This is a genomic window from Pseudoalteromonas sp. SR44-2 (assembly GCF_014163745.1).
In the GTDB taxonomy this organism is placed as follows: domain Bacteria; phylum Pseudomonadota; class Gammaproteobacteria; order Enterobacterales; family Alteromonadaceae; genus Pseudoalteromonas; species Pseudoalteromonas distincta.
On sequence record NZ_JACJDW010000002.1, the window covers coordinates 1 to 57671 of the forward strand.

Genomic DNA, 57671 nt, shown 5'->3' on the forward strand with positions numbered 1-57671 from the left:
TGAGTATGTTCGTTAATCATAATGTGCCCTCAAACAAGATTTGAAGATCTGATCATGACATTGAGATTTAGTTCAAAAAAATCCCCGCTAATTTCTTAGCAGGGATTTGTGTATAAGAGACAGCTAATTAGTGGGTTGTTTAATTATGACCATTAAAATGAGTACTTCGCTTAATGGGATAAAAATGTCACATTAAATGTATTTAAATCTTCATATGTAATACATGTTTGCTCATTAGTATTAAGCTCAACCACACCACAGTAAGAACCAGTTATAAACACTTGCCCTGCTTTTAAGTTAATTCCCTTTGCTGATAAGTAATTAACCGCCCAATAAAGAGGAAGCTGCGCAAGTTCTGCAGGGTGCACACCTGCCAAGTTTAACTCCAGCTCAGTTTGCTTAACGTTGATATTTACAGTACTTGCGTTATACGCTTTGGATTTATCTATTTGCGGGCCTAAATACACGCCTTGATTGGATAGGCCATCGGCCAGTTTTTCAATGTGAGTGCTTGGAGTGTCTTCATCAAACCTTTTTTGGATAAGCTCAAGTGCCAAGTGGGCGCTGGCAAATGCAGTATCTACGTCTTCATTTGTATAGGTTTTATTACTAGGTAAATCGCTTTGTAAAATAAATGCAATTTCTGGTTCTATCAGCGCTTTATTGTTTGTTGTATACAGTGGGCAATTTTCAGCTTGTTTTATAGGTGCATGTAAAAGAGGCGCTAATATAATTGAGCCATCATCTAAAGGCAGCATACACTTCCAGCCATATACAGTTTGCTCATTTAAATAAATCATCAACTTTTGTACTTCTATCGCATCGTCAGTCGAGTCTAGTACTAACTCTTTAGGAAAGTTTGAACGCGCTGGGTTTTCTTCTCTTTGTGCTAATAAGTGAGTAGCAATTAGTTTTAGCTGTATTGAGTTGTTCACATAAATCTCTTTAAAATACGTTACTGGTTAAGCAGTAAATAGGAAGGATTATATTATTAATATATTAGCTTAAGCATTAGAACATCATATTAAATGCCTATAATTAAAATTGTATTTAAAACAAAGCGTGGTAATTATTTAAGTATCAATAGATTTAAGCGAGCGTAAAAATAGCCCTAAGCCGCCAAATGCTAAAATTATAATAACGATCAAATCAAACGACGTCATAGTTCGCATACTAAATCGAACACTCGATATAACACCAAATATTAGTGCGGTTAACGAGCCAAGAGATAGCACCCAGCCTAAAATATTTTTAGAATTATAAAAAATCAGACCCACACCAAAAATAAACGGGATCATAACCATGCCGCCTGTAACGCCAAAGCCACCTAAAGCATTAACACTATAAATGCGAGAACTTAGTCCAAAATTAGAGGTCACCGAAATTGCGTTTAGCAGCATATAAAAGCCACCGCACATCATAATTAAACCAATAAAAAAATGCCCAATACCACCAGAGCTTCCACCCGCACCTTTCATTATTAATTATTCCTTTTATATTTTTAACTTAATAGTTTTAGATGGTAATTGCTCGAGTATTAACATTGACCGCAATCTGCATAATCAATCAGTGCACACGCGAAAATACTTATCGCGTAATTACATGCCAAATAACATAAAACCAAGACAAAAAACCGTGCAAAATTGCCCATAACACAGACTCATTAGCACTCCATGAAATAGCAATTGCTAGGGCCGTACCAAAAGAGACTCCATATTTTACTATCTCATTTCTTGAGTTTCTCATTAATTATATTCCTAGTTTTTAAATTATTAGCTGCTTGATTTGCTTACTAAAACTGACAGTTCTTTACCATCAATATTAATACTTGCTTCTTTACCTAGTTCAACAACTAAAGAGGGAGCCATGTGTTTTCCACCTAGTTTTAGGTCAGTTGCTAAACTAACAGTAAAATCATCAATTGGCGTTACTGTAAGAGCAAAACTATACGAATTATCAACTGAAACTGACGCCTCTTCGTTTGAATTGACTACTAAAATAGGTGAACCAATTAAGTTTTTATTATCATAAAATTTAGCATTCACTACAAAACTATCATTAGCTTGTGCAAATGAAGCAAAGCCTAACAACGCTACTATTGCGATTAATTTTTTCATTATTATCTCCATATAAATTATACAGTTTAAAGCTGTTAAGGCTTTATTGGCTGTGATTTTTTAGCTAGCAATTTACCCGCTAATGATTAAAAACTTATGTTTTAGCTCTGATGACATAACCAACGCCCAGCGAACTAATATAGAACAACACTCCAAATACACTAATATCAATGAGTAGCTTTAGAATGTCAAAAGTATCTGTAAACACAAGATACTCAAGAGAAAATAAGTGAAATATAACTTTTGATCCGAAATACGCAGCTAATAAAGGGATTACAAAAACAAGAATAGATTGATTAGATTTATTAATTTCCATACCATGTCTCCGTTATAAGTTTATTTAACTCAGCTCTAAAAATATAACACACTAAAAATATATAAATAGTTTGCTATTTTGAGTCTCTTATTCAGTACCACTCGAACTATTTACGGCTGACTAAAATGCCATGTTATATTTCTATAATTTACACCAGAGAACTTTAATGTAAACAACAAATTAAATAGGCTATTTATTAGAGTGGGTTGTGATACCAAAACGACTTTAATAAAGTTATAAACCACTTTTGATTACGACGCACTACGAATGCGAATTAACAAAAAAGAGTCCTAATAGGTTTCATTGATATTGGCGAAGTTGGGTATTTAGGCAGGTTGGGGTGTAAGAATAAAAGGTGATGTAGGTTAACAGCACCTATTTGAATATTTACTTTATGACATGTAATTTAGCTAAGTATTTTAATACGTACCATAAAAGGCACTATAAAAAGAATTTAACCAATTGATTTATATACATCAATACTACTATTGGTTAAAAGTCCAGTAACTTGCGTACCAAACGCTTTAAAGTGTGGCTCGTTTTTATGCGCTTCAAAGTGCTCATCAGACGCCCACTGTTCGCTAACAACGTAATCGGTATGTTCATCATCACTTTTTACCGATAGTTCATAACGTAAGCACCCTACTTCTTGGCGCGATGACTTTTGTAAGTTTTCAAGTGCTGTAAGCATCACATCTGCATCAATATTTTTGCACGACAGTGCAGCTATAACCGTTAACATGTGTATTCCTTTTAAAAAGTTAAGGTGTAGATAATCTACACCTTAAAATATTTAGTTTAACTTTGCGTTTGAGGTAAGTTTACTGATCCCACTGCGGCGCAAAGTCTGGTGTTGCTTGGCGGTCGCCACAATCTAGACCATCAATGCGGGCTATGTCTTCATCATCTAATTTAACGTGGTCGTTAAAGTTATCTTCTAAGTTTTTGCGCTTAGTTGATGATGGAATTGTCGTCATGCCGCTTGCGTTAACCCATGCTAAAACAACTTGTGCTGGACTTGCATCGTGCTTTTTAGCAATGTCGATAATGGTTTGATCTTTAAGTACTTTGCCTACTACAAATGGCATGTACGCTGTCACATGTATATCGTGCTGAGCACAAAATGCACGCAATTTAGTATTAGTTAAATATGGGTGAACCTCAACCTGATTGGTAAATATTTCACGCGAGTCAAGTGTTTGCATTGCTTCATTTAAGTTTGCAATGGTGAAGTTTGATACACCAATGTGCTTAGTTAAACCAAGCTGCTTCGCTTTTAGTAATTCAGTGAGGTATTCACTCATTGGCTCGTCGTTAGCAGGCGATGGCCAATGAATTAGCAGTAAGTCGACAGAATCAACTTGTAGCTTTTCAAGTGACTTTTTAACGCTTGGGATAAAGTCGCTTTTATTTAATTTGTTATTCCACACTTTGGTGGTTAAGAATATTTCACTGCGCGGAATATTACTATCTTTTATGGCTTGACCTACTTGCTCTTCGTTGCCATAAATTTGTGCGGTATCAATATGGCGAAACCCAACTTCGAGCGCCATTTTTACTGAGTTATAGGCAGTGTCGCCCTCTAAGCGGAATGTTCCCATACCTAGTTCTGGCATTTCTATTACACGTTTTGTCATGGTTTATCCTTATAAAATAATCGGTTAAAAATACAAACTTTTAAAAGTTTTACGAAATACACCTTTTACTTCTTATTACGACTGTCACTTAAAAATCTATGACCTCATAACAGGTATGAGGTCATTAATTTTAGTTTCAAGGTTAACAAAAGATACTTTATGCTTGCTGAATTTCACGTTTATCAAGCATACCGCTGTAGCGTGTAACACCAAGTGCTAAAACAGAGATAACGGCGCCTATCCATGCTGTATCTTGCAGGGTCATGTTCTCTACTACGCTACCACCAATAATTGAGCCAAGTGCAATACCAATATTAAACGCGGCTATGTTTAAACCTGATGCAACATCTACCGCATTGGGCGTGTGCTTTTGCGCTTGCTTTACTACATAAAGTTGCAAGCCTGGCACATTACCAAAAGCAAATGCGCCCCATACTAAAATAGTAAGTACAGCAGCAATTTTTGATTCCATCGTAAAGGTAAATATCAGTAAAATAATACTCAAAGCGCTAAATATAATGCTCAGTGCACTAATTGGGCCGCGTTTGTCGGCCAACTTTCCACCCCAAATATTACCTACCGCTACCGATACACCGTAAACAAGCATTATTAAGGCAATAGCCGAAGGCGCAAAACCTGTTTGTTGCTCTAAAATAGGTGCTAAATAAGTAAACGCTGTAAACGTGCCGCCATAGCCCAATATCGTCATTAAATATACGAGTAATAAACGCGGTTTTACGATTACTTGTAGTTGCTCTTTAAACGTCGCTGGTATTGATTGTTTTAAGTTTTTTGGTACTAAAATAGAGCTGCAGATTAATGCAATTAAACCTAATACCGACACAACTAAAAACGTTGCACGCCAACCAAAGTGTTGTCCAATCCATGTACCTAGTGGCACACCAGTTACGAGTGCTACAGTAAGCCCGGTAAACATAATGGCTATTGCACTGGCTTCTTTGTCTTTGCTTACTAGACTTGTGGCAATCATCGATCCGATTGAAAAAAACACACCATGGGCAAGCCCCGTTAAAATGCGCGCAAGTATTAATGTTTCGTAACTTGGCGCTTGCCATGCAAGTAAGTTACCTAAAACAAATAAGCCCATTAAGCTTATTAGTACCACTTTACGATTCCAACGACCCGTTAAAGCTGTTAGCACCGGCGCACCAATGGCAACGCCAACCGCATATAAACTTACAAGCAAACCTGCTGAAGGTAGGCTTACGCCTAAGTCGTTTGCAATGGTGGGTACTAATCCCACTATTACAAACTCAGTTGTTCCTATTGCAAATGCGCTTAAGGTAAGCGCCCACAAAGCCAATGGCATAGTTATATCCTCATTAATATTTGAAGAATGTAGTTTGGCTAAAATATCGTTTGCAAAAAATAGCATTAGTGACAAAATACTTTTGTTAATAATGCAAAGATGGTGTTGGTATACTTATGGCTGTTCATTCAAAAACTGAAGATTTAGAAACGTTTATAACGGTAGTAGATTGCGGAAGCTTTTCGGGGGCAGCTAATTTGCTCGATCAACAGGTGGCTAAAGTGTCGCGAGCTGTATCACGCCTTGAAAATACATTGCAATGCACTTTACTAAACAGAACAACACGCCGATTAGAACTTACCGAAGAGGGCCATACTTTTATAAAATATGCGCGCGAAGGATTAAATACGCTTTATACCGGTGAAGAAGCTATAAAGCTTTTAAAACAAGCGCCAAGTGGCAAGCTGCGAATAGATGCTGCAAGCCCTTTTGTATTGCACCAACTTACGCCTTTAATTGGCGAATTTGCCAAGCAATACCCTCACATAACGCTTGATATAACCTCGCACGACAGCATTATTGATTTACTTGAACATAAAACCGATTTAGCCATACGCATTGGTGATTTAAAAGACTCAAATTTACATGCTCGTAAACTCGGCAGCAGTCAGTTACGTATTGTAGCCAGCCCAGAATATATAAAAAACAACACAGCAATTACGCAAATAGATGACTTACAAAATCACAAGATAATTGGTTTTAGTGACTCCCCTAAATTAAACACTTGGCCGTTAGTAAAGCCCGCTTTATTTACGTTTTCGCTTAGCGCAAGCAGCGGCGAAACAGTGCGCCAACTATGTATTGCAAACCAAGGCGTTGCGCTACTTTCTCACTTTATGATTGGCAATGACCTAAAAACAGGTAAATTAGTTGAAGTGTTACCCAGTGCAGTTAGCTCACCTAATAACCGAGAGGTTGTACAAGCCGTGTATTATAAAAATAGTGCGGTATCGTCTCGCATTACAGCATTTTTAGATTTTATAAAACCCAGGCTTAGTTTATAAATTTTGGGCATTGATGTGCTTATCAAATATATCACATTATTTTTTGACGCTTTTGAATAATCAAAAAGTATAAATAATAAAAGTCGTAATTAAAGGTATTAATCAAAATGGATTCTTTAACGCAGGTAGCATTAGGTAGTGCTGTAGGTTATGCGGTATTAGGCAATAAAATAGGTCGAAAAGCCGTTTTATGGGGAGCAATTTTAGGCACACTCCCTGATTTAGATGTATTTTTGCCTTATGGTGGCTCTGTAGAAGCATTTACTTATCACCGTAGCTTTAGTCATTCGTTATTAATACATTTATTAATTAGCCCGCTCATTGTATGGCTAATATTAAAAATACACACCGGAATGAAAACTTATAAAGTGCGCTGGTTTTGGCTAGTATTTTTAAGTTTATCTACACATGCCATATTAGACAGCCTAACGGTATACGGTACACAATTACTTTGGCCTTTTACTGAGTACCCCTTTGCGGTTTCTAGTGTGTTTATTATTGACCCCGCTTACACGCTTCCTTTATTAATTGGCGTAATATGTACGCTAATACCCAAAATACAAGCAGCAACGGCTTATCGTATAAATGCAGCGGCCTTAGTTTTAAGTAGCTTATATTTATTTTGCGCTTTAATTTTAAAAGTAAATATTGATGAGAAGGTAAAAACTGCACTCAACAACAGGCAAATACCAGTAAATGCGTATATTAGTACGCCTGCCCCGCTAACCACTTTGCTGTGGCGTATTGTTGTGATGTCTGACGGACAATACTACGAAGGTTATGCATCAGTATTTGACGCGCCCAGCGATGTTACATTAACGCCTTATCAAACAACGCCTTCATTGTTAAATAATATTAGCGATGAATGGGCTATAAAACGCTTGCAGTGGTTTACTAAAGGGTTTTATTCGGTGCGCCAACAGCAAAGCAGTATTGTACTTTCTGATTTACGTATGGGGATGGAGTGCAACTATGTGTTTAATTTTGTAGTGGGTCAAAAAAATAATTCAGAGGTGAGCATTGGTAACTTTGAAAAAATAAGTCAAAGACCAAACTTAAGCAATCTTCATAAAATATGGGACAGGATTTGGCAACCAAATGTGTCTTTAGCATCACCCTCTGCAAAAAATGACTGTAATAGCGAATAACGTCATATTATAAGATTCGTACTAGCATGAGGAAGTGAAGTTCAGGCAGCAATTAAACTAAATAGCTCACTAAAGTGATTGCTGCTTTTTTTGCTGATACATGGCAACATCAGCATCTTGAATCATATCCTCAACCGATTTACCTGTATCGTATTTAAAGTGTGTTACCCCTACACTGTAATCAATTTTGTATGGCTTATTTAAGGTATTATTGGTATGCGCAATTGCATCCGCAAACCTTTGTAAAACAAACTCAGCTTTTGTTTCATCTAAATCACTTAGCATTACTACAAACTCATCTCCGCCAAGTCTGCCTATTACTTCACAATCACAAAATGAACTAAGCATAATTTGCGCAAATTTATTCAATACAAAATCGCCTTCGTGGTGTCCATAAACATCATTAATTTGTTTAAATTTATTAAGATCAAACAATATAAACGACATTGATACTTTGTTTCGCCTACATACATTTAGCGTATGCTCAGCAAGGTTCAAAAAGCCACGCCGGTTAGAGATTCTTGTTAACTCGTCAATTGTGGCTAGTTGAATTGATTGAATCTCTTGCTCAACCAACGTGCCTAAATCTCTTAGTAATTGTTTTTCTTCATCATTAAGGTGTCTAGGTTTATTATCAGCAAGGCATAAAGTGCCTATAATAACCCCTTGCCTTAATTTTAAAGGAAAGCCGGCATAAAAGCGTACTTTAGGATCGCCTGCAACAAAAGGGTTATCAAAAAACCTTTTATCTTGGGCTGTATCTGGGATTATTAAGAGCTCGTCTTGATTTATGGTATGGCCACAAAATGAGGTTTCGCGAGGAAGCTCAGGCGCATCAAGCCCCTGCCTAGATTTAAACCATTGGCGGTCTTCGTCAATTAAAGTAACCAATGAAATAGAAACATTAAACATACGCTTGGCAATACGAGTAACACGATCAAAGCGCTCTTCATGCGACGTATCTAGAATTTTTAATGTTTTTAACGCATGTAATCGCTCTGCTTCGTTACTTGGGATATCAGGTTTAATCATTAAAGCTCAATTAATTTTAAGTGTTTTATGAATTACGAAATGGGAGCGAATATTTTCGAGTATATAACCCATAAACTTATTTAAATTATAAACAGTCTGTCTATTAAAACTAGAACATTACCTTAAAATAGCAATAAATACTTATGAATATCAGTAAGTCGTACTTAAATAAAGATAAGATTAAATCCGCAAAAAATTATGATGAAAACAGGTGGGAGTAGTGGTTGATACAACATTACTACTTTCTAGTTAAAAAGTAGTAGTGGCTATTTAGTTTTATTTAAATAACCACTGGATTTGGCATCCTTACAAAAATAAACACTTTAATTTTGGTGCTCATATTGTCCACGGTAAACTTCAAATACTTTTAAAACAGTATGTTGCTCTTTAGTTAGGTTATCAAACCAAGTATCAAACAGCTCATCATCTTCTTGCTCACTAAGTGCCATATACCTTGCTAGTAACTCTACAATATCATTGTGGTTGCAGGTTAACGGATTTACTTGTTGCGCCAAGGTACTGTGGTCGCGCTCTCTTAGGGTTTCCATCACCCCTTGGTCAATTTGTTCTTGTTGTTGTGTTGCGTCACTCATACATAACCTCTGTAATAACTTTATAACCGTATTTGTTAACGTTTTAACTCTTAAATATAGTTATAACAGCCTAAACGCCAATAGCCAGCATTTTTAATTCAAGTGCTTATTTTTTGATTTGTTTGCACAAATAGCCAGCAATTACGCCCCTTTTGGGAAGCATTTAAATAATTTGCAATGAGAGAATAAATACGTTAAATTAAAATGATATATTATCACATATCATTTATTGAGGCGTATTATGAAACTAAATATTCATCCTGATTACCAAGTGGTTGCTTTTCACGATACTGCCGCCGATTCTTACTTTATTATTGGCTCAACCATTAAATCAGGCCGCACAGTAGAAATAGACGGTAATACTTATCCATATGTACCTATTGACGTATCAAGTGACTCACACCCATTTTATACAGGCAAGCAAAAAACTGTTGCTACAGATGGCCGTGTTGCGCAGTTTAACCGTCGTTTTAAAAGTTTATCGACTGTTAAAAAGGAAAAGGTATGAAAGTATTAAGCTCTCTAAAAAGCGCCAAACAACGCCCGGGCTGTCAAATTGTAAAACGCAAAGGTCGTGTATTTGTAATTTGTAAAAACAACCCACGCTTTAAAGCAGTACAAGGAATGAAAAAGAAATAAGTTAAGCCGTGGAGCACTATACAAAATTAGGTAGCCTGTTAAAGCTACCTAATTTAGGGAGGATTATTTTACCACTACTGAAAACTCTGGCACTGCCTGAATTACTTTTTTTACCGTACAGGTATTAACGGCTGCAATAAGCGCCTTTTTATATTTATCAGGAAAACCGTCTGGTAGGTTAATCTCAATTGAAAATAACTTTTTACCGTTATCATCTACATTTTCATTATTTTGAGTAAGCGTCATACCTTGCGTTGAAATATCACGCTGCTCACAAAATTTACGTGCATAAAAACCTGCACATAAAGCCATACTTACTAAAAAGTAATCAAACGGTTCTGGATGCTCTGCGTTGCCACCAGCGTTTACACTTTGATCGCTGATTACTTCTAGGTCGCCAAATTTAGCGCTTTGCTTTTGGCCTTCTAACATTGAAACTGAAATTTCCATTGTGTTTCCTTATATTTATTACTGCAGATACTTTTAACGCAATTAGCTTAAAAGTAGCGACTAAAGATACATATAGTTTAGGTTTATGAACCGAACAGTAATTCAAAGAACCCTGGAGGCTCATGTAGCTCATGATATTTTTTACGTAAATTATCTATATTTTTTAACGGTTCTTTTGCTGCACTTAGACCCTGCTCATTCGCTGCTTTTTTTGCAAGCTCAGCTTGGGCAATTACTTTATCAAGACCCTGCAATGACTGCTCAGGTTTTTTGTAAAACTTACCTGTTTTACTTACTTTTACTAGCTTTATAAATTCATCAATCGCAGTATTAAATTCACTAAGTTGAGTTGCCTGTACGGCTTGTTTATACGCAAGGCCCGTATTTTTCATATTTATTTCAAGATCGACTGGTTCCTCGGCTAAAACCAATGAGCTAAATAATAACGTAATAGCTAAATAAAAATACTTCATGAAAAACCCTATAATAAAAGAAGGCTAATTGTATCAATTATGCTCATAAAAGTAACTCAACAGATATAGTGAACCGTTAAGTGCTGTAAAGGGGCTTTACAGTAAGTAACTACAACGTTTAGACAATAAAAAAGCCTGCATTTGCAGACTTTTATAATGAGTTAAAGCTTATTTAATATTACTCAGCCACACGCTTTGGTATGGTTCTAGCTCTATTGTTAATTGGCTTTCTTCAATCGTTTTATCTGCCACCAAATCAAACCACTTTTGGGTGTTAATTAAGTTTAAGTCGGCCAATGTGAGTGTTTGTGGTTTATCGCTAATGTTATAAACACAAAATATGCTTTGGCGTCTGTCTATACTTTGTCGCCAAAAACCAAATAATCCCCCTGCTAAATGCAGCGTAAACTGTGTAGCATTTGGGTGGAAGGCACTTTGCTTTTTCCGTACTGCCAATAAACTTTTTATGCCGTTAAACACTTTATGATGATGACTGTACTTTTCACCAATTGCCGCCAGTAGCTTTGACTCTTGCCAACGATGGCGGTTAATAGCACGGTTATGCTGTGAATTTTCAAAGCGTTCGTAATCGTTAGTTGTACCCAACAAACTATGAATATAAAGCCCTGGGATACCTTCAAGCGCAAACATAATTGCGTGAGCACACATAAATCGCTCAAGGCCAAACTTATCTGGGCCATTGTGCGTCCCTTGGAGAGCATCAAATAAAGCAATGTTTAGCTCGTACGGTGTATGCGTGCCATCGTTACTGGTGCGCATTGATACACGACCACCAAATTGCATAGTGGTACTTACCAGTGACGCTACTTCGCTGGGTTGCAATAAACCTTCAATTGGTCTGAGCCCTATTCCATCGTGCGAGGCTATAAAATTAAAGTATGCCGTACCATTTTGCGCAGGTGGCATACTCATCATCCAATGTTTAAGTGCTGCACTATCACCACTTAATAATGTATGTAGCAATAACGGTGGTAAGGCAAAGTTATAAATACTGTGCGCTTCGTTGGCATTACCAAAATAAGATAAGTTTTCTTGGTTTGGAATATTGGTTTCGGTAATTATAACTACGCTAGGCTCTGCGTGCTCAATTAGTGTTCGCATTAGCCTTACGGCTTCGTGTGTCTGCGGCAAATTAATGCAACTTGTATTAAGCTGTTTCCACAAAAACGCGACCGCATCGAGTCTAAATAAACGTACGCCATTGTCTAAATAATGGCGAATTATTCCCACAAACTCTTTAAGTACCTCGGGGTTTGCAAAATCAAAATCAACCTGATCGTGACTAAACGTACACCACACATGTTTTTCGCCGCTTGGCGTAGTTACAGTATTTAATAACGATGACGTACGCGGGCGAACAACTTGGCTTAAATCATCCGTTAAGCTCGCCGTTTTGAAATAGTCTTTACCCGGGTGTAAATCATTTAAAAAGTTCTCAAACCATACGCTTCTGCTTGAGCAATGGTTAATAACCAAATCCGCCATTAGCTTTACATCTTTAGCGATATTTTGAATATCTCCCCAATCACCTAACGACTCGTTCACTTGCACGTAGTTCATTACTGCAAAGCCTTCGTCTGAGCTGTACGGGTAAAATGGCAATATATGCAGCGCATTTAGCTGCATATCACATTGCTCTTTTATAAACCTGTGTAGTGTTTTAAGCGGTGCCTCCATTGGGCTCGATACGGCAAATTCGCTATCATCGTGTTTAATAATAGAGTCGCCATAAGCAATCAATACTATATCTTGTTCATCCCATCGGTTTGTATGGGGTGTCGGGTCGCGCAGTGCATTGCTACCTAATATAATTTTAATGAGTTGCTGAGCAAGCTCAGTAACCGATAAAGGCAGCTCAACACCCTCATAAATAATATGAAGATGTTGCTCTACTCGTTGTAAAAATAATTCGCTAACTGTGCTCACATGCGCCCCTAATATTTATTGTTTAGACTTATAGGCTAGTTAACCTGCACGCAGGTTAACTATATTCTTCGTTATCTAGCTCTACGGCTTCTTTTAAGCGCTCAAGTACGTCTGGCATTGCTGATACAACACGGTTCCAACTTGGCACAAATGGCGCTTCCATTGGGTTTTCTAAAAAGTGTTGCCCTGCTTCCATAATATTTTGTGCAAACATTTCCACTGCTTTTTCTTCTTGGTGTACATCAAGCGTTAACCCGTTCATTAGCGCGTCGTTATGATACGTTTCTATAAAATCTAGACCAATACGGTAATAAGTTGCTTTTAATGAACGGATTGTTTCGCTGGTAAAAGTAACACCTTGAGTCGCCAGCTTTCTAAACAATGCCTTAGTAATATCAATCGACATTTTAGACAAACCTGCACTTTGATCATCAAGTGAAAGTTCTTGGTGTTTATGATCGTAATTATCGGCAATATCTACTTGGCACAAGCGGTTATGCGAATAGTTACGATACATTTCACTCAGTACACCTATTTCAAGGCCCCAATCACTTGGGATACGAATATCGTTTAATACATCGCGTCTAAACGAAAACTCCCCTGCTAATGGGTATCTAAACGAATCCATATATTCAAGGTAGTCTGTATTGCCTAAAATTGTTTTAAACGAGCGAAGTAATGGCGTTACTAATAAGCGCGATACACGGCCATTAATTTTTCCATTAGCAGTACGCGGGTAAAACCCTTTACAAAATTCATAGTTAAAACGCGGATGCGCAACGGGGTAAATTAAGCGAGCAAGTAGGCTTCTGTCGTAGGTTAAAATATCGCAATCATGCAGCGCGATAGACTCTACTTCTGCTGTTGCTAATTTATAGCCCATGCAGTACCACACATTACGCCCTTTACCCAGCTCACGTGGTGCAACACCTAGCTCTTGTAATTCTTTATCAAGTGCTTGTAAGCGTGGGCCGTCGTTCCATAATACTTTATGGTTTTGGTTTAGCTCTTTAAAAAAGCCAAGTGCATGGCGGTATTGTGCTTCGTCGGCTCTATCTAAACCTATGGTAATTTGCGATAAATACGGTACTTCGCGTAATTCACTTACTATATTTTGCAGTGCAGGGCCTTCGAGTTCACTAAATAACGAAGGAAGTATTAATCCCATTGGGCGCTGCTTGCTAAAAGTAAGTAGCTCTTTTTCTAGATCTTCTATTGGTCTGTCGGCAATATTATGTAATGTTGTAATAATGCCATTTTGATAAAAATCAGCCATGAGATGTTTGCTCCTCAGAAATACTTAAAATACTGCTAATGCACGGCAACGATGTTATTTCTTCAATCCAGCCCAGCGGTGCTGGTGATTGAGAGTATCGTGCTTTATTGTGCGACAATTTAACCGGCTTTTTACTCGCCGGATTGGCAATAATAATGGCGATATTTGCGTGTTCTAACATTTGCTTATCGTTATCGCTATCACCCAGTGCTATAACCGTGAGAGGCTTTCTGAAATGATGGGTAAACTGTTTAACTAACCACTGCTGTGCAGCGCTTTTATCGGTATTTTTGGCAATATGAATGAAGCGTCCGCCAATTTTTATATCGTAGCCGAGTGCTTCAACATCGTTTACAAAGGCTGTGAGTAATTCGTCATTGCCATACCAATAAAGAGGGTCTGAATAATCGCGAGTTTGTGCGCGTCTTGCTTGTGCATCGTTTAGCCCGGTAAGCTCTGATATTTGCTCACTCGATAAGTCACTAAACAATTTGTAATGCGCTTTATAATCCGCCTTTAAAGTATTTAAATCATTTAATAAACTCGATAACGGCTTTGCCATTGCGTAGCACCAATAAGCGCCTACTTTTTTACAACCAATTGGCTTTAATTCAAAATAGTCTTCTGGAATAAATACCGCTGCACCGTTTTCGACAATAAAAGGCTGTTGAATATTTAAATCGTTTTTAAGCTCTATAACTTCGCAAAAAGTTTTGCTGGTATTAAACACCACAGGAATATGCGAATTTTGCAACTGCTGTAATAACTCACTGATATTATTTGTATTGTAATCGGCGTGATTGAGTAATGTACCGTCCAAATCTGTAAAAATAATAGGTTGAAGGGTGTCATCACTCGTTAGGTGCATACCGCTAATATCGCGGTTGCTATCAAGTTCAATTAAAGCGTTTGCTTTAGCGCTCAGTGTGTTTAAGTTCTCACGCGTAATGCGCTCAAAATGAGAAATAAAATACACCAATTGCTCGTTAGTCATGGTGCCTGAGCCTTCACCTTTTTTGGCTATTAGCTTTTGTTCTTGCTCTTGTCGCCATGTAAAAACATCACTAAAACTCGGTGCTTTTAGCATAACTGTATAATCAATTAGGTTAAAAACGGCTTTATATTCATTTGCCAAACAGCTATTTACACAGCGGCGCCAAACGCCTTCTTTATCAAATTGTTGCTCTAACTCGTTAAGCGGCTCACTCAATGAAAACAACGGTTGTGGCTCACTGCCCACGCACCACCCTTCTAAAATAACAATATCAACTGGCTTTTCGTTTGTTAGCCAATCTCTTGTTGGCACGCAGTCGTCTTCGTGTTTATTAAAACGTGGAAGCGGTACGTTTACCTCTCCTGCCAGTAAGTTAGTTATTGTGCTATTCATTAACGCTACGTCGTGAGTACCCGGTACTCCGCGAGTAGTAAAAAGAGGATGTACGTCTTTGGCAAGCTCAGTACGTGCTTGTTTTGCTAAATAAAAGTCATCAATTGACAATGCTACACTGTTAAGTGGTGTGTTTTTAGAAAACCACGTAACTAAGAAATCTGCGAGTGTTGTTTTTCCTGAGCCCTGGCATCCATTTATGGCAACAAAAATAGGAGTATTTGTTTTTTTAGATTCGAGGATGTCATGCGCAAGTGGAACAAAATATTGCTCACTCAAATATTGATACTTTAAAGGCAGTTGGTGTTTTGCTAAAAACGGGGTTATATCCACAATATTGGCCTCTGACATAGTAACTCCTTTGCATACAATGCGTTCTGGAAATTAAATGCAGGTAATAGACCATTATTATTTTTATATATTTATTAGTAGGTTAAAAAAATAGCGCATTAAAAATGCGCTATTTTGGTGCAATATTTTTAACTTACGTGCACTATTAACTCTCTTGAGGCTGCGCCTTAGGTAATACAAGGTTGAGCACAATGCCTAAAATAGCGCATAAACTTACGCCCTCTAAACTAAATTGGCTACCACCTATATGCATACCGCCAATACCGCACACCAAAATAAGTGCAACAATACTTAAGTTACGTGGTGCTGTTAAATCATCGCCCGACTTAACTAATGTATTTAAACCCACTACAGCAATAGAGCCAAAAAGTAGAATCATAATGCCGCCCATTACAGGTACAGGTATAGTCTGTAAGCCAGATCCCATTTTAGCAACAAAGGCTAAAATAATGGCGATAATGGCTGTCCACATCATTACTTTAGGATTGAAGTTTTTGGTAAGCATAACTGCTCCCGTTACCTCTGAGTAAGTTGTGTTAGGCGGGCCGCCAAATAATGATGCAGCAGACGTCGCAAGGCCATCACCAAACAAAGTACGGTGAAGCCCAGGCTTTTTCAAAAAGTCTTTATTGGTTACTTGGCTTATAGCCATCATATCGCCAATATGCTCAATTGCAGGTGCTATTGCTACAGGCACCATAAACAAAATAGCCTGCCATTTAAACTCAGGCCATGTGAAGTTTGGTACAGCAAACCACTGTGCGTTAGTTACTGCGTCAAATTGCACAACGCCCATACCAAGCGATAAACAATAACCCGCAACAACCCCTGCCAGAATAGGTATAAGCTTAAATACGCCTTTTCCCCACACTGCAAAAATAAGCGTAACCACTAACGAGAACAACGAAATATAAATAGCGCTGTTGTAATCAATAATTTGAATACTGCCGTCGCCACTTTTACCCATCGCCATATTTACAGCAACAGGTGCAAGCGCTAAACCAATAACCATAATTACAGGGCCTACAACCACAGGCGGTAAAATTTTATGAAGCGTTGCAACGCCCTTAAATTTTACTAATAAACTTAAAAGCATATAAGCAAAGCCCGCTACCATTAAGCCGCCCATAGTGGCTGGCACGCCCCACATTTGCACAGCGGCAATAATGGGTGCAATAAAAGCAAACGATGAAGCTAAAAATATAGGCACTTGGCCTTTAGTCACTACCTGAAACAGCAAAGTACCAATGCCAGCGGTAAAAAGCGCAACATTAGGATCCAAGCCCGTTAAAAGTGGCACTAATACCAGCGCACCAAATGCTACAAACAGCATTTGCGCGCCCGTTAAAATAGTTTTTATTGAAAAGGTGTCATTATTTTGCACTTAAAGACTCCTAAACAGTACCGAATATTTTGTCGCCCGCATCGCCTAAACCAGGGATAATATAGCCCTTTTCGTTTAAGTGGCTATCTACAGAGGCTGTAAATATTTCTACGTCGGGATGTGCTGTAAGTGTTTTTTCCACACCTTCTGGTGCAGCTACTAATACAATTACTTTGATTTCTTTACAGCCTGCTTTTTTAAGCATATCGATTGTAGCAATCATTGAGCCACCTGTTGCAAGCATAGGGTCAATAACTAAGCTTAAGCGCTCATCAATATTACCAACGAGCTTTTCAAAATATGGTACTGGTTCTAGTGTTTCTTCGTTACGTTCAAGACCAACCACACTTACTTTAGCCGCCGGTAATAACTGCATAACACCGTCCATCATGCCAAGACCTGCGCGTAAAATAGGCACTACGGTAATTTTTTTACCTTTAATATGCTCTACTTTTAACTTATTGCCATCCCAGCCTGTAATTTCGTTATCTTCTAACTGTAGGTTTTTAGTTGCTTCGTAAGTTAATAAGGTTCCAACTTCAGAACATAATTCACGAAAGCTTTTAGTACTAATACCATGCGCTCGCATTAGGCCTAGTTTATGTTGAACAAGAGGGTGTGAAATAACGTGAATTGCCATGATATAAACCTACTGATACAAGAATTTGCAGTATTTTATATTAAAAAAGGTCATTTGACCTGTAGTTTTAAAGAGATTTTCATACATCGTGCCAAAATGTATTGTTTTGCTTGATATTTATGCAAGCAATCAACCCGTTGTGTTTATTAAATGTTACTCGCTAACCAGCTGTTTACTTGCTGTTGCATATAACTATTTATTTTTTGGTGCTCGGGGCTCCAGCCAGCTAAAAATCGATAAAAGTCAGCCCATGCAGCAGGCCATAAAGCGAGCCAATCGTCAGCTATTTTACCTGCTGGTGCTGTAGGATGATAAGTTGTAATAGCAGCCTTTAAATTATCAAAATAATACGCAAGATACTCATCAGCGCACTCGTGTAATTGTGCATCACTTAAGCAACTGGTCATAAAATACATTACATCAATTATCCCAGAACCTGCACCTATATACTGAAAATCATAACCGAGTATTTCATCGCGCTCATTTGCTGCAAAGTTAGCAAGTTTTGCATCGCCATGAATCAGCGTTTTATACGCACAACTTTGTAGCTGCTCATCTATTTTATGTGCAGCATTTTTAATATCGGACTTTTCATTTTCGCTTGTTTTTAATTTATTAAACTCATCTGGTCGCGTGCTTAAATGCCAATAATTGCCTTGCTGCCATAACCCATTAGCGGGTTCACTTAAGTTAAACGCATGAAAGTGCGCAAGCCACTTTAATATAGCTTTAACATGTTGTGGCCCTGCTTGAGTAAACCCATGTTTGGTGAAATCCTTAAACACCAGCGCGTATTCATCGTCTTTATTAATTGCGCTTATACATTCAATACTTTGCGCATGTTTTGGTAAGTGCTGGCTATAAAGCTTATAAAAAGTGTATTCAACACTATAGGAATGCTGCTTTCTTTTAAGTGCAACTTCACTTTGTTTAATTTTAGGATGCTTTATATAGCTGGGTACTTTAATCGCTTTAATAACACATGGCTCATCATCAAGCTGGCACTGCACAATATTGCCACACCCACTCCAAAGGGATGTAAGCGTATCGCCAATTTCAATGTGTTTAAAGTGAGGTTGTAATAAAGGAATGTAAAATGCCATAGCTATATTAAGTAATTAAGTTTTTTGTAGTTTAACATTAGTGGACGTTTTTAATAAAACTACGGCATAAAAAAGCCCCACTTGGTTTTATACAAGTTTGTATATAAATAGTGGCCAAAATCACTATGCCACAACACTTTGATTTTGAAATTAACTGGATAAAACCATGTCTTCCTAGGTTGAGTATATTTAGGCATTTTAGCCTCTTCAAAGTGATGAGGAGGTGTCCACTAAAACGGGTGAGGAGCAATGTCCTGCTTGAATGGTTTGTTATGTAACCTTTATACCACTTTCCTCAAAAAACTTTTCTAATTTACTTTTATTAATGTTTGATAGAAAAGCAAAAGATCTAAAGGTAATACCGACTTTAGATTTAAAGTCTATTAGGTGACCCAGCGGGCCAAGATTATAGGAGCGTATTTCTTGAAGTGAATCAAGTGCAATGTCATCTTTAAAAAAGCCATAACCGTAAAAGTACAACCTATTTTGATGAATTTGAAAAACAGGCTTACTTAAAGCTCTAATAGACCAAACCCAAAGGATAAAACCGACACCAAATAAAATAATCAAAGTAAAATCTAAACGATAGTTAAGCAAGCTAAGTAATAATTCATCATCGCTCCTATTACGAGCCTCTAAGAAATAAACACCTAAAAAGGTTCCTATCGGAACTCCAGGTATTACCCAGATGTACATTAAGAATGCTTTCCACATTGGCTAATGTTCTGTGGACGAGTTTCTCCAGAATTTCACGATTCTTCCTTGGTTACATAACTTTTAAATAAGGGGCGCAGGCATGTGGGCTAAAATCCGAACGAAGTGAGCAGCCCACATGTTTGTGTCCCAGCCCGCGCAGCGGGCGAACTTAATTTTTTTGTTATACGTTTGATTGAACAAAAAACTGCCTCATGCCAGTGCTATAGAACACATAGTACGCCCAAACAGCTATTATTGCCCCACCTATTACAACCCCAGTTAAAGAATAAAAAGACATGAAGGCAATAATAGATGCCCAGTATAAAAAAGTACCAACACGGCCAGCCCAGTGTTTATTCACTGAAGCAAAGCAAATTGCAATGATTAGTATGCTAAATAACAGAAAGCCGGGCGCCATACCTGTTAACCAAAATTCTTGATAAGTAAGGCTGCGCCCATTCAACGAATACTCTCCGTTTGGCCAAGGCCAGAAAGCAAAAAGCACCATCAGTGAATATGTAATTGAGTTGAGCATATGCTGAAACCGGAATAACTTTGGCATCCCTTTCGTTTCTTTGAATACTCTCATGAATTTATTAAAAATCATCCTTGATGCCTGTTCGACGTATAACGATTCGAATATGCGGCGCGCGCTGTTTGCGCGTCGCGCCATAATTTGTTTGTTATATGCAAATTACTCAACAGCCTCAGTAGTATTGTTTTGATTAATGTCATTTTTTAACACTAGAATGGCAATATAAATTAAACCGAGTGGCGGAATAAATGCTAATAGCACGCCTATAAATGTAGCTATTTTAGGTGTGCTAGTTTTACGTTTAGCCAAATAATAACTAAGGACGCCGATAACGATCCCAGAGATAAATATTATCTCTCCTAATAGTGTTGCATTGATATTCATACGCGATTCTCCTTTTGCATATAGACATAATGACTCCCACACGGTGTTAGCCTCCGCTTTTCGTGGGTTAGCTTAATTCAAAGCCAGAGCCATAATTAGTTTGTCAATTAACTAAACAGCAGAGGCTAACATGAATAAACATAGCATACTTTTTATCGGTCTTGATACACATAAAGAATTCAATGAAGTCGCCTATATTGAAGAACATAGAGGTGCGAAACCAGTTCATCTTGGCCGAGTTTCGTCTTCCAAAGTGGCCGTTCAAAAGCTTGTTCGTCAGTTTGAATCCAAATACCCTGGCGCAACACTCCATTTTGTTTATGAAGCTGGCCCATGTGGTTATTGGATTTACAGATTAATTACCAGCCTCGGCCATTGCTGTTATGTGGTTGCACCCTCTCTTATTCCCAAAAAGCCAGGTGAGAAGATTAAAACCGATAAACGTGATGCCCTTAAGCTCGCTAAATTACTTAAATCTGAAGATTTAACACCTATTTATGTTCCCGAGCCTGAAGATGAAGCCGTACGTGATTTATCTCGCGCACGCGAAGTGGCAATGAAGGATTTAAAAGATGCTAAATATCAATTAAAGGCACTGCTGCTTCGCAATAATATTAATTACAGAGGCACTGCAAATTGGTCACAAAAACATTTACGTTGGCTCACTGAGCTTGTGTTGCCACATCCCGCGCAGCACATCGTCTTACAAGAGTTTTTACACACAATTAATGAACGAATAAGCCGACTTGAACGGCTAGACAATGAACTAACACACCATGTTCACCAGTGGCGTTATTATCCTGTAGTAAAAGCAATACAAGCTATGCGTGGCGTTCGTTTGTTGGTCGCCACTGGCGTTGTTGCTGAGCTTGGCGATTTATCGCGCTTCGACCACCCCCGCAAATTAATGAGTTATCTTGGTCTTGTACCTAGTGAGCACTCGAGTGGTGGCAAACGCCATATTGGCGCCATCACAAAATGCGGAAACGGCCGAGCGAGGCGCCTTCTCGTTGAAGGCGCACACACTTATCGGTATGCGGCAAATATATCGACAGATATGCAAAAACGACAAGAAGGTTTACCAAAGGACATTATTGATATTGCGTGGAAAGCACAACTTAGGCTCTGCAAGCGCTATAAAAAAATGATAGCCAAAGGGAAACATTACAACCTGGTTGTCACCGCCATTGCTCGAGAAATGATTGCATACATATGGGCAATTGCAAAAGAAGTGGTGCTAACGCCAGTAAATACAAAACTTAGATTGGCAAGAGTACCTGCATGATAAACGAATTAGAGTTAATGCATAGGATCAAGCATCGGGAGTGGCACAATCACCGACGGCGTTAGGATGGCAATGTAGCTAACGCTTCATTGAACCACGAACATAGACTGAAGACAGGTGCCACGACGAAATAAGTAAGGTCTGCTCTGTTACTAGAAATAGTAATAACCAACGAATATCAGCAAGATAACCGACGACATTACTTGCTTCATCCTATGTATTAACTCGCTCTAATTCGAGCTAAAGTAATTATGGCTTAAAAAAGTTAGGCAGGGATCAGTGAGTTTAACTTGACAGTGGGAGTCATACCAACGCTGCGCTTTGCGGCTGTTTTGTAGCGCCAGCGGAAAAACAGTCCGACAACAGCGCCTTGTTACAAGTAAACTGCTACGGAATATGAAACAGCATCACGGACAGCTTTACTTCTCTGTTCTTATCCTCGTTAACATGGAAGCGATAGTGGTACCAGCCTTCATCTTCTTCGCTTACGAACCCGAGATAGTTGTCATGCTCAGAAATATACTCTTTGGCCGTTTCCAAAACCGCCATAAAATCTTTATTTCTAACGAACATCACAACGGCTGCCTTAGAGTCTCTCCAGGTTAAATATCCAAGCAATTGACTAATAGTTTCTAAAAAGCCTTTCTTGCCGTGCCAGAACTTTAGTTCAGCGATAAAAACGTTCTTCCCTTCATGGCGAAGCAATATGTCAGTTTTACCTGACTTATTGAAAGTCTCTCCTGTTGCTGAACCTTCAAAGTTTGGCTCAAGTATGAGAAGCATGTGATCCCTTAAATGTTCCTCATCCTTTTCTGAATATGTAGATGGCAAGCGTTCAAATTGCTTGCCTACATCATGTATTATTTTGAGTATTTGAGCATATATAGTTGTATCTAGGGTGGGCTCAGGAGTATAGCCTTTCTCAGTAACTTGAGGCTTTGGTTTGGTAGCTATTGCTTTGGTTCTCTTTGCTGGAACTGAAAAAGTAGATGATTTATTTCCAGATTCTCTTACCGGAACACCTAAAGATGCTATTAGATCATTCTTACTAAGTAACTGCTCTTTCTTTGCATCAAATATTCGTGATGCATGCTGCTCGATAGATGCATTGAATTTCGCTAAGTCATTAGTTAGGTAGCCATTTTGCGTTTCAAGGCTTTGTATTGTTTGTTCAGAATCTTGCTTGATTCGTTGGGCGTCAAGATTGAAGTTAATTATCTTAAAGCAAATACACCCTTGCACCACAGTGATGAGCGGCGCAGACATTGAGTACGTACTTGCTCTAACCTTAAGTAATTGCTGATCACCGGTAAACGGGAGGTGGAAAACAAGTACATCTCTTTGATATGAGCCACCTCGATCCATAAAGTAAGAGCTAGGGTGCATTTCAGCAGGTATCATTTCTTCGTGCGTGGATACCGAAAGACTATCCTTATGGATCTCGATCGGCTCAATAGAAAATTCACTAACTAAGTGCTGAATATATTCTTCACGATTTACATTAAGGATGTAATCATCGTTTTGACGCTTAACAGCTTGATCTATGGCTGAACGCTGATTCTCAAGCATACTGAATCCATCAAGTTCAGAAAAAGCGTGAAAACTGTCTCGTCGATAACCTCTCATAACTATCCTTTGCTTGTAACCATTTAATAGTGCGCTCATCGCGCATATTTCTGCCAACGATACGCTCATGTATTTTATAAATCATTTTTACCAAATAACTTAACACATTGCTATATATAATTTTTATTAGCATTCAAACTCTCAATAAAAGAGAAAATGCGCTCGCCGCTCATTTTCTTGAATATGTGTGCATCACAACTAAACTGTATATAAAAACAGCACTATTATTGGTAATAGTATGAAAACACGTTCCCCATTTTTAAATTACATAGCTGAATATATGCTAGTTCGTCAATATTCATTACGCACCGTAGATACCTACCTAAGATGGATTGCATCTTATATCCATTTTCATAATAAACGCCATCCCGCCTCAATGGGGGACAATGAAGTCGAGCGCTACTTAGAACATTTAGTGTTAAAGCAAAACGTTGCACCACGTACGCAAGCCACCGCACTCAATTCATTGTCATTTTTATACAAGCACATAATAAAAAAAGAACTCTCATTAAATTTAAATTTTGCCCGTAGTAAAAAACAAACAAAGCTCCCTGTAGTGATGACCCCAGAGGAAGTTAAAATATTGATGGCTCATTTAAATAAGCGCTATTATTTAATTGCAGCCCTTATGTATGGAAGTGGCTTAAGAGTAATGGAGGCGGTGCAATTAAGAGTAAAAGATATTGATTTTGATTATAAATACATTCAAGTATGGAATGGAAAAGGTAATAAACACCGCATTGCTACGCTGGCCACAGAGCTAATCCCTATGCTGAGAAATCAAATTTTGAACGTTGATGAATATTTAAAACTGGATTTAAATAATACGGAATATGCTGGCGTATGGATGCCATATGCTTTAACAAAAAAATATCCAAGTGCCGCAAAATCGCTTGCGTGGCAATATTTATTTCCTTCTCATATATTAAGTTCAGATCCTCAAAGTGGTGAAATAAGGCGACATCATTTTCATCACTCTTGTATTAGAAAAGAGATTAAAAAAGCCGTCCAAAAATCAGGGTTAACAAAAATAATAACACCTCATACATTGAGACACTCATTCGCTACGCACTTGCTGCAAAATGGCGCTGACATCCGCACAGTACAAACACAGCTAGGTCACAGTGATGTGCGTACTACGCAAATAATACCCGCTGTATTGAATTAGTGAGCAATTTTAGCGATAGATAAATAGCTCAGTAACAAGGCAAAAACTTGGTAATATAGTTTATCTATATGAGAAGTTTTTAACGCAGTTAATGAGTTATTTAGAACGCTAAAATGTTCAACGTTTTAATTCAGTGGGTATCCTACCCATGTACTACAGCAAGGTGCTAACGGGGTTGTTAGCCCTTTTTCAAGATTATAAGCGTCTCTTTTTAATCCTCTACGCATACATATTCGCTTTCAAACCAATACCGCCATCTATATTCTACTTTTAAAAAACATAAAAAAGCCCCGCTTGTTTTTACACAAACGGGGCTCCACACTAATTTTTTACTCAAAAATAAAAGCGCCGATACTGCGGGCGCTTTGCATCATTGAATATAATTACTTTAGCTTACTGATTAACTACGCTTTTAAGCGGATTAATCGGCTGTGCGTTATCGTCTAGTATGTTCATATCAAAATCGAACTCATCTACACGAATCGCTTTTTCACGTTTGATGTTGTAATCAATTAACTGAACGTGTTCAGCTTGCGTGATTACGTTTGCCGCTAATGCGTTATCAAGTGTAATGTTAAAACGTGCACCTGGCTTAATTACTTTAGCACGTAATGCTTTTTTAACTTTAGCCAGCTCGCCAAGTGATGCCATTTTAGCTTTGTAAGCTTGCTCATTAATATGATGGCCATCGCCCACTACTGGTTTAACTAAATGCGTGATTTGCGCTTTAAATGCGGTATCTAGCTGAGCTTGCTTAGCTAGTTCGCGGATTAAATCGTCGCTAATTTTTGGCATTTTAGTTGAGTAGTTCATTGTAATGAAACGAATAAACTTACGTGTACCACTTGCAGGGAAGTTATCTAAAAACTTATGCAATGCTTCTTCAGCACTTTGTAGTGCAAAACGAGTCGCGTAATGGAAATACGGCGCTGCTTGCTCACGGTCACTACTTGATACTTTTTGCTCGTAGTATTTAATTGATGCCATAGCTGCATATAAGAAGCTCATTACATCGCCTAAACGTGCCGATAGCATTTCTGCTTGTTTTAACTTACCGCCAAGTACCAGTAACGAAAAGTCTGCGTACACTGCAAGTTTTGCAGATAATTTATGTACTGCTTTTTCGTAGTCACGTACTTCTGGTAATTCAGAATTAGCACTTGCTGTAAATGGTAAAACACCAAGGCGGAAAGCACGTAAGCTGTTTGCTGTGCTGTAGCCGATTGTTTTACGCAAAATGCCGTTAAATTCTTTATCTGCGCCTTTGTCTTCACTGTGAATTGACTCAACCATAGATTGTAAATATGGGTGACAACGCATAACACCTTGACCAAAGATCATTAGGTTACGTGTAAGAATGTTCGCGCCTTCTACCGTAATGGCAATCGGCTGAGCAACATAACCGCTTGCTAATGTATTTTGTGGACCGTTTTGAATCGCTTTACCTGCTTGAATATCCATTGCTGAATCAAGCACGTCGCGACCAAGCTCTGTCATATGGTATTTAGCAATTGCGGTTACTACTGATGGTTTTAAACCCATGCCTAAGCCTTCAGTTGTAAGTACGCGCATTGCTTCTTGTAGGTATGTTTTACCTGCAATGTCGGCTAGTTTTTCTTGAATACCTTCAAACTGACCAATGGCTAAACCAAACTGTTCACGCACTGCTGCGTATTCAGATGCTGATTTAAATGCAACTTGTGCTGTACTAACACCTAGCGCAGGTAATGAAATACCACGGCCAGCACCTAAACAGCTAACCAGCATTTGCCAACCACGGCCGATGTTTTTCTGTCCACCAATAACAAAATCCATTGGTACAAATACTTTGTTACCACGTGTAGTACCGTTGTAAAAACGAATACCCATTGGGTCGTGGCGATTACCAAGCTCAACACCTGGGTGCTCTTTAGGAATAAGTGCACAGGTAATGCCTAGGTTTTCTTTACCACCTAGCAGACCATCAGGGTCAACTACTTTAAATGCTAAACCAAGTACGGTAGCAATAGGTGCAAGTGTAATGTAGCGCTTGTCCCAGGTAATTTCTAAACCAAGGACTTCTTCGCCGTTGTACATACCTTTAGTTACTTTACCAACATCAGGAATACCACCTGCATCAGAACCCGCTTCTGGGCTTGTTAATGCAAAACATGGAATGTCTGTACCATTTGCTAGGCGTGGTAAGTAATGTGCTTGTTGTTCTTGCGTACCAAAGTGAAGTAATAACTCACCTGGGCCTAACGAGTTAGGAACCATTACGGTTACCGCAACTGCTGAGCTTTTAGTCGCAATTGTGCCAACAATGGTAGAGTTTGCATAAGGGCTAAACTCTAAACCACCAAACGACTTAGGAATGATAAGCGAGAAAAAACGCTCTTTTTTCAAAAATTCTAAGATGTCATTTGGTAAATGAATGCCGTTTTGAATCACTGAATCGTCAATCATGCCCAATAACTCTTTTACTGGACCGTCTAAAAATGCTTGCTCGTCTGCGCTTAATGTAGCAGCAGGTACGTCGCGAAGTGCACTGAAATCAGGTTTACCTTGGTAGATAGAACCTTCAAGCCATACATCACCCGCGTCTAGCGCTTCTTGTTCTGTGATAGAAATACTTGGTAATACTTTTTTTAGTTTTGTACGTAAACTCATGATTGAACTCATCCGACCAGCTAAATAATACCTACATTACGTCATAAAAAATCGTTTAGATCAATTACTCTATTCAATTAATTAACAGTTTTTTCAATTTATTTTCTTTACCTGAACGTAAACTGTTGAAACACAAAGGCTTACAGTTGTACGCTGAAAAAAAGTATTTTGACTAAAATGATGAATAAAACAGCAAAAGCTCTAGCGCTGTATCTATTTTTTGATGGGCATAAAAAAACGCAGCACAAATAGGCTACGTTTTTATTCAATTTATAGAGGCTACATTATCAGTTAATCTAACTAAAACTACTTAAATTTAAATCACATTGTATAAGCGCTTCAGTTAGCAACTTTAACAACTTGTTTGCCGGTAAAACCACCAGCAAGTTGTTTATTAAGCGCTTGCGATACTGACTCAGCACTAAAGTCTACGGGCGTTATTTCTGGGTATTTAATGTCGCCACTAACAACTCCTTCAAGTAACAGGTTGCCCATAAAGCTCAAGCGTTGTTGTGCGCATAAACTATTAGCAAGCCATGCACCACCAATCGATACAACGCTAATATTCGGCGCTCGGTGATACATTAAGTCTTGATCAAAACAAGGTAGCGGATTTAAGCAGGCAATACGTCCGCAAAAACGCATTAACTCAATATTACGCTGAGTACACTCACCACCTATCGTATCAATAACCGCATCAAAGCCTTGCGGGCCAAGTTCTCTGCGGATTTTTTCGCATAGCTTTTTATCGCTATAGTCAAAAACCACATCAGCGCCTAGCTGCTTAACCAATTTATGGTTACGCTTTGATGCGGTGGTAAATACATCTGCACCACGCTGTTTTGCATATTGAATAGCAAACTGCCCTACCGCTCCGGCTCCGCCTTCAATAAAAATAGTATCACCTTCACTAATGCCTATTTTATCTAAGCTGATAAGTGCTGCCATACCGGCGCATGGAAGTGTTGCTGCTATGGCCGGATTTAAACTGCTTGGCACAACCGACACTGCAAAGTTAGGCACTTTGGTGTATTCGCTCAAAGCACCTTGCTCACCAATGTTGGCATGCCACATAACCCGCTCGCCAACATTTGGAAACACACCTTTGTTAGCTTTAACCACAACACCTACGGCGTCTAAGCCTAAAATATGTGGATACTGCCATTTACAAAAGCCTGTTTTAGCAAATTGACCATCAACTGGATTTAAACCAACGTACTCTACTTTTACAAGCAGCTCGTTATCTGCACAGTCTGGAACAGGCAGCTCAGCATCCGCTAAGTCAATTGCTTCATTTGGTTCTGGCAGTACAATAGCGCGCATTGTTTGCGGGATAATGTATTCATGTAAATTTTCAGTATTTGGCATCAATATAACTCTACTTATTAGTGTCGTTTAACGCATAACTCCATTGGCCATTAAATGACTGGTAAGCATTTACTTTGGCAAGCAGTGAAGAAATTGTTGTTTCAACAGCATTTTCTTGTGCTATTAAAACATCCTGACGCGCATCTAACAACTCAAGGTAAGGAATTTGACCTTCTTCATACATTGCTTGGGCTTGTAAAAATGCTTTATTAGCAAAGTCATAGCGCTCATCGGCAAAGCGTTTTTGCTGTGCCTGATTGACCAACAATTGCAGTGAAAGTTCACTTTCACTTAGTGCAGTTAATACCACTTGTTGATAATCGCTGTATGCGGCTTCACTTAAAAACTGCTGCGCGTCGCGCTGTGCTAATAATGCTGGGTAGCTTAATAACGACCATTGTAACTGCGGTGCTACTTGCCACTGCTGATCGGTATTTTTTAAGCCTGTGCTGTCTATACTCACAACCCCTGCAAATGCAGATAAGCTAATATCTGGTAATAACGCTTTGCTAGCTGCAACACTTAAACTATTTGCTTGGCTAAAGTCAAACAGTGCACGGCTAATATCAGGACGTAAGGCAATGGCATTATTAGCGTTTTTTAGTGCAACGCTAAAGTCACGTTCAAGCACGCCTTGCTCGTTTTCAATAGCAATATTTTGCGCTAGCTTACCGCTTAGTACTGCAAGAGCAGATAAATCGCTGTATTTTGCATACTCAATGGCAGGCATAAGTGCTTGTTGCTGCCTAAGCTGCGCCATAGTACGGTTTAAATCAAGCTCGTTTGCAACGCCTTCATCAACTCGGGCTTGCAAAACGTCAATACTTTGCTCAAGGGCTTCTATTTGAAGCGCTACAATGTGTTGTTTTTCAACATTTCCTTGATAACTTACAAAGCCTTTAACAACTGACGAAACAACTTCAATTTGTAATAAGCGTACTTGCTCTGCTTGGCTCATGGCTGATGCATTTGCAGCATCAACCAACGCCGTTATACGACCAAATAAATCTAGCTGCCAATCAAGTGCAACGTTTGCACTTGATTGGCGATCAAACACGCTTGGTGCATCGCTTCGAGCTGCGCCAACATTTAAGCCACCTTGCGGAAGGTACTGGGCTTTTTGCTCTCCTAATCGGGCTAATGCACTTTTAAGTGTTAACTGGCTTGTTTGCAAATTATAGTTATTTGCAAGCGCACCAGTAACAAGTTCATTTAGCTGATCAGAATTAAGCTTTTTCCACCAGTTTATTTCATCAGCAACGCTAACGTTACTTGCAATATTAGCTTTAGCAACAAATTCGTTAACCGCTTTTTGCTCGCTCATGGTGTCTATTTTACTCGCACACCCTGCTAAAAACGCAGCGACTAATACCGCACTGACAGTTAGACTTGTTTTAAGTCTTTTTTGCATTAATTTAGTCATGAGTATTCTCCTGCGCTTTCTCTTTTTTGTTAGTCACTAGCATATAAAATACCGGCGTAAACAATAGGCCAAACACGGTTACACCTATCATGCCTGAGAATACTGCGTTACCCATTGCGTGTCGCATTTCGGCGCCCGCACCTGTGGCAAGTACTAACGGTACAACACCTGCTGTGAATGCAATTGACGTCATTAATATTGGGCGTAAACGCATACGACATGCCTCAAGTATTGCCTCTAAGTGCGATAAGCCTGAGTCGTGTCTATCTTTTGCAAACTCAACCATCAATATCGCATTTTTAGAAGCCAACGCAACCAGAACTATGAGCGCTATTTGGGTGAATATGTTGTTGTCAGAGCCAACAAACCACACACCTAACAAGGCTGAGAAGATAGTCATAGGTACAATTAATATAATTGCCAGTGGTAAACGTAAGCTCTCGTACTGCGCTGCAAGTACCATAAATACAAGTAATACAACTAACGGGAATACATAAACCATGGTGTTACCGGCAAGTACTTGCTGGTATGTTACTTCAGTCCACTCATACTCAATACCTGTTGGTAGTGTGTCTGCGAGTACTTTTTCAATAGCAACTTGTGCCTGATCAGAGCTATAACCTGGCGCTGGGCTACCATTTAACTCTGCACTTGGGTAACCGTTGTAATGCATAACACGGTCAGGACCAATTGTTGGTGTTACTGTTAATACAGAGCCTAATGGCACCATATTACCTGAGCGGTTACGTACTTTTAAATTAAGTATTTGATCAGGGTCTAAGCGGTAGTCAGCATCAGCCTGTGCATTTACTTGGTACGTACGGCCAAACATATTAAAGTCATTTACGTACACAGAGCCTAAATAAATTTGCAGAGCATTAAATACTTCATCAAGTGGAATACCTTGAATAAGCGCTTGCTCACGGTCAATATCAATATCCATTTGTGGAACTTGAATACGGAAACTTGAGTACAGACCCATTAATGCAGGGTCTTGTTGCGCTTTACCAATAACGGCTTGCAGGCTATTAAATAGTGCTTCAAACCCTTTATTAGCTCTGTCTTCTATTTGCAGTTTAAAACCACCGGTAGTGCCCAAACCTTGAATTGGCGGCGGTGGAAATACCGCAACAAATGCCTCATCAATGGCAGCAAAACGTTTATTCAACTGCGCCGCTATCGCCATCGCTGATTGGCTCGGATCGGTACGTTTGTCAAAGCTCTCAAGTGGTGTAAATACAATGCCACTGTTAGGGCTGTTTGTAAAACCGTTCACTGATAAGCCAGGAAAAGCAACAGTATGTGCAACGCCTGGGACTTCTAATGCAATTTGCTGCATTTGAGCAAGTACGTCTTCAGTACGATCAAGGCTTGATGCGTCAGGTAACTGCGCAATAGCCACTAAATACTGTTTGTCTTGCTGTGGAATAAAGCCACCTGGTACGGTATCAAATAACTTAATTGTGCCGCCAACAAGTGCAATATAAGCCACCATTACAACAACGGTCATACGGATTAGTTTTTGTACCAGTTTTTCGTACCCTTTAGCACCACGATTAAATACGCGGTTAAATGGTTTAAATAACCAACGGCCAAACAATTTATTAAGTAAACGCGTGAACGCATCTGGTTTTGCATCGTGTGATTTTAATAACAATGCAGCAAGCGCAGGCGATAACGTTAATGAGTTAAACGCTGAGATAATCGTCGAAATTGTAATCGTAAGGGCAAATTGCTTATAAAACTGACCTGATAAACCGGTAATAAACGCAGTAGGAATAAATACAGCACTTAGTACTAATGCAATGGCAATAATAGGGCCTGTTACTTCGCTCATTGCAACGCGGGTTGCTTCAAGAGGCGATAAACCATTTTCGATATTACGCTCTACGTTTTCAACAACTACAATCGCATCGTCTACAACAATACCTATGGCCAATACTAAACCAAACAACGACAAGGTGTTAATTGAGACACCTAACCACTGCATTACAGCAAACGTACCAATGAGTGAAATAGGCACGGCAATTAACGGAATAATAGATGCACGCCACGTTTGTAAAAATACAATAACAACAATAACTACCAGTACAATTGCTTCAAGCAAAGTGGCAATTACCGCGTCAATTGAGCCGCGAACAAATACCGTAGGGTCGTACACAATGTCGTATTCAACACCAGTAGGGAAATCTTTTGATAAGCGCGCCATTGTTTCGCGTACTTGATCAGAAAGCTCAATAGCGTTTGAACCTGGACGTTGGAATATTGGCATTGCAAGTGCTGGTTGGTTGTCAAGCTCTGCACGCAGTGCGTAAGTGTCTTGGCCTAAATCAACACGGGCTATATCAGATAAACGCGTTAACTGACCTTCGTCGCCTACTTTAATAATAACTTGTTCAAATTCTTCAATACTGTTTAAACGACCTTTAACGTTTAACAATATTTGAAATTGACTGTCGTTTGAAATTGGTTGCGCACCTAAGCTACCTGCAGCAACTTGCTGGTTTTGCGAGCGAAGTGCTGTTACTACATCTGTTGCTGTTAATTCGCGTGCAGCAAGTGCATCTGGGTTTAGCCATACTCGCATTGAGTATTTGCCAGCACCAAACATGCGAATATCACCTACGCCTGGTAAGCGCGCAATTTCATCTTTAATGTTTAAATCAGCATAGTTAGATAAGTAAGCTGTGTCGTGCGTTTTTTCAGGTGAGTATAAATGCACTACCATGGTTAAATCGGGTGATGACTTTTCAGCCACAACACCTAAACGCTGTACTTCTTCTGGCAAACGCGGAAGTGCACTGTTTACACGGTTTTGTACTTGTACTTGAGCACGGTCTAAATCGGTACCTAACGCAAAAGTTACCGTTAGAGTCATACGGCCATCACTAGTACCTTGCGAAAACATATATAGCATGTTTTCAGTGCCGTTAATTTCTTGCTCCAGCGGTGTTGCCACTGTTTGCGCAATAACGGTAGGGTTAGCACCTGGGTAGTTGGCGGTAACAACAACTGTTGGAGGAACTACTTCTGGGTATTCACTTACTGGTAATTGGAATAGTGATATGCCACCAGCAATTAAAATAACCAACGAAAGCATAGCCGCAAATATTGGGCGCTGTATAAAGAAATGCGAAAATTTCATCAATAAACCTTATTGCTTAGCCACAAGTTGTGCGTTGTCGTTTGACAATGTAAATGCCACACCGCTTGTATCAATTGTTACTGTTTGAGGAGAGATTGGCATACCAGGACCAACGCGAGCAGGACCATTTACTGCAATTACATCACCTTTGCTAAGGCCTGAAGTAACCGCACGTAATGCACCGTAACGCTCACCAATAGTAATTAGTTTGTATTCAAGTACGTTGTTTTCGCCAACGGTTAATACAAAACGATTTTTAAGGTCGGTACCAATTGCACGCTCAGGAATAATAACTTTTTCACTCACTTCATTAGCCGCTAACTTAATGCGTGCAAATGAACCCGCTCGAAGTTGATTACTATCTTCATCAAATACTGCACGTACACGTAATGTGCCCGTTGATGAATTAATTTGGTTATCAATAAAGTTAATGTAGCCTTTATATGCAAAATCACTTTGACCCACTTTTTGCATTACAACAGTTTGATGGCTCGCAGCAGTAACATCATTAAAAGAGCTATTCCATGTGCGTTCATCAACATCAAAATAAGCGTACATAGCTTGGTTTGAAACAATCGATGTTAATACGCTTTGACCCGCAAGTACGTTATTACCTTTAGTAATATTTGCACGAGAAATAATGCCGTCAATTGGTGATACTACTGACGTAAATTCTAAATCAAGTTCTGCTGAAGTAAGTTGTGCTTGCAGTGCAGAAAGCTGTGCTTCGCGTTGGCGCAGTGTTGAAGTACGCGCTTGTGCTTGCTCTGTAGAGATTGCCTTACGGTCTAATAAGCGTACCGCACGTTTGTCTTCACTTTTAGCTTGTTCAAGTGCGGCTTCTGCACTTTTAATTTGCGCTTTTAAGCTTGCAACAACCGCTGCAAATGGGCGAGCATCTAATTGAAATAAAACATCGCCTTGCTTAACCACGTCGCCTTCTTTAAATTCAATGCTATCGATGATTCCTGATACACGCGGCATTAAAGCAACTTCTTGTGGAGACTCTAAACGAGTTGTATATGTGTGCCAGCTCTGTACCGGCTTAACAAGCACCTGTGCTACATCAATTGGTTGAAGTTGCTGTGCAGGTGCTGATTGAGCTGTGCTCTCATCAGCACAACCCGCAAGTGTAAAAGATGCCGCAGTAAGTGCAGCAGCAATTAGATATTTGTTCATGAAGACGCTCCATTGTTGATTAGCCTCGCATAATACGGATTAAACCCGTGTGTAAAAACCATAGATTTTTAAATTCATTAATGCCAAAATGGCATCAATAGATTAGTTAAGGTGTAATAATGGATACAACAAGTCGACTTTTAATGTTACTTGAAGTAGTTGAGCAAGGCTCTTTTGCTAAAGCTGCAGAAATACGCAACATAGATCGCTCTGTTATATCTAAACAAATTAGCCGTTTAGAGGATGAGTTAGGCGTTAGGTTACTTAACCGAACTACCCGTTCATTTTCGCTCACAGCGGCAGGCGCCGAAATGATCAAAAAAGCCGCAGAGCTTAGAGAGCTGCTCGGCGAAACCGTGCGCATGGCTGAAAACTACCATTTAGAGCCGCGCGGCGTTTTAAAAATCACTTCATCAACACTTATTGGTCGTCGTTATTTACAACCTGTACTTAATGATTTTCAAAAACGCTTTCCGCAAGTAGAAGTTGAACTGCGCTTAGACGACAGATTAGTAGACATAGTCTCTGAAGGATTTGATTTGGCTTTTCGTGTAGGAGAGCCTAAAGACTCGTCACTTATTGCACGTAAAATAGCGCGTAATCGATTATTAATTTTAGCTGCGCCACAGTTTATTGAAACTTATGGTATGCCAAAAACAATGGAAGAGTTAGCGAAATTACCAGCAGCAAGCTATGCCAGTAACTCTATTCGAGTAGAAACAATTGATTATTACGATAGTAAAGGTGAGCGCTGCGAGCAAAAAATAAAAAGTGTGTTTCGTGCTAATGATGCCGAGTCATTGTTAATGAAAACATTATCGGGTACAACTTACTTTGTCGCCCCTGCATTCATTATTGGTGATGAAATAATACAAGGTAAGTTAGTGCCTTTATTGACCGATGTAAAATTGATGGAATTTAGCGCGATGTATGCCGTATATCCGCATCGAGATTTACCAGTAAGAACCCGATTATTTTTTGATGCTGTACGCGAGCATTTAGGAAAAGATAAACCGATTTGGGAAAACGGGATCCCTAACTTTGAACAAATGTACTAAATAGCACGACTTACGCAACAACTGCCTGGTAATCATTTTCTTTTTTAAACTTACAATACACTTTATTGCGACCAAATTGCTTTGCTTTGTATAACTGTTTATCTGCTTGGTTTACAAAGCTTTCCAATGAATTGGTACTTTTAAATTTTGCGACACCAATACTGGTTGTAACATTGATTGCAAGGCCGTCAATGTCGAATGTGGTATTTTCAAAACGTGCTCTTATTTGTTCAGCGGTTTTCAGCGCGGCCTCATCATTTTCAAAAGAGCTAAATAAAGCAAACTCCTCACCGCCGACTCTAAATACATACCCTCTTCCCAGCACAACTCTTAATAAAGTAGCCACTTCGACAAGTACTTGGTCACCCACACCATGGCCATACTCATCATTTACTTGTTTAAAAAAATCTAAATCAAGTAAGAATAAATATAACTGTGACTTATCTTGTAGTTCTACTTCAAAGTAGTGGTTCATTGAAAGGCGATTGCCTGCCCCCGTTAGTGGGTCAAGTAACGCTAAATTTTTAAGTCGCCTTGAAAAGTGTGAACGACTTCCTTCAAAAACATGAGAAATCGCCCAAATACTTAAATAAGCACAGAGTAGATTAAGAGATAAGTTAAAAGTCTCAAAAGGGGCAAGAGTAGACTGACTACCTAAAATAAACACTTGGATCACTAATAAATTTGCAGAGAAAATTACACCATATTGTTTACCCAATAGTAGGTAGTACAAAATAGGTAATGCAAACGACCATACATACACACCGTTACGAGGCGACGCCAAAGATGTACCCAAAATAACGATGAATGTGATAAGTGCGCACATTACAACGGATTGCCAAAACTGTAATGGGCGGCGTTTAAGTGAAATATAAGTAAATATACAATAAATAGAAAAACAGATTTCGATATAGCCTAGCAATGGAAAATTATTTACGGTCAAATTAACACTCGCAAATACTAGCGATAAAACACCAAAGCAAAGGCACATTCCTCTTAGAACGTCTTTTCTTAATGATTTAGTGCTATTAAGGGCTGCGATATCCATTCTAATCACTTAATAAAAATAAAAAGTAAGTTTAACGTGAAAATACAATTTAACAAGCTTTGTTACTCTAAAACCATGTAAACACTCCCTTTTATAGATATTTTAGGAACACATTTGATGTTTTCGTTTACAAATTAGTTCTAAAAATTAACCACCTAACATAGATAAATTAGTGGTGATGCCCGTATTACCTTGATGCAAAAGATGAGTTGGCTTTTTAGTTTTAATATAACGAGATAACAATGCCATTAATTCACTATTCGAACTGTCGTTCATATATTCTCTTAGCGAAATACCCTCTTCAGAAAACAAACACAAGTGCAAATTTCCTTTTGCTGTAACCCTTAGTCGATTACAGGTACTACAAAAGTCGTTACTGTAAGGCATTATTAAACCAATTCTGCCTTGATAATCAGGATGAGCAAACTCTTGAGCAGGACCTGCTGATGCACTACGCGCAACTTGCTGCCAGCCCGTTTGTAGTAGCTGAGTTTTTAAAACTTGCCCAGAAACATGGTTAGCATCAAAAAAGGCTTTGTTGTCGTTTGTTTGCATCAATTCTATAAAGCGGATGGTAACGGGGCGGTGTTTAACCCAATTTAAAAATGTATCAAACTCTTTTGCGTTGTATTGCTTCATCAGCACGCTGTTTATTTTTACCGAATCAATACCCGTTTCAAGCGTAGTATCAATACCTTTCATTACTGAGGTAAATTTGTCATGCCCAGTAATGGTGTTAAACATGCGTGAGTCTAAACTATCAATGCTTACATTAATGGCGTTTAAGCCTGCATCTACCCAGTCATGAATATTCTTATGAAGAGAAAAACCATTGGTGGTCATTGCAATTTTTTTTATGCCCGCAACATCTTTTGCCGCGCGAACAACATCTATAAAGTCTTTTCTAAGGGTTGGCTCTCCGCCAGTGATCCTTAATTTTTCAATACCATGGTGTGCAAACGCTTTAAGCGTATTGCTAATTTCATCAATTGTGAGAAAGCCACGGTCGTGACCGCCCTGATAACCATCTGGTAAACAATAAACACACTTAAAATTACATACATCCGTAATAGACAAACGTAAGTAACTAAACTCTCGCCCTGTTGGGTCGATTAGCATAAATAAACCTTAACTAATATCAACACGTAATAACAACCTGATACCAATTTGCAATAATACTTAATCGTTTAATTAAGCGAATTGGTATAAACAACGCTACCTATTGATACATAAATAATAATTACATAAATATATTTAATAACTTAAAGGGGCAGCCTAAAGCATACCCCTTTAATTATTTTTGTTTTACGCTTCTAAGCCTTTTTTAAGTTCGCTTGGCTTCATTGGTAGGTCGCGTAAACGAACGCCTACAGCATTAAACACTGCATTACCAATAGCAGGAGCAACCCCTATCACGCCAGGTTCGCCTAAACCAACTGGAAACTCATCGCTTTGTAAAAACTCGATGTCCATATCTGGCACATCTTGCATTCTTAGCGGTAAATAAGTATTAAAGTTAGTCGCTGATACCTGTCCATCTTTATACGTATTTGACTCATGCAATGCAAGGCTGCTGCCCCATAGTAACGACCCTTCAATTTGCGCCAGTGCGCCATCAGGGTGAACTATTAAGCCCGCATCTACAACAACATAAAGCTTTTTAAGCGTTATTTTACCACTATCACGGTTAACGTGAACATGCGCTGCGGTTGCAAGCCATGCTGGCATTGTACGTTCTTGCCCTGAGCTTACAGAAAAACCAATGCCTTCGTCTTTCGCCAATTTTACAGAGGTTACTTTGTCAGACACCGTTTTAAGCACATTACGTAAGCGCAGTGCTCCGCCAACGCTCTCAGGTGCTTTACCTGCTTGTTTGCCTTTACCATCTAACATTTCAATTCTAAATTGAACTGGATCTTTGCCTTGCTTATGGGCAATTTCATCAATAAACGACTCAAGGCTCCAAGCAATCCAACCTGGCCCTACTGAACGTAACCAACCTGGAGTAAAGGTGCTTTGAGCAACTTCGTTATTAATAGCGCGTGCACGATGACTGCTCATGCTATACCAATGATCAGCGCCCGATGCCGAAAATGCATCAAATTTACCTTTACCATCAACACCCGGTGATAAAAACGCTGGTGCCATTGCTTTAGTAGGCCAACCTGCAGCAAATGCATGCTCTAAACCAGTAAAAGTACCGTTTTTATCAAACGACGCCGTCATTTTTGCAGCAGATGCAGAACGAGACTGATCGAATAAACTATCGTCTGCTCGTGTAAATACCAGTTTTACTGGTTTACCTACTGCTTTTGCGGTTAGAGCTGCAGGTACAGTCCAATCACCAAATAATCGACGACCAAAACCACCACCTAAATAATAAGGACGAATAATTACTTTGTTTTGTTCTATTTCGAGTGCTTTAGCAAGCGCAGGTAATGTAAGTGACTGCCATTGGTTACCTGTATGAATAATCCAATTTCCGTCTTTAAACTCTGCAACCGCATTTAATGGCTCTAGCTGATAATGACTCGCTGTCGCTGTGGTATACATTGATTCTAACGACTCACTAGCGTCTGCTTGGGTTTTCTTTATATCGCCTTCATCAACAAACAAAGTACCCGAGTCGCGTTGCTCGCATAATCGCTTACCTTGTTTTTGAATATCAGCTTCAGATATATTTGCCGACTCACCTTTTTTGTAACTCACCTTTAAAGCATCTACTGCTTTAATGGCACTTGGGTAACTATCAGCTAATACAACAACCCAGCCTTGCACTGTGTTACTAGGGTCATTTAAAATTTCATAGCCTTTGTAACCTTTAATTGTTTTTGCTGCACTATCGTCAACGTTTGTCACTGTACTGCCATAACGAGTTGGTGGAATAACTGGACGCGCGTACAACATGCCTTCAACTTCTACATCTATCCCATATACTGCAGTACCATTTGTTTTGGCTGGTATATCAAGCGCTTTAAAGTCTTGTTTAAGCCCCGTTAAATGACGTTTATTAGCAGGTTTTAGTGGCAAGTTTACAACTTCATCACTTGTAAATGTGCGATTAAACTCGCCTTTTTTAACTATTTCTGCGTAACTAACCGATTTTTCGCCTGCAATAATATAGCCCTTTTCAGCACGACATTTATCTGCAGTCACGCCGAGCATTTTCGCTCCAGCTTCTATTAATGCAATTCGACCTGCAGCACCGGCTTGAGATAATGGCTTAAAGCTTTGAAATACAGACCACGAACCACCTGTTACCATAAAGCCCCATTTTTCATGAGTATCTACGTAGGTAATTGATACTTTATCCCAATCACATTCAAGTTCATCAGCCACAATACGCGCAAGAGCAGTACCAATATGTTGACCCATTTCAGCTTTTGCAATACTTACTTCTACGGCGCCGTCGGTGCTCATAGTCCACCAAATAGTGGGTGAAAAAGCTTGTTGCGCAATTGATTCTTTTGCACTGAGCGAACCCGAAAATAACGCAGGGGCAAACGCCATGACTAAACCTGCGCTAGCAGTGCCAATCATAAACGAGCGACGATTTAAATTAACGGTTTCGCTATTTTTTTGAAATAATTTTTTCATTATCGGCTCCAGTTAAGCGTCTTGTGCATTTGGATCAAATATATTTACTACACTTTGTGACTCATCTGCAGCGCGTTGAATAGCAGTTTTAATACGTTTATAAGCCATACAGCGACAGTAGTTACCGTTCATATGGCTTACTATCTCTTCATCTGAAGGACTTGGATTAGCTGCCAGTAATGTAGCCGCTTGCATTATTTGCCCAGACTGACAGTAACCGCACTGTGGTACTTGCTCTTCAACCCATGCTTTTTGAAGTGGGTGTTCGTTATTAAGTCCTTCAATAGTGGTAATGTTTTTTCCTGCAATTGCGCCAATTGGTAAAACACATGAGCGAGTTGCCTGCCCATCTAAATGCACCGTACACGCACCACACATTGCAATACCGCAACCAAACTTCGTCCCTTTTAATCCAATTTCATCACGAATAACCCATAACAATGGTGTATCTTCACTTGCGTGTGATTCAACCACCTTGCCATTAATTGTAAACGTCACCATAGCTTGCCCCTTGATTAAGCTTTATAGCCCCAATATTAGTTAATACGTTGGCTTTTACCGTTAAAATTGTTGTAACTACTCACTCTAAAAACATCATTTACTATGTAATACCCATTGTATTCACAGCTAAATACTTTAAACATAATCGTAGTTACAACTGATATAATTCAATTACTTTTTGTGTACTTTTAATTCATGCTTCGCTATAAAATTACTCAGCTGCAGTTGCGTATCTATATCTACACTCGCACTACTTAAATTAATTGTATTGACGACTTCACTGCTGGAACGCAGTAATTGCTGTGCCCCCTTATCAGAAGTTAAGCTTGTAAGCTTTGATAAATCAACCGCTGGGAATATAGCGGGTACACCTAAACGCTCGCCATAGTTTGCACACCAGCGCGAGGATTCACGTGTGAAACCTGTAACTAATGCAGCTAGATCTTGCGTTTTAAGCTCAACCTGATCGGCAAGCATAAATAAAATTCCATCATAAGCATGGTGTTTAGATAGCGCTTGCGAAGCGACAGCAATTGAAACACCTAAGCCGTCATCCCATCGTTTGTTTTCAATAATATGTATATTTGAATGCCCGCTGAGTGCTTTTACTACCTCTGCGTGCCACTTTCCTGTAACTACATATACGGGTGAATCATCAAGCGCTTGCAGCACTTCAACCGCTCGCTCAATCATTGTTTGCCCTAAGCCCACATCGGCTATTAGCTTACAACCATCAAAACGAGATGATTGGCCTGCTGCCAACACTACTTTTGCAATCAGCACGGCTCTTGCCCCCAATGGCTAAGTGATTGGGCATCTTTATCACACAGCACTGCATGTATTTCGCTGATCAACGATAGTGCAATACTCTCTGGCGAGTCGCCCCCTAAATTTAAACCGACAGGCCCAAAAACAGGAGACTTAATTTGTGAAACACGCGTATTTGCGTGCTCTAAAACTTGCTCACGCCTGTGCTTAGGACCCAATAACCCTATATATTTAAACGGTACATCTTTAAATTGAGCCAACGTACTGGCGTCAAGTTCAACGCTGTGAGCCATTAAAATAGCAGCATCGACTTTATTAGTTATGCAATATTCTTTTAACTCACTCGGTGTGATGCGCAAAATAGCATCAGCATTTTTAAAATATTGCCTTTTTGCATTAGCCGCGCGTGTATCCCATACCGTTACACTCCAACCAAGTTGTTTGGCAAATGTATAAACCGGAACTGCATCTGCGCCACCACCTACTATTAATAAATGAGGCGGCGGATAAATAGAGGTTTGCAAGCACGTAGCGCCTTGTAATTCTACCAATTGCGCTTTGCGGTTCATTGATAAACCATGCAACTCATCATTTTGCGAAAATACACCACTACCGGCTGGCAAAATGGGGCTTACTTGTTGAAGATATCGCCCTGGTTTATTCTCATTAAGTGCTTTAGATACAAGCTCTAACTGTAAATAGTCATTAGCTTTGTGAATGGGCTGCAGTAAAATATGTACTATGCCCCCACAACCAATGCCAAGTTGAAATGTTAAATCGTCTTCATCGGTGGCATCATAACTAATGGTTTTACTGCTTAAACTACTCATTACTTGTTTAGCATGGCGTTGTATGTCAGCTTCTAAACAGCCACCCGAAAGCATCCCCAAGCGCTCGCCTAGGCTCGAAATAAGCATCATAGCCCCTAGCTTTCTGTAACTAGAGCCTTCAATTTTGTACAAAGTAGCTAAAACCCATTCTTGGTTATCCCTGTCGGGATACCAAGTGTTTAAGATACTTTTCAAATCTGTAACCATATATTGCCCTTTAAAAAGCATTTTTGCGTTTAAAAACAAATCAGCCTAAACAGCTAATTTAAAACTTAATAATTCACGCACAATTTAATTTTCTATTATATCGTTTAAGGTCTCAATTAACTCATCAAATTGATCATTAACGCTTTGGCGTTGTTTATCATTTAGAGTTGAGTTTAATTCGTAGAGTAAATTTATATATAAATCTAAGTTTGTTTCATTGGTTTTCAATAGTGCGTCGCTCATATATAGTTCGCGCTCTTTAATAACTGTACTCAACTGATTTATAAATTCTTTTTTTGTTATTTCAACATTTTCAAATACCTGTTTGGCTGCATTCAAACGGGTTTGTTTGTATTCCAACCACAACATTCCAGAGTCTTGATGTTGCTCATTAGTTGATTTAATCAGCGCTTTTTGTTGTTTATTAAGCTTGCCGATCCACTGCTCGTAGTATTCAAATTGCTCCTCCAAACGCTCACTTTTTCGCTCAAGCGGGGTTTGTTCGTCAAACTCTTCACGTTCGTCGTTAATTTTTATTTGAATATTGTTTAAAAGTTCTTCTCTTTGCTCACTTGATAAGGTTGCCCCAAGCTCTGCTAAAGGCATGTGCGCGTATTCGAGTAAGTTTTGCCAATGCTTTTTAGCAAAAACCACCTGCTCTTTTAACTGCTCGGTGCTTAGCGTGCTGTTAAAAAGTGCCTTAATATTTTGAATGTCTTGTTTGTAGGCTGGTAGCTGCGTACTTCTATGCCACGCTTGAGTCGTGTTAATAATCTGTTTGAGCTGCTTATTTTGTGTTTTATTTAAATCAATATAATCATCTACCCAAAATGACGAAAGCCAGCTCAAGTTGTTATAAGTGAATGAGGCTGAACAGCTACACAAAAATACCATACTGATAGCAAAGCATGCATTTATCACTTTTTTAGCTTTAAGATTATTAAGCATCACTTTCCTTATTTTAAATTTTATAATCATGAAAACCCTATTTGATAATAATTATCATTTAAGTATTGACTTGCGCGTTAATCTAACTAATAATCATTATCAGAAACAAAGTGTACCGACCTCAGTGCCTATGGAAGGATATTCAGCAAGGATGCTGACACATTAAAAGAAGAACGTGCCGCTTCGTGGTATTACTTACTCGACCCAAGTAATAACACCAAATATCACATTTACTTGCTACATTGCTCATATTAGTGACGGTTAATATGACTCAAAAAAGCCCTAACGGGCTTTTTTTATATCTTTAAATTTTCTATAAAATCTGTATCTTACACTTCTTAAACTCATTTACTTACCTTGAAAGTCCACCGCGCTGTTATTTACATTTTATACGCACGATCTTATAAGGTACCTCCTTGCGTTTACACTAAAGCTGGCGTAAAACATAACAGTAGACACCCTTTTTTGCATCTATTTATAGTAACCGATTTAGTCTTTACATAAATGTATTGGGTATTAAACGTTTATAATGTGCAAATAGTGCAAAAATTTAATAAATTAGCATTTAACTATGGCCTGTTGACCTTTTAGGATTAAAATTTGTTCTATCTAGGCGCTATTTAATCGCGGCGCGAAGTTTGTAACTTAGTAAGCTCATTAAAAAACCGAGCAACAAAGACCAAACCGCCTCAAGCGCGAGCCTAAATAGCAGTGGATGTTTAATCTAAAAAATGTACTGGCCCTAAAATCTATCGAAACTATTACTAATTGGAGACATTAATATGTCACAGTTTAATTTAAAAGCACTTATTCTTGCTGGCGTTTTACTTGCCAGCCCTTTCGCTCATGCAACATTAGAAGATGGCATAAGAGCAGCTAACGAAGGTGAATTTGCAGTCGCCCTAAAAGAATTCCAATACCTAGCAGACAAAGGTTTTGCGCCAGGAATTTACGAACTAGCCAAATTATACGAAGGTGGATACGGTGTAACACGCGATTACCGCAAAGCAGCTGCACTTTATCAACAAGGCGTTAAAAAGAACCACGCTGATTCGATGTTTGCTCTAGCTGTTTTATACGATGAAGGTAAAGGCGTTAAACTTGATCATCAAATGGCAGTTACCTTATTTGAAAAAGCAGCTAAGAAGAATTTACCTGCAGCTCAATTTAATTTGGGCGTAATGTACGCTAATGGCGTGGGTGTTACACGAGACTATGAAGCGGCACGTAATTGGTACGAAAAAGCAGCTGCAAACAATTACTCTTTAGCGCAATTTAATTTAGCCCTCATGTATTTTGAAGGACTAGGTATGCCAAAAGATTTAGAAAAGTCATATATTTGGAATACTATCGCTGAGTACAACGGCAATATGCAAGCGAGTCATAGCCGTAAACTTGATGAGCGTAAAATGCTGCCTAAAGAAATTGAAGAAGCTAAAGAAAAAGCCGATGCCATTTATGCAAAAATACAAGTGGGTACCTATGCTGGCGAAGGTCGCTTATTTTAAAGTCTTATTTTAGAGTTTAAGACCGTAGCTTTAAACTAATCTAAAAAAGGCTGAATTACGTTATGTAATTCAGCCTTTTTAATATATCTTGATTAGCAAGTTAAAACCTATTCAACTTTACCAAATCAGCACCCTATTATTTTATGTAAAGCCACTTTAGAAGCTTAATAATAAGTTTGCTTTGATTTAGTAGCATAACAATGCGAGGATTAAACGAGCCCGATACTAACGTATTTTTAGCATGGCTAAACGTTAAAAACCCTTCTATGCCATGATAATGCCCCATTCCTGAATGCCCTACACCACCAAAGGGAGCATCATCAGCAGTTACTTGCACTAAGGTGTCGTTTATTGCCACAGTGCCACTGATTGTTTGCTTCATAATGTATTCTTGAGCTTGCTTATCTTGGCCTAAAATATAAAGCGCTAATGGGTGATGATGGGCTTTAATATAGTCAATTGCGCTGTCGAGCTTTTCGTAACTCATTATTGGTAGTATTGGACCAAATAACTCCTCTTGCATAAGCTGCATTTCGTCAGTTACTTGAGTCACTAAATGCAGCCCCATACGATGCTTTTCTGCATCTTGTTGGTTTTGTTCAAGTGGCTTGATGATGTTTGCGCCAAGCTCTTGGGCTTGCTCTAAGTAGGTTGCCAAACGTTTATAGTGTACATCGCTAATAATAGAGGTTAAGTTTTTACCTTCAACACCGTCTTTAAAATGCTTTTTATACAGCTCGCATAATTGCTGAATAAGCTGATGCTCAAGCTCCTTGGGTACAAATACGTAGTCGGGTGCAACGCATATTTGCCCTGCGTTGGCCATTTTACCAAATAGTAAGGCTTGTGCCGCTTTTTTAATATCGGCATTTTGCGTAATTACAACTGGCGATTTACCACCGAGCTCAAGCGTTACCGGCGTTAAATTACGACTTGCTGACGCCATTACTAACTTACCTACGTTCGTTGAACCCGTAAATAATAAATGAGCAAATGGCAGTGATGAAAACTGTGCGGCTACGTCGCTACCGCCTTGTATTATTTTACAATGCGCTTGCATGTCGTCTTTAAATATTTTTTCGATAACGGCGTTTGTATACGGTGTAAACTCGCTTAATTTAAGCATGACTCTATTACCAGCGGCTAAGGCGGTAAGCACAGGTACTAACGCTAGCTGAATCGGGTAATTCCACGGTGCAATAATACCAACCACACCTTTGGGCTGATAATTAACACTGACTTTTGAAGGCCACAAACTTAAACCTACAGAGCGATTACTTGGCTTTACCCATTTTGGTAATTTTTTAATAATGTGCGCGAGTGTTTGCACTGTAGGTAATATATCGCCGAGTAAGGTATCGAAAGCGGTTCTGTAACCAAAGTCTTTTGAAGCAGCATCCACTAGCTCTTGCTCAAGCTCAACAATACGTACACGGAGTTTTTTCAATAAAACGAGACGTTTATCAAGTGGCAAGTAAGGCATTTCGAGAAAGCTTTTTTGCAATTCATCAAATTGGGGAATTAAAGGCATTGCCTGTGATGTCTCAGTGCTCAAAATAGGTTACTCAATTTTTAAAGTTATTAACGACTATAACCTTGTTCTGTTTTTCGAGCAATAACACTAATTATCTAAAAAAGAGCTTCTTAGGCAATATAAATAAGCATAAAGAGTAGCTTTGTTTAAATTGTAAATATAAACAAAGCTACTCTGGCATAGGTTGGTTGGAACTAATTTAGTTCAGCTTTAAAAGCCAAATACTTGGGCTGCAATCGTCATTGTAACCAGCGTAATTAATACAATAGCCACAATGTTTAGCACAAACCCCGCTCTTATCATGTCGCGTATTTGAATTTGCCCTGAGCCAAACACAATAGCATTTGGTGGTGTCGCTACCGGCATCATAAATGCACAACTACACGCTATAGCTGCAGGAATAACCCAAACCAATGGTGAACCTGTTATAGACTCTGCAACGGGCCCTAACAAAGGAAGAAAGCCTGCTGCAGTTGCTGTATTGCTTGTGATCTCAGTTAAAAACGTAATTAATGCCACAACAACAAGTACACTCATAACAAGTGGAATAGTGCTAGCACCTTCAATTAGATGAGCAATAAATTCAGCAAGCCCTGATGACTTAATTTGAGATGCAAGTGTAAGCCCGCCACCAAATAATAATAAAACGCCCCACGGCACTTTAGCTGCGCTTTCCCAATCAAGGATACGCTCATCTTTGCCTTTATTCGCTGGCATTACAAACAACAGCAATGCCGCTGCAATTGCAATAGTAGTATCTGAAATATTAAGACCTGTTATATCACCTAATAGAGGTCTAAATATCCAACACAGTGCTGCTAAAACAAACACAAATAACACGCCTTTTTCGGCGCGCTGCATTATACCTAGGCTTTTTAACTGTGTTGAAAACACCGCTTTTGTATCAATTTTTTGATCGTTTTTAACATTAGCATCTACTTTATACGCAAATTTAGTAAGCCAAACCCAGCTAATAATTAGCATGCCTAAAGACAGTGGTACGCCTACAATCATCCATTGCGCAAAGCCAATTTCTATTTGGTAACTATCTGACAAGTAAGCAGCCATTAAAGCATTAGGCGGAGTACCAATTAAGGTAGCAATACCACCAATACTTGCACCATAAGCGATTGATAACAGTAAAGCCTTACCAAAACCTTCATTACTCGGGTCTGATTGCTTAACTAAATTAGTAATTGAAAGCGCAATAGGCAGCATCATTACAGCTGTTGCGGTATTAGACATCCACATCGACAAAAATGCGGTTACCAGCATCATTGCTAAAATTTGCAAGCTTGGCTTTTTACCCGCATATAACATGGTGCTTAGCGCAATACGTTTATGTAACCCCCAACGCTCCATAGCAATAGAAATTAAAAAACCACCTAAAAATAAAAATATTAGCGGGTGCGCATACGGGGCAGCCACGCTTTTAATTGCTGCTATATCAGCAAGTGGTGATATTACCAGAGGGAGCAAAGCAGTTGCTGGAATTGGTACTACTTCGCTCACCCACCACGACGCCATCCAAAATGCTAAACCTGCGGTTTTAAATGCCGCTACAGACATACCCGTTGGTGGATCGAGTAAACATGTTAATAGCATTACTAATGGGCCAAGTATTAATAAAAACCTTTGAAAATGTCTTTTATTATCTGGTTTTTGCGTGAGTATATTATCTGTCATGGCAGGCCTCTAAAATTTGTATTTAAGACCAAGCGCAACACTGCTGTCGTCTTGTTCTTCTAAATTAAGGTCAGTGTATAAAAGGTAAGCAGTTGTTTGCTTATCAAATACATAGTCAAGGCCCGTAGTCCATTGCGTTGCCTCAGAAGTTTGACGAAGTAAAGAGTCATCTTTAGCAAACTGTAATTTAGGTACCCATTTATCAAGCGTATAGCTTGCACTTAACACATAACCGTTACCTGATTTTATACCATCTGTTGATTCAGAATGCTGATACAGTGCACCAAGCTGTAATTGTTCAAATTTATAGGCTGCTGCTATTCGGCTCGCATTAATATTATTAAGAGAATCAACATGGCTTAATGATAAGTAATATGAGGTGTTTTTTAAGCTACGATCACCATAAATAAAGGTTGCTGCAAATCCAGCTTCGTTATCTTTGTTGTCATCTTTTGGAGCATAAGTAAACGAAAACTGGGTATTATGCCAATACTTAGACGTGTATGTTAGCGTATCACCTAGTCTATCTTGTCCTGCAATAACTTGGGCCATGTCGCCCTGGGTTTCGTTAAAGTTATCAACTTTACCCTCAGAGTATTTAAAGCGAGTATCATTTCTTCCCACTACAAGCTCGCCAAATTGACCTTTTAAACCAAGATAAGTATTCCTTGCACTAAATGGCTCTTCGGTGTCATCTTGCTCAAAGCCTTTTACTTGCACTTCGTATTTAAAAACAACGTTTAAATATTCATTTAATTTGTGTTGCCCTTGAATACCTATACGCGAAAATGGCGCTTCAATCTGCGTGCCTTCATCTGCGTAACGCATGATACCCGTATCTGTATTAGCAATTTGTACTTCGGCTTTACCATAAACGTCATATTCAGTAGCGCAAGCCGTGTACGAGTAAAAAGCAAAGCTACTTATTGAGGTGAGTAAAATAGTAGAGTGTGTAAACTTTATCATTATGTGTCCTAATTATTAGAATCTACTTGTTGTCAGACCTAATAAGGCAACTTTACTGCCAAAGCTAAAATACCTCTATATTTCAGATGGTTAATGGGTATTGCGTATAAAAAAGAGAATAAATGTGCGGTTTCCCACACACCATAAAAACGAAGTTGTCACATAAACCACACAATTTAGTCAATAAACATATCGCGGTTTAAATTGTATTTACTCATTTTATCGTAAAGGGTTTTACGAGCGATTTGCAGTGTATCCATCGTATTTTTAATACTGCCATGGTTACGCTCTAGGGCTTCTTCTATTAACGACTGCTCATAAAAAGCAACTTTTTCAGATAGGCTTAAATCGGGAGAAAGCTCACCTTTAGCCTGCGTTTTGCTAACACTAAAAGCAAGTTCTACTCCTAATAAAACCGCGCGCTCAGCTTGGTTTCTAAGCTCCCTTACATTACCAGGCCAGTCGTACGCTAAGAGTCGCTGTTGTATTTCGCTATTAAGAGGTGCTGGCGGCTTGTGATAGCGTGTTGCTGCAATAGAGCTAAAGTGCTTAAACAGTAATACTATATCTGCTTTGCGAGCTCTAAGAGGCGGTATATCTACTTTTACCAAACTTAGTCGATAATATAAATCTGCTCTAAATTCACCTTTTTCAACTAATGAAAGCAAATCTACTTTAGTGGCTGCAACAATTCTTATATCTAATTCAATTGCTTTATTATCACCTACTGGAGTTACTTTTCGCTCCTCTAATACGCGTAATAATTTAACCTGCAACGACATTGGGGTGCTTTCTATTTCATCTAAAAAAACTGTACCACCTTGTGCAAATTCAAACTTTCCCTTACGAGTGTGAGTTGCTCCGGTATAGGCACCACTTGCAGCACCAAATAACTCGCTTTCTATCAACTGCTCAGGCACCGCGCCGCAATTTATAGCAACAAAGTTACTTGCTGAGCGAATACTTTGATCGTGTAAGTAACGCGCTACAAGCTCTTTACCCGTGCCAGTTTCACCTTCAATCATTACATCAGCTGGGGTATCAATAACCGTATTGAGCAAATGCATCATATCTTGCATTTTAGGAGTATCACCTAGGATTCGTACACCCGGCGCTGAGGTTTTTTGTACAGCAAGTTTTAGTGCACGATTTTGAATCACTAAGCTACGCTTGTCGCATGCTCTTGCTATGCAATCAAGCAATGTTTCGTTTACTGGTTTTTCAAATAAGTCATACGCGCCTAATTGCATAGCTTTAACAGCAATAGTTACATCGGCGTACCCTGTTAAAAATATAACCGGCAGTTCACTATCAAATGCCGTGACTTGCTCAAGCAAAGTTAGCCCGTCCATTGCAGGCATATTTATGTCACTCAGTACAACGCCCATAAAACGTCGATTAAGCTTTGTTAGAGCCGTACTTGCATCATTAAAGCACTCAACTGTATAGCCTTCGAGAGTAAGTAATTGCTTTAATGAATCTCTGATCATCGCTTCATCATCAACTACAATGATGTGCTTACACGGTGAGTTTTCAATCATCTGTTTTATCCTGCGTGCTTGATAGACTGATTATAAACTCAGCCCCGCCTTGCAGTCGATTGTGCGCGCTTAAAGAGCCATTAAACGAGTTAATGATTTGTTTTGAAATAGATAATCCAAGGCCTAAGCCGTTACTCTCTTTAGTACTATAAAAAGGTTCGAAAATATTACCAAAAGCATGTTGCTCTATTCCAGGCCCTGTATCTAAAATTGAGAGTTTTACTCGGTTATCAAAACACTCAACATTAAAACTTAATTTACGTATTATTGCGCCATTCATAGCTTGGCTCGCGTTAGTTATTAAGTTTACCAACACTTGCTCAAATTTCAGTGAATCAACCCACACTATTAACCCACTATCTAAATTAGGCTGCTCTACGTGTACGTTATCTTGCTTTAGTTGTGAGCTGGCAATCATCAAGGCGTTATTTAATAAACCAGCTAACGGATAAGGCCTTAATTGAGTTTGTGATGGTTTACTAAAATGTTTTAGCTGCCCCACTATTTTGTGTACGCGACCTACAAGCCCCTCAATCACAGTTATACTTTCGCCAAGTGCGGTGTAATTTTGCTTAGCGAGTAAACGTTTGGCGCTTGCTAGGTAAGTATTCATAGCGCTAAGGGGCTGGTTTATTTCGTGATTAATACCTGCGCTTAACTGCCCAATTGTTGCAAGTTTTGCTGATTGAACTAATGCAACTTGCGTTTTCTCAAGCTCTTGTGTGCGCTCAATCACTTTTTGCTCAAGACTATGCCTAGAGTAAACGAGCTTTTTATAACCCGCAAAACGAGCAAGTAAGCTATAACCAACAATCATAACTAAAGCATAAATACTAAATGCCCAAAACAAGCGTATTAATTGAGCTGAATTTACTTTTGTAATATCAACAAGTACGTTCATATGTGCACTAAAGTAACGCAATGGTTTTGTCGCACTCACATAAAGGTTTTTATTAATTTTGAAATGCGAAATACCCTGGCTCTTATATTGAAATTGCTTAATATATACAGGTTGATGATCTAAATAGGCACGGCGTAATTTTATATTACGTCGCTTTGTTATATCAAACTCGCTGAAGCTATTTAAACGCCATGTTTGCATATCAGACATCGCAATTACATTATCACTAAGCTCTAAATAAAAATGGCTACCTTTAGATGTATTTAAAAGCTCTCTGTCGTTTTCAAATTTGCTTACATTCACTTTTAATACAACAACACCAACCGCTTTGTTGTCGTGATAAACAGCCTGCGAAAAATAAATGCCACGCTCTTTTGAGCGCATACCTAGTGCAAAATAGGCCACTTTTTCACCTGCAAATGCACGCTTAAAATATGGTCTAAAGGCAAAGTTACTGCCTAAAAATGTGTAATCGGCTTGCCAGTTACTACTTGCCGTTACTGCGCCTTGGGCATTCAGTACAAATATATCTGATGCACCGCTAGCTTGTTGTATATCAGCTAAGTAGTTATTTATAGCGTTGTAATGGGCTTGGTCGCCGTTTGCAAATTCAATCATTAACTGATTATAAGTAAGTAGCTGGGGAATAGCCGAAAAACGAGCGAGTTCAGTATCAATGTAATTATTTAATTGAGTAACCTGACGCTGCGCTTGAGCTGTTGCTTTTTCAATATCGTGAGCGCGGCCTACCCAAAATGTAACAACCAAAATTAATACTAATAATATACATACTGTAATTATTTTTTTAGAAAACGTAAACATGGCCTACCCGAGAAATAGCCTAAAAATTTAAGGTCGCTAGTGTAACGACTTATATAAGGCAGGGATATAAACTTTTTGTTAACAAATGAATTTAATTATACTTATTAATTAAATCTAGTCCTAAAAACAAAAAACACCGCAAACAGGTGTGCTTGCAGTGTTTAAGGTTTAGAACAAAATTAATACGTTATTAATTTGTAGCTAAAGCTGATCTGTTTTTTAGGTATTTGTATAAACCAATTAATGAAGCAGCTATCCAAAATATTTCTATCACAAAGCTAGCTAAATTAAAGTTATAGCAAAGGCTAATTAACAACAAAATCGCCCCTGTTAAATTCATCATATTATACGTTAGGCTAGATGGGGACGTTTTTCCTAGCTGCAGTAAGAAAAATGAACCAACTACTAAAAAAGTACCTGTCATACCTATGATGTCAAATAAGAGTGCTATCACGAAACTATCCTTTATCCATTTTTAAATAACCCAATAAACTGGCCCGATCCATGGGGAGGGTATTTTTTCATTCATTGAAACAGCAAACCGGGCGATTCTATCAATATGGTAAATTCTAACAAGGCCATATGTCCGTATGAATAAATTTAACTGTATCTGAATTATTTAAACGTTACTTTGCCACCAATTATTTTATAGGCAGGCGCACCACGAATAATCGCTTCTCGGGCAAAAGGCCGACTACAGTTAGGGCAAATACAGGGCTCTTGTGTAAAGTCTTGACTAATACGCTCTTTAAAACACTTAACTAATGCTCCTTTGCCTCCTTTTCGATATTTAAATAAGGAAGCTTTACAAGCAGAGCAAAAAATATCGACCGTTTTAGTGGGGCCTTTTTTATTAGGTTTTGCCATTAAGTCCTGCTGTACTATATAAAAAATTATTCTTTATGATACCAGTTTATAGCAATTCGTTTAATTAAGTGATCTATTTAGAGGGTAGAAAAACGTGTTGATAACTAGGCGAAAATTCGCTATTTAATTACCCTAAATGAGAATTTTTTAACACAGGGAGCGACACATTTAGCCTCGCAAAATGATTAGGTATTATTGCTCATTTGTATTAGGTGGGTAAAGGTGACCACTGGGTTTTAGAATTTTTACACGGTATGGATACTAAAGTGAGCTCATAATAATTTAATGATAATGAAAATATAACCTAATCTTTGAAAAAGAAGCGGTTTAATTGAGATGATAGTACATTCATATTAAAAGGTTTGATTATAAATCCCGATACTTTAGCTGCAATAACTTGCTTAACTTTATCTGTACTATCCTCACAGGTAACCATCAACACAGGAATACCGGCAAGGGCTCTGTCTTTTCGAATGTTTGTGAGTAAATCAACACCATCCATTTTTGGCATATGGAGATCTGTAATAACCAAATCGAAATGTTGGTCACGCAATAAAGCCAAAGCTTGTAATCCATCTGTAGCTTCAACGATATTGCAATACTCCAATTTTCTTAGCATATTAATTAAAACATGACGCATGAGCGGCATATCATCAACAACTAATATTTTCATTAATACCGCTACCAAATCATGTAAATACGATTATATAAACCTACTCTACTCTCAGGTAAGAATCAAACTGGGCATTAACGGCTACTCAACCCTTACGGCCAAATACCTAAAATAAGCCCCATTAACGAAAACTGTAAAATACAGTAACTCCCATTAATTAAAAATAGTTTTAAAGGGCGTTGCTCAAATATATAACTTAATCCTAGTGAACTACTGATCCAAAAAAAGCCGATCACAAAGCCTGTTCCTACACACTCAACTAAACTTGCATCTTTACCTAAAAATAGAGACAACATTAAAGCCGCTATAAATACTAAAAAGAAGCTGCCGCCAAATATCAACTTGGGATTGGCTGATTGTAAATCAAGGTCAGTTAAGCCAATACTTTCTAGCCAAGCGTTTTTAAAGAGTGCTTTTGAGTACCATATGCCGCCAAGCATAAAAGAAGACAGTGCAGCCACCAGTATTGCAAAATAATCTACATCTAAAAGGTTCATACAAATAGCCGTATACAAAATGTGTAATACCGTTTGGTATTAAATATTAACGGTATAAAGATACTCTCAATGTAGTTACAAATAAGGTATTGAGCAAATTGCTTAACTTGAGTTAATTGCCTTTATGGAGAGTGATTTTAAAAATGAAGGCTATAAATCGCCAAATTTAGCGCTAGTTAACGCCGCTAAATTAGTTGGGGAGAGTGCGATTTCTAAACCTCGCTTTCCGGCGCTTACATAAATAGTATCAAAAAGTGAAGCACTACTATGAATAAACGTAGCTAAGCGTTTTTTTTGCCCAAGTGGACTTACTCCACCTAAAATATAACCAGTGCTAGCTTGAACTTTTTGCGGGGCAGCCATGGCTACTTTTTTGGCACCACATAATTTTGCTAACTGTTTTAAGTTAACTTGTTGCGACACAGGAGTAACAGCAACAATTAGCTGCCTTTCATGCGTTTCAAGAACGAGAGTTTTATATACTTGGGCGCTATCTAAATTTAACTTTTCAACAGCTTCAAGCCCATATTGACTATTACCTGCATCATGTTCGTAACTGAGTACTTCAAAGGGGATTTTTTGTTTTTTAAGTAATTCGATTGCTGGGGTCATACTATTTAATCGTGTTTTTTTTAACAGTAACAAAAATAAAATTTAAAGCAAAAAAAACGACGCTAAAAAGCGCCGTTTCATTATTAATAATTTAAATTTACTTGGTTAAATCATCAAAAAACTTTTTAACACCGTCAAAAAAGCCTTGCTCTTTAGGACGATTTTTCGAGCTATCTGTACCCATACTTTCATCTAACTCTTGCAGTAGTTCACGTTGACGCTCGTTAAGATTAACTGGCGTTTCGATTACTACCTTACAAATTAGATCGCCTTGGGCACCACTTCGAACAGACTTAACGCCTTTGCCACGCATACGGAACATTTTGCCCGTTTGCGTTTCAGAAGGTATTTTAAGTTTTGCACGACCATCAAGTGTTGGCACCTGAATTTCGCCACCAAGACCTGCTGTTGTAAAGCTAATTGGTACTTCACAGTATAAATTATTTGCTTCACGTACAAATATTTCATGTTCGCGAACAGATACTTGCACGTACAAGTCGCCAGATGGCGCGCCGTGCATTCCGGCTTCACCTTCACCAGTTAAGCGGATACGGTCTCCAGTATCAACGCCAGCTGGAATTTTAACTGAAAGCGTTTTAGTTTTTTCTACGCGGCCTTGACCATGACATTTGTTACAAGGGTCTGAAATAATCTGACCTTGTCCCTGACACGTTGGACACGTTTGCTGAACAGCAAAGAAACCTTGGCGCATTTGTACTTGGCCAGCACCATGACACGTAGTACATGTTTTAGGCTTAGAACCTGCTTTAGCACCACTGCCATCACATGGCTCACAACCCACCCATGTTGGTACTTTAATTTCAACTTCTTTACCACGAACCGCTTCTTCTAAGCTCAAGTCCATGTTGTAACGTAAGTCAGAACCACGTTGTTGACGAGATTGACGTCGACCACCGCCGCCACCAAAAATATCGCCAAATACGTCACCAAATACATCACCAAAATCGCCATGACCGCCACCAAAGCCGCCATGACCACCGCCACCGCCTTGCTCAAATGCCGCGTGACCATGTTGGTCATACATTTGGCGTTTTTGAGGATCAGTTAAAATCTCGTAAGCTTCTTTAACTTCTTTAAATTTAGTTTCAAGCTCTTTATCGCCTGCGGTACGATCTGGATGATATTTCATCGCTAAGCGTTTATACGCTTTTTTTATGTCTCGCTCACTCGCATCTTTGCTTACGCCGAGGGCTTCGTAATAATCGCGTTTTGACATATCTATCACACTACTCTTTTCTGTTTGCAGCGTGAGCTGCTGGATAAACCGATAAATCGCATCGATTTATCATTGAATTTTTAAACCTTAAATACATGCAAAAGGCGCGACAAGCTATTGCTCGCGCGCCTCAATTGTTCATCCTAACCTAAACACTCGATTGAGTTAAGTGTTTTTGGCTAGCGAGAAGCGTTAGCAACAATTACTTGTCGTCTTTCACTTCTTCGAACTCTGCATCAACAACGTCGTCGTCTTGCTTAGCTGATTGCTGTTGCTCGCCTGCATCTGCTGAACCTTGCTGTGCTTTCGCTTGTGCAATTTCCATTAGTTTTTGAGACTTTTCAGCAAGAGCTTGAGTTTTAGCTTCAATCTCTTCTTTGTTGTCGCTCTTAATAGCAGCTTCTAAATCTACAACAGCCGCTTCAATCGCTTCTTTGTCTTCGCTTGGTAATGCATCGCCAGCTTCTTCAATTTGCTTACGAGTACCGTGTACTAGAGCATCAGCTTGGTTACGAGCAGCTACAAGTTCTTCAAACTTTTTATCGTCTTCAGCATGTGCTTCTGCATCACGAACCATTTTTTCAACTTCTTCATCGCTTAAGCCTGAAGATGCTTGAATTGTGATTTTTTGCTCTTTACCTGTATCTTTATCTTTCGCAGATACATGTAAGATACCATCGGCATCAACATCGAATGTTACTTCGATTTGCGGTGTACCACGTTGTGCTGGGCGAATACCTTCTAGGTTAAATTGACCTAAAGATTTATTGTCGCTTGAACGTTTACGCTCACCTTGTAACACGTGAATTGTTACAGCAGATTGGTTATCTTCAGCTGTTGAGAATGTTTGCGATTTCTTAGTAGGAATCGTCGTGTTTTTCTCAATTAATGCAGTCATTACTGAGCCCATTGTCTCAATACCTAGAGATAATGGAGAAACGTCTAGTAATAGTACATCTTTAACGTCACCAGCAAGTACACCACCTTGAATCGCTGCGCCTACTGCAACTGCTTCATCAGGGTTTACGTCTTTACGTGGTTCTTTACCGAAGAAATCAGCAACTGTTTTTTGTACTAAAGGCATACGTGTTTGGCCACCAACAAGAATAATATCGTTGATGTCGCTTACTGATAAATCAGCATCAGCAAGTGCACGTTTAAGAGGCTCTAGAGATTTAGTTACTAAATCTTCAACTAGTGATTCAAGCTTAGCACGTGTTAGTTTCACGTTCATGTGCTTAGGACCAGATGCATCAGCAGTTACATACGGAAGGTTTACTTCAGTTGATTGTGCAGATGACAGTTCAATTTTTGCTTTTTCAGCAGCTTCTTTAACACGTTGCATTGCAAGAGGATCAGTTTTTAAATCTAAACCTTGATCTTTCTTGAATTCAGCTACTAGGTAGTTGATTACACGGTTATCGAAATCTTCACCACCTAAGTGAGTATCACCGTTTGTAGCAAGTACTTCAAAAGTGTGCTCGCCTTCAACTTCATCAATTTCAATGATTGATAAATCGAAAGTACCGCCACCTAAGTCATATACTGCAACGATGTTTTCGCCACGGTTTTTATCCATACCGTA

53 protein-coding genes (1 of these 53 running past the window's edge) are annotated in these 57671 nt (G+C 38.9%); 8 read left to right on the forward strand and 45 right to left on the reverse strand.

What is annotated here, in order from left to right; translation table 11 throughout:
- Positions 1-170: 170 nt before the first annotated feature.
- The 7 genes from H5115_RS01275 to H5115_RS01305 form a co-directional block, all read right to left on the reverse strand.
- Positions 171-935: a 2-keto-4-pentenoate hydratase gene (locus H5115_RS01275; protein WP_182753222.1), complete on the reverse strand. Its 765-nt coding sequence runs from the start codon at positions 933-935 to the stop codon at positions 171-173.
- Between the two features lie 138 nt (positions 936-1073).
- Positions 1074-1478, reverse strand: a complete 405-nt coding sequence (locus tag H5115_RS01280) for a hypothetical protein (RefSeq protein ID WP_002958658.1) — start codon at positions 1476-1478, stop codon at positions 1074-1076.
- Positions 1479-1772: 294 nt separating this feature from the next.
- Positions 1773-2117 carry a hypothetical protein gene (locus tag H5115_RS01285; protein ID WP_182671180.1) on the reverse strand — a complete coding sequence of 115 codons (345 nt, stop codon included), beginning with the start codon at positions 2115-2117 and terminating at the stop codon, positions 1773-1775.
- Between the two features lie 94 nt (positions 2118-2211).
- A complete protein-coding gene (locus tag H5115_RS01290) occupies positions 2212-2433 on the reverse strand; it encodes a hypothetical protein (protein ID WP_182753224.1) in 222 nt (73 codons plus the stop codon).
- A 454-nt stretch (positions 2434-2887) separates the two neighbouring features.
- Entirely contained in the window at positions 2888-3175 is a 288-nt protein-coding gene (locus H5115_RS01295) for a putative quinol monooxygenase (RefSeq protein ID WP_002958660.1), read from the reverse strand.
- Positions 3176-3254: 79 nt separating this feature from the next.
- Positions 3255-4070: a 2,5-didehydrogluconate reductase DkgB gene (gene dkgB, locus H5115_RS01300; RefSeq protein ID WP_024605501.1), complete on the reverse strand. Its 816-nt coding sequence runs from the start codon at positions 4068-4070 to the stop codon at positions 3255-3257.
- Positions 4071-4227: 157 nt separating this feature from the next.
- Positions 4228-5400: an MFS transporter gene (locus tag H5115_RS01305; RefSeq protein WP_182753449.1), complete on the reverse strand. Its 1173-nt coding sequence runs from the start codon at positions 5398-5400 to the stop codon at positions 4228-4230.
- A gap of 116 nt (positions 5401-5516) precedes the next feature.
- On the opposite strand from H5115_RS01305, the gene H5115_RS01310 reads away from it, so the two are divergent.
- A complete protein-coding gene (locus H5115_RS01310; protein WP_182671178.1) occupies positions 5517-6404 on the forward strand; it encodes a LysR family transcriptional regulator in 888 nt (295 codons plus the stop codon).
- Positions 6405-6511: 107 nt separating this feature from the next.
- Positions 6512-7552: a metal-dependent hydrolase gene (locus H5115_RS01315; protein WP_182671177.1), complete on the forward strand. Its 1041-nt coding sequence runs from the start codon at positions 6512-6514 to the stop codon at positions 7550-7552.
- Positions 7553-7621: 69 nt separating this feature from the next.
- Here the strand turns inward: H5115_RS01315 and H5115_RS01320 are convergent, their stop codons facing one another.
- Positions 7622-8584, reverse strand: coding sequence for a sensor domain-containing diguanylate cyclase (locus H5115_RS01320; RefSeq protein WP_182753226.1), 963 nt, complete (start codon positions 8582-8584; stop codon positions 7622-7624).
- 323 nt (positions 8585-8907) lie between these two features.
- A complete protein-coding gene (locus H5115_RS01325) occupies positions 8908-9177 on the reverse strand; it encodes a hypothetical protein (RefSeq protein WP_039487544.1) in 270 nt (89 codons plus the stop codon).
- A 241-nt stretch (positions 9178-9418) separates the two neighbouring features.
- Here H5115_RS01325 and H5115_RS01330 point away from each other — a divergent pair, with 241 nt between their 5' ends.
- Together H5115_RS01330 and ykgO are read left to right on the forward strand one after the other, a co-directional pair.
- Positions 9419-9685 (forward strand): type B 50S ribosomal protein L31, encoded by a 267-nt coding sequence (locus H5115_RS01330; protein ID WP_182753228.1) that lies wholly within the window; start codon positions 9419-9421, stop codon positions 9683-9685.
- Positions 9682-9816: a type B 50S ribosomal protein L36 gene (ykgO, locus tag H5115_RS01335; RefSeq protein ID WP_002958669.1), complete on the forward strand. Its 135-nt coding sequence runs from the start codon at positions 9682-9684 to the stop codon at positions 9814-9816. Before H5115_RS01330 ends, ykgO begins: the two co-directional genes overlap by 4 nt.
- A 63-nt stretch (positions 9817-9879) precedes the next feature.
- Here ykgO and H5115_RS01340 read toward each other — a convergent pair whose 3' ends face one another.
- From H5115_RS01340 to H5115_RS01390, 11 genes are all read right to left on the reverse strand, one after another.
- Positions 9880-10266: an OsmC family protein gene (locus H5115_RS01340; RefSeq protein ID WP_182753230.1), complete on the reverse strand. Its 387-nt coding sequence runs from the start codon at positions 10264-10266 to the stop codon at positions 9880-9882.
- An 83-nt stretch (positions 10267-10349) separates the two neighbouring features.
- Positions 10350-10739: a cytochrome b562 gene (locus tag H5115_RS01345; RefSeq protein WP_002958671.1), complete on the reverse strand. Its 390-nt coding sequence runs from the start codon at positions 10737-10739 to the stop codon at positions 10350-10352.
- Positions 10740-10907: 168 nt separating this feature from the next.
- Positions 10908-12686: a sugar phosphorylase gene (locus H5115_RS01350; protein WP_182671172.1), complete on the reverse strand. Its 1779-nt coding sequence runs from the start codon at positions 12684-12686 to the stop codon at positions 10908-10910.
- A 55-nt stretch (positions 12687-12741) separates the two neighbouring features.
- The gene (locus tag H5115_RS01355) at positions 12742-13962 is read right to left on the reverse strand and encodes a glycosyl transferase (RefSeq protein WP_002958673.1); all 1221 of its coding nucleotides are present in this window, start codon (positions 13960-13962) and stop codon (positions 12742-12744) included.
- Entirely contained in the window at positions 13955-15700 is a 1746-nt protein-coding gene (locus H5115_RS01360; protein ID WP_182753232.1) for an HAD-IIB family hydrolase, read from the reverse strand. The genes H5115_RS01355 and H5115_RS01360 overlap by 8 nt, the downstream gene beginning before the upstream one ends.
- Before the next feature lie 145 nt (positions 15701-15845).
- Entirely contained in the window at positions 15846-17084 is a 1239-nt protein-coding gene (locus H5115_RS01365) for a uracil-xanthine permease family protein (RefSeq protein WP_149593033.1), read from the reverse strand.
- A 10-nt stretch (positions 17085-17094) separates the two neighbouring features.
- Positions 17095-17724, reverse strand: coding sequence for a uracil phosphoribosyltransferase (gene upp / locus H5115_RS01370; RefSeq protein WP_002958676.1), 630 nt, complete (start codon positions 17722-17724; stop codon positions 17095-17097).
- A 146-nt stretch (positions 17725-17870) separates the two neighbouring features.
- Positions 17871-18827 carry a phosphotransferase gene (locus H5115_RS01375; RefSeq protein WP_182753234.1) on the reverse strand — a complete coding sequence of 319 codons (957 nt, stop codon included), beginning with the start codon at positions 18825-18827 and terminating at the stop codon, positions 17871-17873.
- A 270-nt stretch (positions 18828-19097) separates the two neighbouring features.
- Complete coding sequence (locus tag H5115_RS01380) at positions 19098-19523, reverse strand: hypothetical protein (protein WP_032827236.1); 426 nt, start codon at positions 19521-19523, stop codon at positions 19098-19100.
- Between the two features lie 181 nt (positions 19524-19704).
- Complete coding sequence (locus H5115_RS01385; protein WP_024591716.1) at positions 19705-20130, reverse strand: hypothetical protein; 426 nt, start codon at positions 20128-20130, stop codon at positions 19705-19707.
- 87 nt (positions 20131-20217) lie between these two features.
- Positions 20218-20442: a hypothetical protein gene (locus H5115_RS01390; protein ID WP_024591715.1), complete on the reverse strand. Its 225-nt coding sequence runs from the start codon at positions 20440-20442 to the stop codon at positions 20218-20220.
- Positions 20443-20572: 130 nt separating this feature from the next.
- Here H5115_RS01390 and H5115_RS01395 point away from each other — a divergent pair, with 130 nt between their 5' ends.
- Positions 20573-21727 (forward strand): IS110 family transposase, encoded by a 1155-nt coding sequence (locus H5115_RS01395; RefSeq protein WP_033040661.1) that lies wholly within the window; start codon positions 20573-20575, stop codon positions 21725-21727.
- 387 nt (positions 21728-22114) lie between these two features.
- On the opposite strand, the gene H5115_RS01400 is transcribed toward H5115_RS01395, so the two are convergent.
- Entirely contained in the window at positions 22115-23353 is a 1239-nt protein-coding gene (locus H5115_RS01400) for a hypothetical protein (RefSeq protein ID WP_182753236.1), read from the reverse strand.
- 238 nt (positions 23354-23591) lie between these two features.
- On the opposite strand from H5115_RS01400, the gene H5115_RS01405 reads away from it, so the two are divergent.
- Positions 23592-24521, forward strand: coding sequence for an integron integrase (locus H5115_RS01405; RefSeq protein WP_182753238.1), 930 nt, complete (start codon positions 23592-23594; stop codon positions 24519-24521).
- Between the two features lie 393 nt (positions 24522-24914).
- Here H5115_RS01405 and H5115_RS01410 read toward each other — a convergent pair whose 3' ends face one another.
- From H5115_RS01410 to H5115_RS01430, 5 genes are all read right to left on the reverse strand, one after another.
- Complete coding sequence (locus H5115_RS01410; RefSeq protein WP_149603631.1) at positions 24915-27170, reverse strand: acyl-CoA dehydrogenase; 2256 nt, start codon at positions 27168-27170, stop codon at positions 24915-24917.
- Positions 27171-27509: 339 nt separating this feature from the next.
- Positions 27510-28538, reverse strand: coding sequence for a zinc-binding dehydrogenase (locus H5115_RS01415; protein WP_182753240.1), 1029 nt, complete (start codon positions 28536-28538; stop codon positions 27510-27512).
- Positions 28539-28548: 10 nt separating this feature from the next.
- Positions 28549-29961, reverse strand: coding sequence for a TolC family protein (locus H5115_RS01420; protein WP_182753242.1), 1413 nt, complete (start codon positions 29959-29961; stop codon positions 28549-28551).
- On the reverse strand, positions 29954-33106 hold the full coding sequence (locus tag H5115_RS01425; RefSeq protein WP_182753244.1) for an efflux RND transporter permease subunit: 3153 nt from the start codon (positions 33104-33106) through the stop codon (positions 29954-29956). Before H5115_RS01425 ends, H5115_RS01420 begins: the two co-directional genes overlap by 8 nt.
- A 9-nt stretch (positions 33107-33115) precedes the next feature.
- Complete coding sequence (locus H5115_RS01430; RefSeq protein WP_182753246.1) at positions 33116-34285, reverse strand: efflux RND transporter periplasmic adaptor subunit; 1170 nt, start codon at positions 34283-34285, stop codon at positions 33116-33118.
- A gap of 119 nt (positions 34286-34404) precedes the next feature.
- On the opposite strand from H5115_RS01430, the gene H5115_RS01435 reads away from it, so the two are divergent.
- Positions 34405-35343, forward strand: a complete 939-nt coding sequence (locus H5115_RS01435; RefSeq protein WP_182753248.1) for a LysR family transcriptional regulator — start codon at positions 34405-34407, stop codon at positions 35341-35343.
- 10 nt (positions 35344-35353) lie between these two features.
- Here the strand turns inward: H5115_RS01435 and H5115_RS01440 are convergent, their stop codons facing one another.
- From H5115_RS01440 to H5115_RS01470, 7 genes are all read right to left on the reverse strand, one after another.
- Positions 35354-36391 (reverse strand): GGDEF domain-containing protein, encoded by a 1038-nt coding sequence (locus H5115_RS01440; protein ID WP_182753250.1) that lies wholly within the window; start codon positions 36389-36391, stop codon positions 35354-35356.
- Between the two features lie 147 nt (positions 36392-36538).
- Positions 36539-37510, reverse strand: coding sequence for a GTP 3',8-cyclase MoaA (gene moaA, locus H5115_RS01445; protein WP_182753252.1), 972 nt, complete (start codon positions 37508-37510; stop codon positions 36539-36541).
- A gap of 186 nt (positions 37511-37696) precedes the next feature.
- A complete protein-coding gene (locus tag H5115_RS01450) occupies positions 37697-39988 on the reverse strand; it encodes a xanthine dehydrogenase family protein molybdopterin-binding subunit (protein WP_182753254.1) in 2292 nt (763 codons plus the stop codon).
- Between the two features lie 12 nt (positions 39989-40000).
- The gene (locus tag H5115_RS01455; RefSeq protein ID WP_007582016.1) at positions 40001-40489 is read right to left on the reverse strand and encodes a (2Fe-2S)-binding protein; all 489 of its coding nucleotides are present in this window, start codon (positions 40487-40489) and stop codon (positions 40001-40003) included.
- Between the two features lie 171 nt (positions 40490-40660).
- Positions 40661-41272, reverse strand: a complete 612-nt coding sequence (locus H5115_RS01460) for an NTP transferase domain-containing protein (protein WP_149593047.1) — start codon at positions 41270-41272, stop codon at positions 40661-40663.
- Positions 41266-42294: an XdhC family protein gene (locus H5115_RS01465; RefSeq protein WP_024595551.1), complete on the reverse strand. Its 1029-nt coding sequence runs from the start codon at positions 42292-42294 to the stop codon at positions 41266-41268. Before H5115_RS01465 ends, H5115_RS01460 begins: the two co-directional genes overlap by 7 nt.
- A gap of 84 nt (positions 42295-42378) precedes the next feature.
- Positions 42379-43242 carry a DUF6279 family lipoprotein gene (locus tag H5115_RS01470; RefSeq protein ID WP_182753256.1) on the reverse strand — a complete coding sequence of 288 codons (864 nt, stop codon included), beginning with the start codon at positions 43240-43242 and terminating at the stop codon, positions 42379-42381.
- A 782-nt stretch (positions 43243-44024) separates the two neighbouring features.
- On the opposite strand from H5115_RS01470, the gene H5115_RS01475 reads away from it, so the two are divergent.
- Complete coding sequence (locus H5115_RS01475) at positions 44025-44750, forward strand: tetratricopeptide repeat protein (RefSeq protein WP_039488497.1); 726 nt, start codon at positions 44025-44027, stop codon at positions 44748-44750.
- Between the two features lie 136 nt (positions 44751-44886).
- Here the strand turns inward: H5115_RS01475 and H5115_RS01480 are convergent, their stop codons facing one another.
- From H5115_RS01480 to dnaK, 12 genes are all read right to left on the reverse strand, one after another.
- The gene (locus tag H5115_RS01480; protein ID WP_404936116.1) at positions 44887-46281 is read right to left on the reverse strand and encodes a coniferyl aldehyde dehydrogenase; all 1395 of its coding nucleotides are present in this window, start codon (positions 46279-46281) and stop codon (positions 44887-44889) included.
- 213 nt (positions 46282-46494) lie between these two features.
- Complete coding sequence (locus H5115_RS01485) at positions 46495-47970, reverse strand: SLC13 family permease (protein ID WP_182753259.1); 1476 nt, start codon at positions 47968-47970, stop codon at positions 46495-46497.
- A gap of 9 nt (positions 47971-47979) precedes the next feature.
- On the reverse strand, positions 47980-48936 hold the full coding sequence (locus H5115_RS01490; protein WP_182753261.1) for a porin: 957 nt from the start codon (positions 48934-48936) through the stop codon (positions 47980-47982).
- A 176-nt stretch (positions 48937-49112) separates the two neighbouring features.
- The gene (locus H5115_RS01495; RefSeq protein ID WP_039488492.1) at positions 49113-50477 is read right to left on the reverse strand and encodes a sigma-54 dependent transcriptional regulator; all 1365 of its coding nucleotides are present in this window, start codon (positions 50475-50477) and stop codon (positions 49113-49115) included.
- A complete protein-coding gene (locus H5115_RS01500; RefSeq protein WP_182753263.1) occupies positions 50470-52200 on the reverse strand; it encodes an ATP-binding protein in 1731 nt (576 codons plus the stop codon). Before H5115_RS01500 ends, H5115_RS01495 begins: the two co-directional genes overlap by 8 nt.
- Before the next feature lie 190 nt (positions 52201-52390).
- Entirely contained in the window at positions 52391-52654 is a 264-nt protein-coding gene (locus H5115_RS01505) for a hypothetical protein (RefSeq protein ID WP_024595558.1), read from the reverse strand.
- Positions 52655-52815: 161 nt separating this feature from the next.
- Positions 52816-53067 (reverse strand): hypothetical protein, encoded by a 252-nt coding sequence (locus H5115_RS01510; protein ID WP_024595559.1) that lies wholly within the window; start codon positions 53065-53067, stop codon positions 52816-52818.
- Between the two features lie 304 nt (positions 53068-53371).
- A complete protein-coding gene (locus H5115_RS01515) occupies positions 53372-53740 on the reverse strand; it encodes a response regulator (protein WP_182753265.1) in 369 nt (122 codons plus the stop codon).
- 92 nt (positions 53741-53832) lie between these two features.
- A complete protein-coding gene (locus H5115_RS01520) occupies positions 53833-54237 on the reverse strand; it encodes a DUF1761 domain-containing protein (RefSeq protein WP_024595561.1) in 405 nt (134 codons plus the stop codon).
- Between the two features lie 150 nt (positions 54238-54387).
- Positions 54388-54849: a Cys-tRNA(Pro) deacylase gene (gene ybaK, locus H5115_RS01525; RefSeq protein WP_024595562.1), complete on the reverse strand. Its 462-nt coding sequence runs from the start codon at positions 54847-54849 to the stop codon at positions 54388-54390.
- A gap of 97 nt (positions 54850-54946) precedes the next feature.
- The gene (gene dnaJ, locus H5115_RS01530; protein WP_002959065.1) at positions 54947-56086 is read right to left on the reverse strand and encodes a molecular chaperone DnaJ; all 1140 of its coding nucleotides are present in this window, start codon (positions 56084-56086) and stop codon (positions 54947-54949) included.
- A 202-nt stretch (positions 56087-56288) separates the two neighbouring features.
- Positions 56289-57671: the 3' portion of a molecular chaperone DnaK gene (dnaK, locus tag H5115_RS01535; RefSeq protein ID WP_002959064.1), read on the reverse strand. It continues 534 nt past the right edge of the window; only the last 1383 of its 1917 coding nucleotides appear in the window; its start codon lies off the right edge, out of view; the stop codon is at positions 56289-56291.

What these genes read in the sequence shown, in the direction of transcription:
- H5115_RS01405 (WP_182753238.1), top strand. Translation starts at nt 23,592, where the DNA reads ATGAAAACACGTTCCCCATTTTTAAATTACATAGCTGAATATATGCTA.
- H5115_RS01515 (WP_182753265.1), bottom strand. Translation starts at nt 53,740, where the DNA reads ATGAAAATATTAGTTGTTGATGATATGCCGCTCATGCGTCATGTTTTA.
- H5115_RS01285 (WP_182671180.1), bottom strand. Translation starts at nt 2,117, where the DNA reads ATGAAAAAATTAATCGCAATAGTAGCGTTGTTAGGCTTTGCTTCATTT.
- H5115_RS01430 (WP_182753246.1), bottom strand. Translation starts at nt 34,285, where the DNA reads ATGAACAAATATCTAATTGCTGCTGCACTTACTGCGGCATCTTTTACA.
- H5115_RS01520 (WP_024595561.1), bottom strand. Translation starts at nt 54,237, where the DNA reads ATGAACCTTTTAGATGTAGATTATTTTGCAATACTGGTGGCTGCACTG.
- H5115_RS01500 (WP_182753263.1), bottom strand. Translation starts at nt 52,200, where the DNA reads ATGTTTACGTTTTCTAAAAAAATAATTACAGTATGTATATTATTAGTA.
- H5115_RS01420 (WP_182753242.1), bottom strand. Translation starts at nt 29,961, where the DNA reads ATGACTAAATTAATGCAAAAAAGACTTAAAACAAGTCTAACTGTCAGT.
- H5115_RS01425 (WP_182753244.1), bottom strand. Translation starts at nt 33,106, where the DNA reads ATGAAATTTTCGCATTTCTTTATACAGCGCCCAATATTTGCGGCTATG.
- H5115_RS01485 (WP_182753259.1), bottom strand. Translation starts at nt 47,970, where the DNA reads ATGACAGATAATATACTCACGCAAAAACCAGATAATAAAAGACATTTT.
- H5115_RS01450 (WP_182753254.1), bottom strand. Translation starts at nt 39,988, where the DNA reads ATGAAAAAATTATTTCAAAAAAATAGCGAAACCGTTAATTTAAATCGT.
- H5115_RS01475 (WP_039488497.1), top strand. Translation starts at nt 44,025, where the DNA reads ATGTCACAGTTTAATTTAAAAGCACTTATTCTTGCTGGCGTTTTACTT.
- H5115_RS01280 (WP_002958658.1), bottom strand. Translation starts at nt 1,478, where the DNA reads ATGAAAGGTGCGGGTGGAAGCTCTGGTGGTATTGGGCATTTTTTTATT.
- ybaK (WP_024595562.1), bottom strand. Translation starts at nt 54,849, where the DNA reads ATGACCCCAGCAATCGAATTACTTAAAAAACAAAAAATCCCCTTTGAA.
- H5115_RS01480 (WP_404936116.1), bottom strand. Translation starts at nt 46,281, where the DNA reads ATGCCTTTAATTCCCCAATTTGATGAATTGCAAAAAAGCTTTCTCGAA.
- H5115_RS01390 (WP_024591715.1), bottom strand. Translation starts at nt 20,442, where the DNA reads ATGAATATCAATGCAACACTATTAGGAGAGATAATATTTATCTCTGGG.
- ykgO (WP_002958669.1), top strand. Translation starts at nt 9,682, where the DNA reads ATGAAAGTATTAAGCTCTCTAAAAAGCGCCAAACAACGCCCGGGCTGT.
- H5115_RS01330 (WP_182753228.1), top strand. Translation starts at nt 9,419, where the DNA reads ATGAAACTAAATATTCATCCTGATTACCAAGTGGTTGCTTTTCACGAT.
- H5115_RS01385 (WP_024591716.1), bottom strand. Translation starts at nt 20,130, where the DNA reads ATGATTTTTAATAAATTCATGAGAGTATTCAAAGAAACGAAAGGGATG.
- H5115_RS01360 (WP_182753232.1), bottom strand. Translation starts at nt 15,700, where the DNA reads ATGTCAGAGGCCAATATTGTGGATATAACCCCGTTTTTAGCAAAACAC.
- H5115_RS01380 (WP_032827236.1), bottom strand. Translation starts at nt 19,523, where the DNA reads ATGTACATCTGGGTAATACCTGGAGTTCCGATAGGAACCTTTTTAGGT.
- moaA (WP_182753252.1), bottom strand. Translation starts at nt 37,510, where the DNA reads ATGCTAATCGACCCAACAGGGCGAGAGTTTAGTTACTTACGTTTGTCT.
- H5115_RS01355 (WP_002958673.1), bottom strand. Translation starts at nt 13,962, where the DNA reads ATGGCTGATTTTTATCAAAATGGCATTATTACAACATTACATAATATT.
- dkgB (WP_024605501.1), bottom strand. Translation starts at nt 4,070, where the DNA reads ATGACAAAACGTGTAATAGAAATGCCAGAACTAGGTATGGGAACATTC.
- H5115_RS01415 (WP_182753240.1), bottom strand. Translation starts at nt 28,538, where the DNA reads ATGCCAAATACTGAAAATTTACATGAATACATTATCCCGCAAACAATG.
- dnaJ (WP_002959065.1), bottom strand. Translation starts at nt 56,086, where the DNA reads ATGTCAAAACGCGATTATTACGAAGCCCTCGGCGTAAGCAAAGATGCG.
- H5115_RS01295 (WP_002958660.1), bottom strand. Translation starts at nt 3,175, where the DNA reads ATGTTAACGGTTATAGCTGCACTGTCGTGCAAAAATATTGATGCAGAT.
- H5115_RS01410 (WP_149603631.1), bottom strand. Translation starts at nt 27,170, where the DNA reads ATGAGTTTACGTACAAAACTAAAAAAAGTATTACCAAGTATTTCTATC.
- H5115_RS01340 (WP_182753230.1), bottom strand. Translation starts at nt 10,266, where the DNA reads ATGGAAATTTCAGTTTCAATGTTAGAAGGCCAAAAGCAAAGCGCTAAA.
- H5115_RS01375 (WP_182753234.1), bottom strand. Translation starts at nt 18,827, where the DNA reads ATGGCATTTTACATTCCTTTATTACAACCTCACTTTAAACACATTGAA.
- H5115_RS01455 (WP_007582016.1), bottom strand. Translation starts at nt 40,489, where the DNA reads ATGGTGACGTTTACAATTAATGGCAAGGTGGTTGAATCACACGCAAGT.
- H5115_RS01490 (WP_182753261.1), bottom strand. Translation starts at nt 48,936, where the DNA reads ATGATAAAGTTTACACACTCTACTATTTTACTCACCTCAATAAGTAGC.
- H5115_RS01440 (WP_182753250.1), bottom strand. Translation starts at nt 36,391, where the DNA reads ATGGATATCGCAGCCCTTAATAGCACTAAATCATTAAGAAAAGACGTT.
- H5115_RS01470 (WP_182753256.1), bottom strand. Translation starts at nt 43,242, where the DNA reads ATGCTTAATAATCTTAAAGCTAAAAAAGTGATAAATGCATGCTTTGCT.
- H5115_RS01320 (WP_182753226.1), bottom strand. Translation starts at nt 8,584, where the DNA reads ATGATTAAACCTGATATCCCAAGTAACGAAGCAGAGCGATTACATGCG.
- H5115_RS01315 (WP_182671177.1), top strand. Translation starts at nt 6,512, where the DNA reads ATGGATTCTTTAACGCAGGTAGCATTAGGTAGTGCTGTAGGTTATGCG.
- H5115_RS01495 (WP_039488492.1), bottom strand. Translation starts at nt 50,477, where the DNA reads ATGATTGAAAACTCACCGTGTAAGCACATCATTGTAGTTGATGATGAA.
- H5115_RS01395 (WP_033040661.1), top strand. Translation starts at nt 20,573, where the DNA reads ATGAATAAACATAGCATACTTTTTATCGGTCTTGATACACATAAAGAA.
- H5115_RS01325 (WP_039487544.1), bottom strand. Translation starts at nt 9,177, where the DNA reads ATGAGTGACGCAACACAACAACAAGAACAAATTGACCAAGGGGTGATG.
- H5115_RS01400 (WP_182753236.1), bottom strand. Translation starts at nt 23,353, where the DNA reads ATGAGAGGTTATCGACGAGACAGTTTTCACGCTTTTTCTGAACTTGAT.
- H5115_RS01290 (WP_182753224.1), bottom strand. Translation starts at nt 2,433, where the DNA reads ATGGAAATTAATAAATCTAATCAATCTATTCTTGTTTTTGTAATCCCT.
- H5115_RS01345 (WP_002958671.1), bottom strand. Translation starts at nt 10,739, where the DNA reads ATGAAGTATTTTTATTTAGCTATTACGTTATTATTTAGCTCATTGGTT.
- upp (WP_002958676.1), bottom strand. Translation starts at nt 17,724, where the DNA reads ATGGCAATTCACGTTATTTCACACCCTCTTGTTCAACATAAACTAGGC.
- H5115_RS01465 (WP_024595551.1), bottom strand. Translation starts at nt 42,294, where the DNA reads ATGGTTACAGATTTGAAAAGTATCTTAAACACTTGGTATCCCGACAGG.
- H5115_RS01305 (WP_182753449.1), bottom strand. Translation starts at nt 5,400, where the DNA reads ATGCCATTGGCTTTGTGGGCGCTTACCTTAAGCGCATTTGCAATAGGA.
- H5115_RS01435 (WP_182753248.1), top strand. Translation starts at nt 34,405, where the DNA reads ATGGATACAACAAGTCGACTTTTAATGTTACTTGAAGTAGTTGAGCAA.
- H5115_RS01310 (WP_182671178.1), top strand. Translation starts at nt 5,517, where the DNA reads ATGGCTGTTCATTCAAAAACTGAAGATTTAGAAACGTTTATAACGGTA.
- H5115_RS01510 (WP_024595559.1), bottom strand. Translation starts at nt 53,067, where the DNA reads ATGGCAAAACCTAATAAAAAAGGCCCCACTAAAACGGTCGATATTTTT.